The 57671-nt window shown below is 28.4% G+C and carries 43 protein-coding genes, 1 pseudogene and 1 riboswitch (2 of these 45 cut by a window edge); of the genes and pseudogenes, 15 read left to right on the forward strand and 29 right to left on the reverse strand.

What is annotated here, in order from left to right:
• The 4 genes from C1715_RS06435 to C1715_RS06445 all read right to left on the reverse strand — a co-directional run.
• Positions 1 to 1282 carry the 5' portion of a helix-turn-helix domain-containing protein gene (locus tag C1715_RS06435; protein WP_102399751.1) on the reverse strand. 41 nt of this gene lie to the left of the window's left edge, so the window shows 1282 of its 1323 coding nt (coding positions 1-1282); it begins with the start codon at positions 1280 to 1282; the stop codon falls past the left edge of the window.
• A gap of 180 nt (positions 1283 to 1462) precedes the next feature.
• Positions 1463 to 1639: a YtxH domain-containing protein gene (locus C1715_RS19125; RefSeq protein ID WP_146005369.1), complete on the reverse strand. Its 177-nt coding sequence runs from the start codon at positions 1637 to 1639 to the stop codon at positions 1463 to 1465.
• 217 nt (positions 1640 to 1856) lie between these two features.
• Positions 1857 to 2825 (reverse strand): ribonuclease HIII, encoded by a 969-nt coding sequence (gene rnhC / locus C1715_RS06440; RefSeq protein WP_102399752.1) that lies wholly within the window; start codon positions 2823 to 2825, stop codon positions 1857 to 1859.
• The gene (locus tag C1715_RS06445; protein ID WP_102399753.1) at positions 2809 to 3846 is read right to left on the reverse strand and encodes a YkvA family protein; all 1038 of its coding nucleotides are present in this window, start codon (positions 3844 to 3846) and stop codon (positions 2809 to 2811) included. Before C1715_RS06445 ends, rnhC begins: the two co-directional genes overlap by 17 nt.
• A gap of 1027 nt (positions 3847 to 4873) precedes the next feature.
• Between C1715_RS06445 and C1715_RS06450 the strand changes: the two genes are divergently transcribed.
• A complete protein-coding gene (locus C1715_RS06450) occupies positions 4874 to 6613 on the forward strand; it encodes an ATP-dependent metallopeptidase FtsH/Yme1/Tma family protein (RefSeq protein ID WP_102399754.1) in 1740 nt (579 codons plus the stop codon).
• A gap of 60 nt (positions 6614 to 6673) precedes the next feature.
• Here the strand turns inward: C1715_RS06450 and C1715_RS06455 are convergent, their stop codons facing one another.
• The 3 genes from C1715_RS06455 to pepF all read right to left on the reverse strand — a co-directional run bounded on the left by C1715_RS06455 (position 6674) and on the right by pepF (position 10364).
• Positions 6674 to 7909 carry an IS4 family transposase gene (locus tag C1715_RS06455; protein WP_102399755.1) on the reverse strand — a complete coding sequence of 412 codons (1236 nt, stop codon included), beginning with the start codon at positions 7907 to 7909 and terminating at the stop codon, positions 6674 to 6676.
• Positions 7910 to 7978: 69 nt separating this feature from the next.
• Positions 7979 to 8377 carry a hypothetical protein gene (locus C1715_RS06460; RefSeq protein ID WP_102399756.1) on the reverse strand — a complete coding sequence of 133 codons (399 nt, stop codon included), beginning with the start codon at positions 8375 to 8377 and terminating at the stop codon, positions 7979 to 7981.
• A 193-nt stretch (positions 8378 to 8570) separates the two neighbouring features.
• Positions 8571 to 10364, reverse strand: coding sequence for an oligoendopeptidase F (pepF, locus tag C1715_RS06465; protein ID WP_102399757.1), 1794 nt, complete (start codon positions 10362 to 10364; stop codon positions 8571 to 8573).
• Positions 10365 to 10864: 500 nt separating this feature from the next.
• Here pepF and C1715_RS06470 point away from each other — a divergent pair, with 500 nt between their 5' ends.
• A complete protein-coding gene (locus C1715_RS06470; protein WP_102399758.1) occupies positions 10865 to 11176 on the forward strand; it encodes a hypothetical protein in 312 nt (103 codons plus the stop codon).
• A gap of 8 nt (positions 11177 to 11184) precedes the next feature.
• On the opposite strand, the gene C1715_RS06475 is transcribed toward C1715_RS06470, so the two are convergent.
• The 4 genes from C1715_RS06475 to C1715_RS06490 form a co-directional block, all read right to left on the reverse strand.
• On the reverse strand, positions 11185 to 11616 hold the full coding sequence (locus tag C1715_RS06475) for a Fur family transcriptional regulator (RefSeq protein WP_102399759.1): 432 nt from the start codon (positions 11614 to 11616) through the stop codon (positions 11185 to 11187).
• A gap of 12 nt (positions 11617 to 11628) precedes the next feature.
• Positions 11629 to 12177 carry a manganese efflux pump MntP gene (locus C1715_RS06480; RefSeq protein ID WP_102399760.1) on the reverse strand — a complete coding sequence of 183 codons (549 nt, stop codon included), beginning with the start codon at positions 12175 to 12177 and terminating at the stop codon, positions 11629 to 11631.
• A 147-nt stretch (positions 12178 to 12324) separates the two neighbouring features.
• Positions 12325 to 13779: an aminoacyl-histidine dipeptidase gene (locus C1715_RS06485; protein WP_102399761.1), complete on the reverse strand. Its 1455-nt coding sequence runs from the start codon at positions 13777 to 13779 to the stop codon at positions 12325 to 12327.
• A gap of 265 nt (positions 13780 to 14044) precedes the next feature.
• Entirely contained in the window at positions 14045 to 14911 is an 867-nt protein-coding gene (locus C1715_RS06490; protein ID WP_102399762.1) for a DMT family transporter, read from the reverse strand.
• Between the two features lie 483 nt (positions 14912 to 15394).
• Between C1715_RS06490 and C1715_RS06495 the strand changes: the two genes are divergently transcribed.
• Both C1715_RS06495 and C1715_RS06505 read left to right on the forward strand, forming a co-directional pair.
• A complete protein-coding gene (locus C1715_RS06495) occupies positions 15395 to 16417 on the forward strand; it encodes an LCP family protein (protein WP_102399763.1) in 1023 nt (340 codons plus the stop codon).
• Between the two features lie 1169 nt (positions 16418 to 17586).
• Positions 17587 to 18240 (forward strand): sensor histidine kinase, encoded by a 654-nt coding sequence (locus C1715_RS06505; protein ID WP_180964016.1) that lies wholly within the window; start codon positions 17587 to 17589, stop codon positions 18238 to 18240.
• Between the two features lie 28 nt (positions 18241 to 18268).
• Here C1715_RS06505 and C1715_RS06510 read toward each other — a convergent pair whose 3' ends face one another.
• The 8 genes from C1715_RS06510 to C1715_RS06540 all read right to left on the reverse strand — a co-directional run bounded on the left by C1715_RS06510 (position 18269) and on the right by C1715_RS06540 (position 27308).
• Positions 18269 to 18820 carry a transposase gene (locus C1715_RS06510; protein ID WP_102399766.1) on the reverse strand — a complete coding sequence of 184 codons (552 nt, stop codon included), beginning with the start codon at positions 18818 to 18820 and terminating at the stop codon, positions 18269 to 18271.
• A 764-nt stretch (positions 18821 to 19584) separates the two neighbouring features.
• A complete protein-coding gene (locus C1715_RS06515) occupies positions 19585 to 20544 on the reverse strand; it encodes an LCP family protein (protein WP_242971905.1) in 960 nt (319 codons plus the stop codon).
• Between the two features lie 165 nt (positions 20545 to 20709).
• Complete coding sequence (locus C1715_RS20010) at positions 20710 to 20841, reverse strand: hypothetical protein (protein ID WP_278320093.1); 132 nt, start codon at positions 20839 to 20841, stop codon at positions 20710 to 20712.
• Between the two features lie 47 nt (positions 20842 to 20888).
• Positions 20889 to 22571 (reverse strand): peptide ABC transporter substrate-binding protein, encoded by a 1683-nt coding sequence (locus tag C1715_RS06520; RefSeq protein WP_102399768.1) that lies wholly within the window; start codon positions 22569 to 22571, stop codon positions 20889 to 20891.
• Positions 22572 to 23254: 683 nt separating this feature from the next.
• On the reverse strand, positions 23255 to 23944 hold the full coding sequence (locus C1715_RS06525) for a YveK family protein (protein ID WP_102399769.1): 690 nt from the start codon (positions 23942 to 23944) through the stop codon (positions 23255 to 23257).
• 310 nt (positions 23945 to 24254) lie between these two features.
• A complete protein-coding gene (locus C1715_RS06530) occupies positions 24255 to 25496 on the reverse strand; it encodes a serine hydrolase (protein WP_102399770.1) in 1242 nt (413 codons plus the stop codon).
• 319 nt (positions 25497 to 25815) lie between these two features.
• A complete protein-coding gene (locus tag C1715_RS06535) occupies positions 25816 to 26718 on the reverse strand; it encodes a DUF2156 domain-containing protein (protein WP_102399771.1) in 903 nt (300 codons plus the stop codon).
• Complete coding sequence (locus C1715_RS06540; protein ID WP_102399772.1) at positions 26712 to 27308, reverse strand: GNAT family N-acetyltransferase; 597 nt, start codon at positions 27306 to 27308, stop codon at positions 26712 to 26714. Before C1715_RS06540 ends, C1715_RS06535 begins: the two co-directional genes overlap by 7 nt.
• A gap of 481 nt (positions 27309 to 27789) precedes the next feature.
• Between C1715_RS06540 and C1715_RS06545 the strand changes: the two genes are divergently transcribed.
• Positions 27790 to 29244 carry an amino acid permease gene (locus tag C1715_RS06545; RefSeq protein ID WP_102399773.1) on the forward strand — a complete coding sequence of 485 codons (1455 nt, stop codon included), beginning with the start codon at positions 27790 to 27792 and terminating at the stop codon, positions 29242 to 29244.
• Positions 29245 to 29488: 244 nt separating this feature from the next.
• Here the strand turns inward: C1715_RS06545 and C1715_RS06550 are convergent, their stop codons facing one another.
• The 7 genes from C1715_RS06550 to C1715_RS06580 all read right to left on the reverse strand — a co-directional run bounded on the left by C1715_RS06550 (position 29489) and on the right by C1715_RS06580 (position 40665).
• Positions 29489 to 30805, reverse strand: coding sequence for a lactate racemase domain-containing protein (locus C1715_RS06550; RefSeq protein ID WP_102400003.1), 1317 nt, complete (start codon positions 30803 to 30805; stop codon positions 29489 to 29491).
• A 325-nt stretch (positions 30806 to 31130) separates the two neighbouring features.
• Positions 31131 to 34109 (reverse strand): ABC transporter substrate binding protein, encoded by a 2979-nt coding sequence (locus C1715_RS06555; RefSeq protein WP_180964017.1) that lies wholly within the window; start codon positions 34107 to 34109, stop codon positions 31131 to 31133.
• A 565-nt stretch (positions 34110 to 34674) separates the two neighbouring features.
• Positions 34675 to 35988 (reverse strand): amidohydrolase, encoded by a 1314-nt coding sequence (locus tag C1715_RS06560; protein WP_102399775.1) that lies wholly within the window; start codon positions 35986 to 35988, stop codon positions 34675 to 34677.
• 357 nt (positions 35989 to 36345) lie between these two features.
• Positions 36346 to 37452 (reverse strand): M20/M25/M40 family metallo-hydrolase, encoded by a 1107-nt coding sequence (locus tag C1715_RS06565; RefSeq protein WP_242971906.1) that lies wholly within the window; start codon positions 37450 to 37452, stop codon positions 36346 to 36348.
• On the reverse strand, positions 37442 to 38146 hold the full coding sequence (locus C1715_RS06570) for a hypothetical protein (protein ID WP_102399776.1): 705 nt from the start codon (positions 38144 to 38146) through the stop codon (positions 37442 to 37444). Before C1715_RS06570 ends, C1715_RS06565 begins: the two co-directional genes overlap by 11 nt.
• A 23-nt stretch (positions 38147 to 38169) precedes the next feature.
• Positions 38170 to 38865 carry a DUF5058 family protein gene (locus tag C1715_RS06575; protein ID WP_102399777.1) on the reverse strand — a complete coding sequence of 232 codons (696 nt, stop codon included), beginning with the start codon at positions 38863 to 38865 and terminating at the stop codon, positions 38170 to 38172.
• A gap of 507 nt (positions 38866 to 39372) precedes the next feature.
• A complete protein-coding gene (locus C1715_RS06580; protein WP_102399778.1) occupies positions 39373 to 40665 on the reverse strand; it encodes a hypothetical protein in 1293 nt (430 codons plus the stop codon).
• Positions 40666 to 40911: 246 nt separating this feature from the next.
• Between C1715_RS06580 and C1715_RS06585 the strand changes: the two genes are divergently transcribed.
• Entirely contained in the window at positions 40912 to 41637 is a 726-nt protein-coding gene (locus C1715_RS06585; protein WP_102399779.1) for a CsxC family protein, read from the forward strand.
• A 161-nt stretch (positions 41638 to 41798) separates the two neighbouring features.
• Positions 41799 to 42923, forward strand: coding sequence for a DUF7852 domain-containing protein (locus tag C1715_RS06590; protein WP_102399780.1), 1125 nt, complete (start codon positions 41799 to 41801; stop codon positions 42921 to 42923).
• Positions 42924 to 43452: 529 nt separating this feature from the next.
• Here C1715_RS06590 and C1715_RS06595 read toward each other — a convergent pair.
• Positions 43453 to 43569 carry a methyl-accepting chemotaxis protein gene (locus C1715_RS06595; protein WP_278320094.1) on the reverse strand — a complete coding sequence of 39 codons (117 nt, stop codon included), beginning with the start codon at positions 43567 to 43569 and terminating at the stop codon, positions 43453 to 43455.
• A 288-nt stretch (positions 43570 to 43857) separates the two neighbouring features.
• On the opposite strand from C1715_RS06595, the gene C1715_RS06600 reads away from it, so the two are divergent.
• From C1715_RS06600 to C1715_RS06615, 4 genes are all read left to right on the forward strand, one after another.
• Positions 43858 to 44538 (forward strand): ABC transporter ATP-binding protein, encoded by a 681-nt coding sequence (locus tag C1715_RS06600; protein ID WP_102399782.1) that lies wholly within the window; start codon positions 43858 to 43860, stop codon positions 44536 to 44538.
• Complete coding sequence (locus tag C1715_RS06605; RefSeq protein WP_102399783.1) at positions 44528 to 45871, forward strand: ABC transporter permease; 1344 nt, start codon at positions 44528 to 44530, stop codon at positions 45869 to 45871. Before C1715_RS06600 ends, C1715_RS06605 begins: the two co-directional genes overlap by 11 nt.
• Before the next feature lie 104 nt (positions 45872 to 45975).
• Positions 45976 to 47298 (forward strand): ABC transporter permease, encoded by a 1323-nt coding sequence (locus C1715_RS06610; protein WP_102399784.1) that lies wholly within the window; start codon positions 45976 to 45978, stop codon positions 47296 to 47298.
• 484 nt (positions 47299 to 47782) lie between these two features.
• A complete protein-coding gene (locus tag C1715_RS06615; RefSeq protein ID WP_102399785.1) occupies positions 47783 to 48190 on the forward strand; it encodes a bacteriohemerythrin in 408 nt (135 codons plus the stop codon).
• Between the two features lie 199 nt (positions 48191 to 48389).
• On the opposite strand, the gene lysA is transcribed toward C1715_RS06615, so the two are convergent.
• On the reverse strand, positions 48390 to 49679 hold the full coding sequence (gene lysA, locus C1715_RS06620; RefSeq protein WP_102399786.1) for a diaminopimelate decarboxylase: 1290 nt from the start codon (positions 49677 to 49679) through the stop codon (positions 48390 to 48392).
• Positions 49680 to 49950: 271 nt separating this feature from the next.
• A riboswitch (Lysine riboswitch) is annotated at positions 49951 to 50118 on the reverse strand.
• 480 nt (positions 50119 to 50598) lie between these two features.
• Here lysA and C1715_RS06625 point away from each other — a divergent pair.
• A pseudogene (locus C1715_RS06625) lies at positions 50599 to 51273 on the forward strand (polysaccharide deacetylase family protein).
• 418 nt (positions 51274 to 51691) lie between these two features.
• Here the strand turns inward: C1715_RS06625 and C1715_RS06630 are convergent.
• Entirely contained in the window at positions 51692 to 52606 is a 915-nt protein-coding gene (locus C1715_RS06630; protein ID WP_102398664.1) for a transposase, read from the reverse strand.
• A 371-nt stretch (positions 52607 to 52977) separates the two neighbouring features.
• Here C1715_RS06630 and C1715_RS06635 point away from each other — a divergent pair, with 371 nt between their 5' ends.
• The 3 genes from C1715_RS06635 to C1715_RS06645 all read left to right on the forward strand — a co-directional run.
• Positions 52978 to 54243: an FAD-dependent oxidoreductase gene (locus C1715_RS06635; protein ID WP_102399787.1), complete on the forward strand. Its 1266-nt coding sequence runs from the start codon at positions 52978 to 52980 to the stop codon at positions 54241 to 54243.
• 217 nt (positions 54244 to 54460) lie between these two features.
• Positions 54461 to 55945 (forward strand): methyl-accepting chemotaxis protein, encoded by a 1485-nt coding sequence (locus C1715_RS06640; RefSeq protein ID WP_102399788.1) that lies wholly within the window; start codon positions 54461 to 54463, stop codon positions 55943 to 55945.
• Between the two features lie 1128 nt (positions 55946 to 57073).
• A protein-coding gene (locus C1715_RS06645; protein WP_102399789.1) for a L,D-transpeptidase crosses the window boundary here: on the forward strand, positions 57074 to 57671 show its 5' portion. The gene runs 614 nt beyond the window's last position; 598 of the gene's 1212 nt are visible here — the first part of the coding sequence; it begins with the start codon at positions 57074 to 57076; its stop codon lies off the right edge, out of view.

A 57671-nucleotide genomic window follows, 5' to 3' on the forward strand; every position in this document is an offset into this window, starting at 1 on the left:
CCCCTTCACTTAAATATACAGAAGCTTTATTTTCATTGCCTGTTTCCACATAAAACTTACCTAACACAATGTTTATTTCTCCAACTTTCTTTTTAATCCCATTTTCTTTAGCTATATTAAGTGCTTGAAAAAGTGATCTCTCTGCCTCTATTAAATCATCTTCCATTCTATCTATCTTATGTTTTAACATGTAGTAATTCATCAAATTAATATTATTTTCTAATTGTTCTCCCTCTTCTTTATCAATATATAAATAAATATCCTTTAAAACTTCTTTTCCATTATGAATATCCTTTAATCTTATGTAATTTTCACATATATTTATTAATGTTTCTATTAAGCTGCTATCTCCATTTAATCTTCTTATTTCCTTTGCTTTGTTTAAATGAATAAAGGACTCCTCCATATTTTGAAAGTCAGCAAAGAGTACACCCATGTCATTTTCAATCTGACCTAAATAATTAACATTATTTATTTCCCTGAATAATTCCAAACTCTTTCTAGAGTATTTTATAGCTTCCTCTAACTCCCCTTGTTTACTATATTCTTCAGCTAAAAGCATCATAGACTTAGCATATCTTTCTTTATCATTTATTTGTACAAATTTTTCCTTTGCAAGATAAGTATAATTTATGGACTTACTTATATTTTCTAATTTTAAATAAGTCACTGCTGTGTAATAATATATTTCACCAATAAGAAAATCATTTCCAATCTTATTATCCATAAAAACCTTTTCAGCCTGTTGGAAATAACTACTTGCAGAGTGATATGCTTTTAAATCCAAGGTTATTTTCCCTAATTTTATAAATGTTCTTATTACTTCTTCATAACAATTATTTTTAATAAAAATTACATTAGCAGATAAAAAAAGTTGTTGAGCTAATACCTCTTCCCCTTTCAACATATGTATAGTTGCTCTTAAGAATAAAATATTTGCTTTTCTGTATTCTAGTCTATACTTTTCAGCGTAATAAAGGGCGCTTTCTATATTGTTTTCTGCTTGTACTAAATCATTGCTTATAATATATGTTTCAGCAATATTTTCGTAAAATAAGCATATTTTTTCTGCTTGAGTTTCTTCACTTTCCATTATGTACTCCACAGAAATATTAAGCTTATTTGCTAAGTATTCAAGTAAATCCATACTTGGGTTAGATTTTCCTGACTCTACCAAACTTATTTGTCCTGGGGTAATTCTCTCTCCTGCTAAATCCTTAAGAGTCATACCCAATTCTTTACGTCTTCTTTTAATTTTTTCTCCTAAAGATAATATCTCCATACCCTATCTTCCTTCACTTATGTAGAATATTTTATTTATTTGCAAAAGTTCCTTAAATTATCTTTTATTATACCATATTTTTTATCTTTTCTGCAAAATATGTTTTAATAATTTTAATATTTATTTAAAAATAAAGCAAAGCCACTATCAAAAATAAATTGATAGTAGCCTTCCATTACATTAACGCATACGTCCATTTATATTGTAATACAAATCTTCTGCAGTATTTCTCATCCTTTTGCCAGCTTTTCTAATTCTTTTTCTTGTACTCCTATCCATATTAGAAGCTACAATAAGTCCCGTTGCAATACCAAGCATAGCTCCAACAGTCATTTTATTCATCATTCTTCCCTTCAAATTGCACACCACCTTTCATTTCTCATTCATAGTTTGCATAAAGCTATTAGCCTTAAATGGAGTTCTTTTTACTCCATTAAGCTTAAAATTTGTTATCTATAGGCATCGCTACTGTTTAATCCTACTTATATATGGCATGGTATTGTTACAGTAGATAGCCTTGGAATAAAAATAATTATTACTATTATGATGTGCAATTTATAAAAAATAATCCATATTAAATTTTTTTAAATGTAGAAAAATGAATTTTAGCCACTTCATTAAGTCGACCTTTACCAAACTTTTGAGCAAAATCCTTTCCTACTTCTATAGTCATATTAGAAGCTCCTTTTATAAATTCTATCCCATAGTTCTTACTCATTTGTTCCATGTTCTTAACAAAGGCATCTCTAGCTAATATACTTGCTGCAGCCACCACAACATTTTCTTCCGCCCTTGGTCTTTGCTGCAAATTTACTTTTTTCCCCTTTTCCATTAATGCATTCTTTATAAGATTAGGATTTCCAAATTGATCTGATAGGACATTTTCACATTCTACCTTTTCAAGAACATTCTCAATTACTCTAGCATGTCCCCATGCCAAAAGCTTGTTTAAATTACCTATTTTATCATAAATAGTATTATACTTCTTATTACCAACCATCACAACAGAATAAATACATAATTTTTTTATTTGTTCTGCTATAGAAGATATTTTTTTATCTGTAAGTTTTTTGCTATCATCTACTCCCAAAGTTCTAAGTATTCTTTGGGTATTTTCATCTGCATATACTCCTGCTATTACTAGAGGACCAAAAAAATCTCCTTTTCCAGACTCATCAGTGCCTATAAGAGGTTTTATACCTTTTTTAATCTCATTAATTGACATTTCATTATTTTTCTTTATATGTTCATTATTTTTTGTATCTTTATCATCCTCTATACTTTCTTCATTATAACCCATCAAAGTCTCCCTTATAAGCTGTTCATTTTCCTTAGACTTTACTCCTGAGAAATCACAAGTTATGCCCTTTTTTTTACTATGATAAACCCTTACATTTTCTCTCTGACCATTAATGCTAACTCCAAATTGAAGACCATAGTTTATCTCCTTATATTGTTCTACAGTCCAGCCTCTAGAAATAAACTTGTCCTTCATATATTCATAACATTGGAACTTGTCCTTTATATTACTTAACCACTCCATCTTTACACCTATCCTTTTTATTTACCTTTGAATCTTTATTGTGTTCATCTTGTGTTTTTTCTTTCTTAGAAGCTTTTAAAGCAAATAAAAGCTTTGATACTTTATCTGCCCCCATTACATTAGACATATAGTATACTCCTTCTTTTACTATAGATATAATATCATCTTCTCCTTGCCAATTTTCAAGTATTACTTCCTTAGGAATATCGTTAAAAAGCTTGTTAAGCCCAAAGAAAGCCACTGCCACATCATCTATTTTACCTATAAAAGGAATAAAGTCTGGAAATATATCTATTGGAAGTCCTAAATAAGTTATTATAATTCCCAATTGAATCTTTACTTTTTTACTAACTCTCTCATCTTTAAATAGCCTTACAAAAAGAGCCGCTATATCTGGCAAAATCATAGCATATTTAGCTATATTCTTATACTTATCTGGTACCTTTTTTATAACATTACTTCTAAATTCAGTATATCCATCTTCTTTTTTTTCTATAACTATTAACTCCTCTTCGTTACACTGAGTTTCGTAAGACTCCATATCCTTATGATCTTTTAACAATTCTTTTAAATTAATATTTAAACTCTCTAGTTCTACTTTGATATCTTCTCCTACTCTTATAGATAAAATATCAAAATTAGAACCTGGTATATATTCCTCTAATTTATCCATTGCCACTATTACAAAATCCTTGTCCACAAAAATCCCGTATTCTTTTAAAGAAGATAAGGCCTTTTTAATACCAAAATTTTTAATAAAATTAAATGCCCTAACTTTCCCCAATCTCACCTCTTTTATTTTAAGTTTAATCATATTATTTACAACAGAGCACACCTGTAAAACTACTCCAAAGGACATCTTAATTTTGCCATTGTAGCTTGCCCTTACTGTAATATCCTGTTTAAGCACTACTGAATCTATATTTAAACCCTTATGGGGCAAAAATTCTCCTAGCAAATCCCTTAGTATACTCAATAAATCCTCACTGTTTAAAACAATACTCACTGAAGAAATCCTCATACATACTCCCCCTAATCTCTTTAATTATAATCCCTAGTCTCATGGCTTCAATGTCCACTTTATATTACTAATTCAACTTTCGCAGTTATAAAATAAAAACATAAAATTTGAAATTTACAGGTAAGTAATATGTAAGAGCTAAGAAGTAAGAGTTAAGGATAAAACTCAAAGAGTTTTTTATAATTAATTTGTAAGTAACAGGTAATAAGTAATAGTTGTGGTAAAAATTCAGCTTTGCTGAATTTTTTAAAGAAACTCCTACCTTTTACCTATTAGTTCTTAACTTTTCACTCTTACTTCTTACTTTTTACCTCTTAGCTCTTACTTTTTGACTCTTACCTACTCTACAAATTTCTGTTTTACATTCTAAATTTTAAATTTTAAACCCTTATTAATCTAATGTAGAGCTTGAACTTTATGTGCGAAAATTGAGTTACTTATATCTAGTATCTAAATTATAATCGTCTAAATACTAATTGTAAATTAGCAATTGCTGACTAAAGATTTTATTCCTAAATTTCACTAAAAACTTTCACATTTATAACTTCTTACATTAAATGATACTACACTTATCTTCCTAATTCCACGAATTTTTCATATTTTGCTTTGACTAACATATACATTCTTCCTCCAGTTGTTTAGGTACATGAAAATAAATAACAAGTCAAAGATGCTAGTATATTTTGTATCAGACAAGGAAGCAGGTTCCGTCGCTAGTAGAACTATCGGTGGGTTCTGCTGACGCAGTATGACGCAAAATAGACTAGCATACTGACTTGTTATTTATTTGAATGTGCCTTACACTGAAGTATAGACACTTCTTAGTTAAAATATACAGTTATGACCACTGATAAATATGGCATATAGAGTTCTGATTTTCAGATTATGATTATGTGTTATTTGTAAACTCTTTTCCATCATTTACTTTATAAAATTTTATCTATAATATTGGACTTTCTACGGTTAATTTTGTATAATAAACTTGTTCGACAAAATTCGACACTGTGAAATTAGAAAGGATGAGTTTATGGATAAAAATAAGAAAAAATTACTATTTTTACCCCTTATACTAGGAATTTTATCACTAACATGTTTGATATATTTTAAACTTCCCTTCAATAACACTTCTGAAAAAAACTATCTAGAATTTATGAAGGATGTTTCACAAAATAAAGTAGAAAGTGTCTATGATACTACATCACCAATTATAAGCGTAAAATTAAAGGATGGTAAAGTATATAAAACAGACAATCCAAGAAAAGAAGATTTTAAAGAAAAGCTTTTAAAATCAGGCATAAAAGTAAAAGAAGAATCCTTAATTGACTTAAAATTTTTAATACCTTCCCTCGGAATTTTATTTTCTGTTGGGATTATTGGATTCACTCTTATAGGTTCCAATAAAACTGGTAAAAAAGGCTTATTTTCTGTTTCTTCCATAGACGCTGAAGCTATAAAAGAAATATCATGTAATTTTAATAGTGTAGCTGGAAACGAAGAAGCTAAGGAAAGTTTAAAAGATATTGTAGACTTTTTAAAGTCACCAGAGAAATACAAAAAATATGGTGCTAGAATACCAAAGGGAATAATACTTTACGGGGACCCTGGTACTGGTAAAACGCTTTTAGCAAAAGCCATAGCTGGCGAAGCAGAGGTTCCATTTTTTCCTGTATCTGGTTCAGATTTTGTACAAGTATACGTGGGAGTCGGTGCTGGAAGAATAAGAAGTTTATTTAAAAAAGCCAAAGCACACGGAAAAGCTGTAATATTTATAGACGAAATCGATGCCATTGGTAAAAAAAGAAGTGATTCCAATTCTGGTGGTGCTGAAGAAAGAGATCAAACTTTAAATGCCTTACTTACTCAAATGTCAGGTTTTCAAGAAGAAGAAGGTATTGTTGTAATAGCTGCTACCAACAGGTTAGACATACTTGACGAAGCTCTATTAAGACCTGGTAGATTTGATAGGCATATAGAAGTATCACTTCCTGACATTTCTGCCAGAGAAAAAATATTAAATCTCCACCTTAAAAATAAACCTTTCAAGAATATAAAAATAAAAGAATGGGCTAAAAAAACCGCTTACTTTTCTGGAGCAAAGTTAGAAAGTTTAGTAAATGAAGCTGCTATACTTGCTTGCAAAGATAATAGTATAAATATTGATGACATTCATATGGATAAAGCATATTCCATTGTCTTGGCTGGATATGAAAAAATAAATAGAGATTTTATAAAAGAAAAAGATAGAGCTATCACTGCTTATCACGAAATAGGACATGCTCTTACTTCTATGTACGTTCTACCAGAAGAAAAAGTTTCAAAAGTTACTATAATACCAAGTACCAAAGGTGCTGGTGGTTATACTCTAAGTATTCCAGAGGATACTATGTATCAAAGTAAAGACTACTTATATAAAAGAATTATGGTAACGCTAGGTGGACGAGCTGCAGAAGAAATAATCTTTGGAAAAGACCACATAACTACCGGTGCATACAATGACCTTCAAAAATGTACAGAAATAGCCTTCAATATGGTAACTAAATATGGAATGGGAGAAAAATTTGGTTTACTTTCTCTTAATAACCTTTCATCTAGTTCCCAAAACACCAGTGAAGTACTTAAAGAATGTAGAGATTTAGTAGAATCTCTTTATATAAAAACAAAAGATTTACTTCTCCAAAACAAACAGCAACTTTGTGATCTTTCTGAACTTTTAATACAAAAAGAAACTCTTTATTATGAAAACCTGGCTAGTGGGCTAGTGGGCTAGTGGGCTAGTGGGCTAGTGGGCTAGTGGGCTAGTGGGCTAGTGGGCTAGTGGGCTAGTGGGCTAGTGGGCTAGTGGGCTAGTGGGCCTGTCTCTTGTACNCTTACGACTTTCTAAAGTAAGCATAATATACCTAGTAAAAACTATAGAAGTATGTGAAACCATGGAATCATAAGAACGCCCTTGAAACTCTTTAGCGAGTTTTAGAAAGGACTTGTTCATTTTAAAGAAAACCTCTATATCCCAACGTTTTCCATAAATTCTTACTATCTCGTTATCATCTAAGGATATATTGGTTGAAATTAAAGCAAGCCATTTTCTACTTCTGTTTCTGTCCCTTACAAATACAATTTTTGCTTTTACTTCATTACCATTTTTGTCAGAGCCAATACCTACAATAGCAGAAGAGAGAATTTTGGCCTTACCACGCCTTTTTCTTAAAGCAGCGTAAAGATCTTTAAGGTTCAATAATTTACCATTGTAATTGTAGTAAACCCTTGGCATTGCTTTAACCATGGCAATAGTATTAAGTTTGAGTTCTAAAATCTGTATAAGAGTTTTTGGGTACGTAAACCAGCTGTCAAAAAGAACATATGAAGCAGGAATAGCATATTTTGAAACTTGTTTAAGTAAACTAATCATAACTTCGGGTGACTTTAAAATAGCCTCCTTACGGAGTTTAGATCCATTAGTTCTTTTATCAATATTGTGATTTTCTGAGCAAAGTCTGTTTTTCTCCTTTTCGGAAGAAAGTAGAGTGAACGCAAGTGGTAAAAAAGTGTTGCCATCTGACCAGCCAAGAGTAAGAAGGCGAAAGCCCTTGATATATTTATGATCAACATGATCACGAACTCTTGCAAGAAGTTCAACAGATTTACTTCTAGATCTACTGTATAAAGAATCATCAACTACAAGTACATTAACTCTATCTTCAGAAGTAAGAGGCACAATAATGTTTTTTATGATTGATGAAGAAAGTAAAAACAGAAATTTTCTCCAATTGAAGTTTGGTGAGTTAAGGAATCTATATATAGTATCCTTTGAAAATTGATTATTTTTTCCAAATTCCAAGTTTCTAAATAAGTTTTTTCCAGTAAAAACAAGCATAAAGATATATTTAAATATTTTTATACAGGAAAATCCTTTTTCTTTAGAAAAATTACATTGTTTAAGTATGTATCCAATTTTGTTATCCTTAAAAAATCTATTTATAGTAAAATTAAGTTGTTTATCAGTAGTATCATTTGATATAATAGTATTCATAAGAAACATTCCTTTCCTTGGTGTGATGTTTGTCATGATTCTATTATACCAAAAGGAATGTTTCTTTGCTTTATATGTTTATTTTAAAGGCTTCCGCCTTAAATTTTATGTGCGAAAGTTGAGAGTATAATTATCATAAGTTTTTATATCATTAAGACTTTTATCCACATCCTTATTCTCTAGTATATATTCTACAAGGCTCTGGACTTTCTCCACACTATCCCTTACTTCTTTTTCTCCATTTAGACTTACATTTTTAACAACTTTAGACAAGCTTTTAATTGCATATTGCTTTAATTCCGTAAGCTCTTCATCTTCTACTTTTACATCATCAAGTCTCTCATCTTTAATATATATGTAATATACACCTAAATTTTTTAGTTTTTCTAAATATCTGTCTGTAAGAGCTATACCAGCCTTTAATAATATCTGTCCATCATCACCTAGTATACTTTTCCCCAATATTTCCATTTCCCTTACATTATCTATACACTCTAACCTCATGTTGCACCCCTCGTTAGTAAAAATTTTACTTAATAGGAATATTATACTCCTTTTAAGCCTAAAAGAATTTATCCATTGTGATGCCAGCTGTAATTACCCCATTATATAAAATCTGAAGATTATAGCTGGCTTCACATGTGATAAATTTAGTTCTTAATTTATTATCGTATACAAAGACAAGGTTTTAAGTGTTTTATTTGTCTAGCATATCCAAAAGCTCATCAAATCTCTTAATAGTATCTTCTAAAGGTTTTGCAGTAGTCATATCTACTCCAGCCCTTTTTAAAATGTTTATAGGATAATCAGACCCTCCACTTTTTAAGAAACCTTTGTATTTTTCCACTGCCTCTTCTCCTTCATTTAAAATAGCAGTACTAAAAGAGTTAGCAGCAGCATAACCAGTAGCATATTGATATACATAAAAATCTGAATAAAAATGTGGTATTCTAGCCCATTCCATCTCTATGCCCTCATCTATTATCATATCTTCTCCAAAATATTTTGCATTTAACTCTTTCCATATTTTACATAACTCTTCACTAGTAAGCGGTTTACCTTCCTCTAAAATTTCATGAGTTATTTTTTCAAATTCTGCAAACATTATTTGTCTAAACACTGTAGTTCTAATTCCCTCTAATTGTTGATTTATGAGATAAAGTCTTCTTTTTTCATCCTTCTCCTTGTCAATAAGATCTTTTATTAATAGACATTCATTAGTTATAGAAGCTACTTCTGCACAAAATAGTACATAATCTGAATATACAAATGGTTGATTCTTTCTTGAATAATAAGAATGAATAGAGTGCCCCATTTCATGAGCTAATGTGGATACATCATCTAAACCGTAATTGTAGTTTAATAGAACATAAGGCATAGTATCGTAACATCCCCAAGAATAAGCTCCACTTCTCTTACCTTTATTTTGGAATACATCTATCCATCCATCTTCCACTCCACTTTGAAATATGTCTAAATACTCTTTTCCTAAAGGTTTTAAACCTTCTTTAACTATTTGTACACCCTTCTCAAATTCTATATGAGCCTTTGGAGTATCTATTACTGGCACATATAAATCGTACATATGCATTTCTTCTATTCCTAAAAGTTTCTTTTTAATTCTAACATATCTATGTAGAGAATCTAAATGCTTATTTATAGTTTCTACCGCATTATTATAGACCTCTAAAGGTATGTTATTAGGTTTTAACGAACTTTCTAAAGAACTTTCAAAATTTCTGGTTTTAGAGGTAACTATAAAATTCTTAATAGAAGAAGTTAAAGCTGTAGCAAAAGTATTTCTGTATTTATAATAATTTTCGTATAACTTTTCAAAAGCTTCTTTTCTAACTTCTCTATTTTTACTTCTTAAAAAATTAATAAAATTCCCCTCACTAAGCTCCACATCATTTCCCTCTTCATCCTTTATATAAGGGAAACTCATGTCCGCATTAGCTAACATTCCTCTTATATTTCCTGGTGCATTTAGACAATCTGAAAGTGAAGCCAAAATCTCTTCAGTCTTCCTATCTAAAGTATGTGGTTTCATCTTCAATATATCTTCTAAATAAAATTTGTACATATTGAGTTCTGGTACTTCTTTCATAGACTTTGAGATGTTCCCTTCTTCTAAGGACAGTATTTCCGGTTGAAAAAAGGCTTCAAAACTCATAACCTCTGCAAGGTATGCATCTATTCTATTTTTAATTCCCTGAAAAGTATTGTTTCCTGTGTCCTCATCACTTCTCAAATGAGCGTAAACATATAACTTTTCTAGAAGTCTTGAAACTTCTTCTTGAAGTCCTAGGAAATTTAAAAGTTCTTTTCCTTCTGATAGCTTACCACTATATTTTGAAAGTTGTGGTGCTTTTTCTTTTAATACATTAAAATCTTTCTCCCAAGCTTCTAAGTCCCCATAAATTTTTTTAATATTCCACTTATATTTTTCTGAAATTTTTTCTCTACTTTTCAACTTTTTAACATTTGCCATTACTTACTGCTGTAGATGTAAACTACTAGCAGTTTCACCCCCTTATTATTAAAATTAAAAATACTAAAAATCCAATTATAAAAAACCACAATTTAGTAATATTATAACACAATTCCTAAGTTTTACTCCCATAAATAATGATAATTTTCTATTAAATTAAGTATATTTCAATGATAATTTTTGCATACTATACATTTTATGGTATTATAAATATAAATAAGTAACCCTTTAATTAATAGAAAAAATTTATTTGTATTATCATTACTTCTAAACTTTATTTAGGTATCAGTTTCATTTAACTACTAGTGTATCTCTTGCCCCTTTTTTCCTAGAATCTAGAACATAAAATACAGTTTATAAACTAAATATTTTTAAAATTAAAAATGAAAAACTAAGTATTGTTCATTAGGGACTAAATTAGAAGACTAGCATGCTAAAAAATTATCCAATGATTAGGAATTTGTAATTAAAGACTGGTGATTAAAATAGAGGTGTTTTAAATGAAAAAATTTTTATTTCTTATATGTACAATATTTATTACAATATTTATATTTCTTAATGTTTATTCTATAAAGAAAACTAAAAATATAGGTGGAGCTGTGGAAAGATATAGTACTACTGGCATATTTAATGAATATAAATTATATAGATTGGATAATTGGGAAGTGGAGTTTTCCGATGGCAATATGTGCATAGTTTCTGTAAAAGGTCTCAAAAAAAAATCTCCTCATGATTTAATTAGTTATAAAATGCTTTTAGAAAAAAATAAAAAAGGACTATGGAAACTTAAAAAATTCTACCAAAATCCATAGCCCCTTCTCTACTTCTTTTTATTTTTTCCTATACATTCTTCACAAATTCCTTTAAACTTTATGTCTTCTTCTAATTCAACCATTGCAAAGCCTGTCTTATCTTTTACCATTTCTTTTATTTGTGGCATAGGGCAATCTATTTCCACTTGCTTATTACAAAGCTCACACTTCAATATATGCTTATGATTATTTTCTTTAAAAGTATATTCATACTTTCCTTTACCTATATCAAATTTTTGTACTAAATCTTTTGTATAAAACAATTCTAGTGTTCTATAAACTGTGGATAAATCCACAGTTATCCCCTGATTTTTACAAGCTTCATATATATAATCTGCACTTAGTGATTTTTCTTCTTCTATTATAAGTTTTAAAATACTCAGCCTTGCTTTTGTGCATTTCATATTATTATTTTTCATGATAGACTTATATTTTTCCATATAATCATCCCTTTAAAAAAATACCATCTTAAGTCCAAACATTATAAGTATTACCCCTCCTATATAGTCTGCATAGGCACTTACAGTTTTTATCTTCTTTAAATATCTGCACATACTAAAAGCTATAGTAGTCATTATAGCAGTTATAAATCCTATGTAAAGCGAATCACTTAAAATTATCCAATTGCTTTTTATACTATTAAGCACTGTAAATCCAATTACCATGGCGTCAATACTCACAGACATTCCCAGTATAAAATAAGCCTTTGTACTATCTATAAACTTATTTTCTTCATGCTGAAACCCTTCTTTAAGCATAAGTATTCCCACCAAAACTATTATTATACCACCAATAACCTTTGGCATTTCTGCTATATAGGAATTAAATAAAATTCCTGCATAAGCTCCTACAAAAGCAAAAAAGAACTGAAAAAATCCAAAAGAAGCTATATATGGTATACTTTTTCTAAATTTCAAATTACATATGCCAAGACTAATAGCCACCCCAAAAGCATCTAATGAAAGCGCTAAAGCTATTAATGTAAGTTCATAAAAGCTCATCTACTATCTCCCCTTATATTTTTTAACAAAAATCAATGACCAATTCATAGTGTCGATTTTCATTCATTGGCCATTGATAATTATCATTGAGCATTGAATATTATTCATTTATAAAATTTGAAAATGGATAACTTACATTTTCAAATTTTACTTAATCCTCTTAAGTATTTCTAATAAGTATTTCCAAACTCTTTCTGTAGAAGATATGCTTATGTGTTCTTTTGGAGTGTGTACGTCATACATGTTTGGTCCAAAAGATATCATATCCATGTCATGAAATTTTCCTGAGAATAATCCACATTCAAGACCCGCATGTATAGCTGCTATTTCAGGCTTTTCTCCATATATTCCTTCATAAGCTTCTACACATATTTCTCTTAATTTTGAATCTGCCTTGTATTGCCATGCTGGATACGGTGCAAAAGTTTCTATTTTGGCTCCATAAACCTTAGCTATAGAAACTGCTCTTTGGTGTATTTCTTCTTTTAGTGAATCTACAGAACTTCTAGTTGCACTTATAAGTTCTATAGAATCTTCTAAAGTGTTTACTACGCCTATATTACTTGAGCTTTCTACAAGTCCATCTATAGCCATACTCATAGTTTGCACTGAATTTGGTATTAGAAGTAATATATTTACGGCCTTCTCCAAAGTATCTCTTGAGAATACTTTTTCTATATTTTCATTAGAAGTAGTTAAACTTATAGTTACATCCTTATCTGCATTTTCTAATTCTGTCTTAAATGTTTGTGTCCATTGATTAACTTTTTCTTGTAAAACATTCATTTCCTGCTCATTAACTAAAATTACAGCTACATTTTGCCTTGGAATAGCGTTATCTTTTTCTCCTCCATTTATGGATGCTACTTTTAAATCAATAGAATTCATAAGGTCGTTTAAAAATCTACCCATTAGCTTGTTGGCATTTCCTCTTCCCTTATTTATTTCCATTCCAGAGTGTCCACCCTTTAATCCATGTACCTTAACTTCTACAGCCTTTAATCCTTCTACCTTTTCAAATGTTACTGGAAGAATTATTTTATCCCTAAGTCCACCAGCACAGCTTACAAGAAGTTTTCCTTCTTCTTCTGAGTCTATGTTCAAAAGCAATCTTCCATTAATATTAGCTGGGTCTAATCCCTGAGCTCCGCCCATACCAGTTTCTTCATCAGTAGTAACTAATAATTCTATTGGTGGATGAGGAATATCTGAAGACGCAAGCACCGCAAGTCCATAAGCCACTGCAATTCCATCATCAGCTCCTAATGTAGTTCCTTCTGCTCTTACAAAATCTCTATCTACTTTAATCTTTATTGGATCCTTTTTAAAATCATGATCTAGACCTGGTTCCTTAGCACAAACCATGTCCATGTGTCCTTGAATAACAACTGTTGGAGCATTTTCATATCCCATTGTACCTGGCTTCTTTATTATTACATTTAAAGTTTCGTCTTGAATAACTTCTAAATTATTTTCTTTAGCAAAACTAACTAAATAGTCGCTTACTCTTTTTTCATCTCCTGAACCTCTAGGTATTTTGGTAAGTTCTTCAAAATAGAAAAATACTTCTTTTGGATTTAAATTTTCTAGTACTCTACTCATTTTTACATCACCTCTTTATATATTTTAGTGGTTTCCCACTTTTTGTCCAATAATTTAATAATGACGTATAATTAACTAATAATCACGGTATCTAAAATATAGTGCAACATCAGCTACATTAGTGATTTAGCAGTTCTACTAATCCTCATCACTAAACAATGATAGTTAACACCATAAGTCTTATTACTATTTTACTAATACTCTTCTACTAATATTCTTTCACTGACCACTAGCTTTAACCTTTAACATATTAGTAATATAAACATTATTTTTCTCCCAATGTTATTATAACCACCGAGATAAGTATTAATATACTTCCCAATATAATAATTGAACTAAGTTTTTCTTTTAAAATTATTACTCCTAAAACAATACTAACTATAGGCTCTAAAGTACTTAACACGGCTGCATTAGATGCTCCTATAATCTTAACACCTTTTAAGAATGCCATAAGTGCTATAACTGTGGATATAAATGAAATTCCTAGAATAGCTACTATGGATTGAAACTTTATTAACGTAACAAGACTGCCTGTACATATAGCACTTATGAAAAGTATAGATGAAGATGCAATGGACAGATAAAAAGTGGCACAAAATACATCCATCTTTCCTATAGAACTATGACCAGCTGATATTATATAAAAAGAATAAAATATTCCTGAAATAATAGCAAAAAATATTCCCATAGGAGCTAAGACTTCCTTACCGCCACCTACCAATAAATATATGCCTATACATGAGAGAATAAGTGCAAATATTTTTGTTTTTTTTAGTTTTTCTTTGAAAAATATTACAGAAATAATTGTTACAACTATAGGATATATAAAATGTATAGTGGTAGCTAGTCCTACAGACATATAATTGTATGCTAAAAATAAAGTAAGACACCCTACTGCATAACTTCCTCCTCCAAATATAAATACATCTCTCAATTCTTTTTTATTTATTTTAAAGCTTATTTTTTTTCCTATCATAAGTGGAAATATCATTATTGCTGCAAATAAGAACCTAAATGCTAAAACAGTTATAGCATTAGTTCCTCCCTTATAAGCAATCTTAGCAAGTATAGGCATTACTCCAAATGCTGCTGCAGAAAGCATTGCATAAAAAACCCCATTTATTTTCTTCATATGTATATTCCTTCTTTTTAATATTATAGTATGTTATTATTTTATATTCCAAATAAATCATAAACAATATACTCTATTAATTCAATATGTTTTTTTAATTTCATTATCATAAAACAACTGTTAACTTATTTTATAGTTTAGTTTATAAAAATATCTCATTTTTTCTTAAAGCTTATAAAAATCTCTCATTTATCATAGTCACTTAAAAATAAAGCACATTTCCTTTTACCTATTTTGTATAATAATGATTTGTTCATAGCTATGGTTATTACCTAATATACACGTTATAGAAAATAACTATAATTTATCTTCATAGTAAATTCACAACTTATTTAAACTTATTTAAACTTTATGTTACTTTTTTGTCATAACTAATTCATACTTAAATGATATAATTTGAAATGTTTTATTAAAATAAGCATTAATGAAAGGGGGTAACCATAAGATACATAATTTAAATTAATTTTATCTTATGGAAGTAAATTGAAAAAAAAACATAACAAAACTAAAAATCAATCTGGAAGTATATTAAAAAAAGTGTTAATAATGCTTCCAATAGTGCTAATTATAGTTGGATCCTGTGCTTATTTATATACTCATAATTTGTTCAGTAAAGTTAATAAAAAGGATATATCTCAAAATGACTCTGATTTAGGTATAAAGAAGGTTGCAAACGAAAAAGCAAAGGACGATATTATTAACATAGCTCTATTTGGAGTAGACACAAGGCAAAAAAACGATCCTACACACTCTGATTGTATAATTATATTAACCATAGATGAAAAGCACAAAGACATAAAGCTTTCATCTGTAATGAGAGATACTTTTGTTGAAGTTAAAGGTCATGATAAAACTAAAATTACTCATGCCTATGCTTATGGGGGTCCAGAGCTAGCTTTATGGACTCTTAACAATAATTTTGATTTAAATATAAAAAAATATGCCACAGTAGATTTTTTTAATTTAGAAAAAATAGTAGATATACTGGGTGGAGTAGAAATTGATGTAAAACCTAACGAAATCAAATACATAAATAAATTTATGGGTGAAACCTCAGCTATACTTCACGATTCTGTACCTACTCTTACAAATGCAGGAGTTCAAGTATTAAATGGAAGACAAGCTGTTTCCTATGCTAGAATTCGTTCTACTGCTGGAGGAGACTACGAAAGAACTTTAAGACAAAGAGCAGTGTTAAATGCTATTATTGATAAGGCAAAAAACAAGAACAAATTAGAATATCCTTCACTAATTTCTAAGTTCCTTCCTCTTGTAGAAACAAATTTGGATTCTAATGAAATTATGTCTATTGGAAAAGATGTTCTTATTTCAAATATAACAAATGTTAAGCAAGCTAGATTTCCTCTAGATTCCAATAGCGATGGAAAAAAAATAAACGGAATTTGGTATCTAGTTACTGATATAGAGGAAACTAAAAATAGTCTTCATGATTTTATATACAATGATATAGAACCTAAAGGCAATCATAATGAAGAGCGAAATTAAGTTATAAGCAAAAGAAAAAGAGGAGCAACATTGCCCCTCTTTTTTTATTTTGATTTCTAATTTTTATGATTTTACTTCTTTTCTGTTAATAAAGTTTACAACATATAATTCTATATATTTCCTTTAATAAGCTGTAAAATAAATGCTATTTTCCATCTCAAAGAGTCTTAGCATTGATATTCCTAGAATAAATTTTTACTATTAAAAAGATTATTATTATAAATCAAAAATTTTTAACAAAAATAGCATATTATTTATACAATCATTGCATTTTTTGAATACATTTGTTGTTTTATGTGGATAACAATAGATTTTTATGTTATTATTATATGTGTATTAGCATACTATTTATTGGCATATTTACTACATGTAATTATATATATTACATGATTATATATATCAACTTTAATTTTAAAAGTTTATACTACTTTTATTATATGATTATACTTTCACTGTAGATTTTAAATTTTAATAGATATTCTTAAATAGGAGTTTTATTATGGTCAAATTAGAGATTTTCATAGGTTCTATTATTGAATGTTTTTTTGTAATAGGTACTGGCTTAAGTTTTTTGGGTATTTATTTAGATTTTAAGACTCTTTTTAAAACTAGCTTAGTTAACGGAATAATTTTGTCCTTAATTAGAATCCTATATTTAAATTATAAAATTCCACTAGGCTCTCATACATTCATAATGATCATAGTAATTATATTATATTTAACACTCTTTCTTAAAATATCCTTATTAAAATCAATTATCTCTATTTTAATAAGCTTGGCTTTAGTGCTTTTGGGTGAAGGTCTTTTTATCCCACTTTTAAAAGGACTTATGCCAAAATTATATAAAAAATTTGGTTTAGCAATTATTGCATTTTTAATATCTCACTGTTTTTTAATAATTACATTTTTTGTAAACTATTTAACTAAAAAAACCATAATAAACTTAAATAAATAAAATGATTGTGAGGATGATTTTTATGAATTCAAATTCTAAAGCGTATATCCTCATCGCTTTAATTTTACTTCAAAATTTAATAGTTTTATTTGTCTCTAATAACGCTATACTAATTTGGGAGAATATTAGTTCTTCTAATTTCAAATATCCTGTAAGTATTTGGTTGATAATGTTAATATTAAGTCTTTGCTCTTTTATATGTCTTTATTTCATTATGAATATAATAAAAGAAGAAAAGGAATCTATAAAAGAATTAAATAACTCTAAAGAAGTTATCGAAGCCCTTAGAGGGCAGAAGCATGACTTTCAAAATCATTTAAGTATTATATCTGGATTAATTCAATTAGGCAAACCTGAAAAAGCCCTAGAGTACACTTTTAATGTATGTGGAAAAACTAATGAAGTATTTTCCATATCAAAAATTAAAAATGTAGAAGTAGCAGCGCTCCTTTATAGAAAATATGCTATAGCAGAGAATAGCGGAATTACAGTTGAGCTAGACATAGATTCTTATTTAGAAAATATAAAAATATCTTCATTAGATTTATGTAAAATTCTATTTAACTTAATTGATAATGCTATATATGAACTTGAAAACTGTAATGCTGATGAAAAAATTCTTTCTATTTCCATATTTCAAACGGATAATGAATATATTATATCCATAACAAATTCCTCTCCAATTATTTCTGAAGAAATTAAGAATAAACTTTTTCAAGTGGGTTTTTCCACAAAAGAGGGTCCTGATCATGGTCATGGTCTTCCTATTGTTAAATCTATAGTACATAAAAATAGCGGAAGACTAACCGTAGAAAGTTACGAAGGTGTTGGCACCATATTTACTGTATTCTTACCAAAGAAAAAATAATCTACGAATCTACTTTGATGTCAGATATCTATCGACATTTTTCGGTAGGTGCCTGGCACCATTGCTTATATTCCTGTCTACAATTTCTCTCTGTAAAAAAAGAAAGAATCTTTTTTGAATATATGAGTTTTTCCTTTTTTTCACCTATATACATAGCATAACTACTCCAAATATACTTTTCTGGCTTCTCCACTATTTTAGCTTTTACTGGATTTAAATGTATGTATTTACTGGCATCCAAAATATATTTTTGCCCTTGCACAATTTTCCAACCATATCTATCTTGGAATAAATGTCCAGATAAACCGTAATTATTGTTAAAATATCTAGCATATGTTTCATTTGTTTTTTTCATAATTTGACTAATTATAGTATCTCCAGTTTGTATTAGTAAATGTACATGATTAGTCATTAAGCAATAACAATATAATGTCGCTTTATATTTTTGTAATGATTCCTTTAATATATTTAAATAAATTGTATAATCTAATCTTTTCACAAAAATATTACTCTTTCTATTTCCCCTTGTGGTTATGTGATATATAGCTCCTGGATACCATATCAATGCTTTTCTTCCCATTCTATTCTCCTTTAATTTTTCTCTTATTCCCTTTTACATTTTATTTTTCATAAATAATATTAATATACAAGTTAATCCATAACTTCATTATATATGTTCTTTTATTTATACTTGAATTTATAATTATACTTTTAACTCGCAATTCTTAAGTTATAATTCTTAACTATAACTATAGTCTCAATTTATAATTCTTAACTATAATTTTTACTATAACTATGGTCTCAAGTTATAATTCTTAACTATAATTTTTACTATGGTCTCAATTTATAATTTTCAACTAAAATTTCTAACTTTATTATTAAGTTAGAATTCCTATTGATACTAATTCGCATAAGATACATGAAAATAAATAACAAGTCAAAGATGCAGGTATATTTTGTGTCAGACAAGGAAGCAGATTCCGCCGCTAGTATGACTATCGGTGGGTTCTGCTGACGCAGTATGACGCAAAATAGACTAGCATACTGACTTGTTATTTATTTGAATGTGCCTTAATATTCTCACTAAAAAATTATACTAAGAATTATTCTTATTAATTTATATTTTACAACTCAATTATTATAAATAATTATTGCCATTATATACATTTGTTAAACATCATTTAAAAAAACAAAAGGGAAAATATTAATCTAAATAGATACTTTTATTTCACAAAACAAACTATGCTCAATACAAAAGTCCAGTGATATAATAAATCACTGGACTTCTTAATAATTTTTCTACAAAATTTCTCATCAATCGGCAGGTGCCTGGCACCTTTATTTCTATTGAAAAATAAATTCATTCATTACTTTTTTTGTAGCCGGTATGTCTGTAACTAGATACCATATATCATTTATCATTTGACCTTTTGAATGTTCTTCCAAAGGGAATCTTTTTTGTTCCACATAAGATATATTAGAAGTTACTACTTGAGTAGCTAGCTTCATTATTTCACCTGTACTCATACTAGTCTGAACTTTTGATGCCATATCTGGTATTATACCTAATAACTCTTTCTTATTCATCTTTAATCCCTTGTTAATTATGGCATTAAGCACTGTTCTTTGTCTTTCAGTTCTTTTATAATCCCCACCACTAGTATATCTTATTCTACAGTATGCCACAGCTTGAGCTCCTGATAAAGTTTGCTTACCAGCATTTTGTAATGTTTCTACATGCTTTTTAGTTATCCCCTCTAACCCTTTAGCATAGCTATTTATTAATTTCACTTCATTATTTTCAACATTTATTTCTACACCGCCTAAGCTATCAATAATATCTGCTAATTCAAAGAAATCTACTGTTGCAAAATCTTTTATATTAAGACCAAAATTTTCATTTATAGTTTTTATAGCAAGTTTAGGTCCTCCATATGCATAAGCGTGATTAAGCTTAGTTTTTCCATGACCTTCTATATTCACATATGTATCTCTCATTATTGAAGAAACTTTTATCTTATTATTCTTACCATCTAAAGTAACAACCATTATTGAATCTGAACGTCCCGCTCCACCTTTTTCTCTCGTATCTATACCAAAAAAAGCTATATTTGTAATACCATTAAGTTTAGACTTTTCCTCAGCTTCCTCATTTACTGCTAATTCAACAGGATCCTTTACCAAATCGACCTTTTTAACATTCTTTATTCTAGAATAAATATATCCAAAAACTCCACCTAAAAAGATTACTGCCACTAAAACTATTATTAATATTATTTTTAAGGCTTTACTTTTCTTTTTCACATCCCCATCTCCTCTAATTAACATTTTTGTTATGAATATTTTTCTAATTTTCTATCTTTATGCTATAAGTGTTGCAATATCTTATCCACTTATATAAAAATTTATAGACATTTATAGACATAAACCTATAATTAACATTTTACCACCAGTCGTAAATCCTGTCTACTATTGTTGTATCCTTCCAGAGACTTCACATGAAAATCCTAGTACAAGTTCTATTTTTAGTGAAATAGATAGCTTTCTATAGAATAAATGATTTATGATTTTATTACTTATACCTATTTTTATTGAACTCAAAAATCGGCAGGTGACTGTCACCTGCCGATTTTTGTCAATATTTCTTACTATTTGCTTCTACCTTCTGTATAAGTATATTTCAACTCAGTAGTTCCAAATAGTGGAGTCATTAAATTTTTTACATATTTATATACATAGGTATTCCTTGTTGGGAATCCTGTTGGAGCTATAGCAGCTTCATCATAGAGCAATATCTTTTCAGCTTTTTTATAATCTTCAAGTCTCTTAGCTACATCCATAGTGTTTTGGGCATCTGTAGTTAACTTATCATATTCCGCATTTTTCCAGAAAGTTGGTACATACGCTGTGGCAGATATAAATCCATCAAAGAAAGTATTTGGATCATTGTAATCTCCTGACATAGACATACTTGCTAACTCAAATTCTCCATCATCAGTTTTCTTTTGGAATACTGGCCATTCAACATATTCTGTCTTTAATGTAATTCCCAATGTTTTTTTATACATATCTTGTAAATATTCTGCATAGGTTCTAAACCATTGATCAGTACCTGCTTGCAAGAATGTAACTGTTAATTTAGATGGGTCTGGATCCATTCCAAGTTCCTTTAATCCCTTAGACAATAAAGCTTTTGGATCTGGATTTTCCTTTACTAAATTTTCAATTGGCTCCTCAGCCTCTTCTCTAAATTCTTTATCATTTACTAAAACTGTTGGTGGAACCCAACCATAAGCTGGCTTTTGACGTCCCTTAAATATAACGTTACATAAATCCTCTCTTGTAACACCTATAGAAAACGCTTTTCTAACATTTGCATTTTTAAATAATTTATCTTTAGTATTAAAGAATATATAGCTTGCACCTGGGGTATACCCCTTTAAGTTATTGAATTTGCCAGTTTTATCAAACTTTTCAATCCATTCTTTTTTAGATGCACCGCTAAAATCTAACGCTCCACTATAAAGTGAATTATATACTGCTGAATCATCTTTTATAATTTTCATGTTAACCTTTTCTAATTTTACAGATTTTTTATCCCAATATTTATCATTCTTCTCTAAAACTAATTCACTATTGTGAGTCCAATTCTTTATTGCAAATGGTCCACAATATACCATAGTATCTGATCCTGAACCATATTTATCTCCATATTTTTCAACTATGTCTTTTCTTTGTGGTACAAAAGTTTTGTTATAAGTTATCTGGAAAAAATATGGGCAAGGTTTCTCAAGAGTTATTTCTAAAATTTTCTCATCCAATGCCTTCATTCCCAAAGTATCTACCGCAGCTTTACCTTCATTTATAGCCGCTCCATTCTTTATAACATATAATAAATTAGCATAAGGTGCTCCAGTTTTAGGATCTAGTGTTCTTTTAACCGAATAAACAAAATCTTCAGCAGTTACTTTTTTACCATCTGACCAATTGTAGTCTCTTAAGTAAAATTTCCAAACAGTTCCTTCTTCATTGTGTTCCCACTTCTCTGCTCCTGCTGGTTTAACTACATCTTTTCCATTTTCTTGCTCAAGTCTAGTAAGTCCTTCCATAGTTTCTGTCAATATTAAAGCAGCGTATACATCTGTTCCTTTAGATGGGTCTAATGTTTTAGGCTCAGCTCCTAAGTTACAATTAATATACTGTTCCTTATCCATCTTAACTGTACTTGAGCTTCCTCCTTTATCTCCAGATTTTTTGTCACATCCCACCATTAGCCCCGAAGCCATTAATGTAACCATTAAAATAGCTGACATTAATTTTTTTGTCTTCATGAACAAACACCCCCAATGTTTTTAATAAATTACAATATACATATTTCATATTTTGTGTATATATGAAATATATTATGTATTACTTAAATTATTCTGCATTTATTTAAAAATCCTTCTTATTTTTTAAAATATTTTTACTATTGTGAAATTTACTTTTTTACTGTTTGTTTACATTATTATATATATATTAAATATTTTTTAACTTATACTAATATTATTTAATTATTTTATATTAAAGAAATCACTCATCAATATTTTTGTGTTTAAAATTGTCTATGCAGCAGTTACATTACCACTATAAAAATGTTAAATATATAAAATATAAATTAACACAAATACTTAAAAATAGTATAAAAACTCCTACGATTATATTGAAACCCATTATACTTTGGCCTAAACAAACAGCGTCATTGGATAGGTGTGAATCACCCGGCCAATGACGCTATTCAATGGTGTTTTTAGTTATATTAAGCAACCACATTATTTGTAAACATTTAACTATAATTGAAGTGCTACTAAGTATCGTTATAATTATGTTCTACATATTATTTTACGTTCCAATCATAATTAAATTTACAATTTCACAATAAATTTAATTATATATCGTCTATATGGTAATTTGAAACTATAAAATAGTTGTTTTATTTATAAAATGGCATTTCATTTTGCAAATACATAAACTTTTAACTTTGATTATGTTCTGGAATTACCCCCACAACAGGTAAATCTAAAATCTTAGTTATATCTTCATCAGTCTTTATGGTGTTGTCCATGTATTCTAAAAGAAATGAAACTCCTATAGATATCACAAGTCCCAAGAAAAATGCTATAGCAACATTAAGTTTCTTTTTAGGTTTTATAGGTTTTTCTGGTACTTGAGCCTTATCTAAAACCTGAACTTCTCCACCCGGTATTGCCTTTGTGGCCTTTTTTATAAAAACCTCTGTAAATATATCTGATATAAATTTAGCTTTGTTGGGCTCCTTATCTTCCACTGTTATATCCAATATTTGCGTATCAGTCTGCGGTGTAACTTTAACAACTTCTTGCAGTTTTTTTGCACTCATTTGTAAATTACCTTTTCTTATAGTTTCCTCCGCTACAGAATCCAGCTTTGCAATTTGAGCATATGTTTTAACAAGCTTTTGATACATCATAACTTCATTATAGTTATAATTTTTAGTTACACTACTTGATGCATCACCTTTTCCCACAACTACACTTACTTTAGATTGATATGTAGGTGATATAATAGAAAAACTTATAACTCCCGCAATAATAGTTGCTGCTAGTGTAATACTAATTATCAATTTTGATCTCTTCTTTAATATCCAAAAGAATTCTCTAAGATCTAAAGTCATTTCTTCTTCCATAACAACCTCCGTAATTAAAATTATAATAAATATTTATATAATAATTTTTTAAATAATGATAAATATAGTACCAAATATATATATCGAAAACTTTTATTATAACTTTTTAGTAAAATTCACTTTTCTGTTAAATATTTTATGTTTTCTATTATATAGTCAATACGACATATAGGCATACACCTAAAATATTAGCTTTTTACTATAAACATTTATAAATAAAAGAACAAAATAATTATTCTCTCTTTAACAAACTAAAAGTCAACAAATCTTCGACAAAAAACACCAAGTGCCAGGCACCTGTCGAAGACAGTTACCTGGCAGCACTATGATGTTTGTACACTATTTTCGATAATATTGCTATCTTATTTGAGGCATTACTTAATGAATCCGTATACATAACAAATATATAAGGCTTTTCAGCAAATACTATACCTACATCATTTACTGATGAACCATAATTTCCTATTTTGTGTGCAACTATATCCTTAGGAATATATTTGTCTATTCTATCATGAAATACTGTGCTTTTCATGGAATCTATTAAATGTGCATTATATTTTTCATTTCTATCTTCATATAATTCTTTTAGTAATATAAATTCCATTTCTGGAGTTATTACATTCTTTCTTGTATCTATATGAATTCCTGTAATGTCACATACATCTCTTCTAACAGCTTGTACTCCTCCAAGACGACGTGATAACATATTAGTAGCTATATTGTCTGAGTATATAATTGATAAATCTAATAACTTCTGTATGGAAATTGGTTTCTTAAGCGTTGTTTTTATTTGATTTTGCAATATGCCTGTTCCAGATTCGTACATAGACGACCTATACCTTAAATCTTCATCTAATCCTAAATTTCCTTGCCTTACTCTATTGTATGCTACTATATTCATTCCAACCTTATAAGTACTTGCAGCTGTACATGCTTTATTTTCATTAATACTTATTTTTTCGCCAGAAGTTAAATCATAGTATACAAAACCTACTTTATCTATGTCTTTTCCTAAGTATTTTCTAATTTTCTCTTCAATAGATAGTCCTTCATAATCCTTTTCTAAATAGCTATCATCTTTTCCATAACCCTTATTACACTGTCTTACATCTTGTTTTGTTTCTAAAACTCGTTTTGTTTCATTATTGTACATTCCCGTTTCTTCTAGAGAATTTTCTTTTTGAAAACATTTAATTAATTTAGTCATAATATTTCCATATTTTCCATCTACCGTCAAATTATATCCTATATTATAAAGTTTCTCTTGAATCTCCACTACTTCTTGTCCACTATCACCTTGCCTCAGTAAAATCACCTTGGCTTCCTCTATAGCTTTTCTTCTTTCCTGTTTCTGTTTTTCTTCATCTAATATTCTTTTTTCTACCCCTTTTTCATCATTATTATCAACTTGCATTTCTTTTCCTTTAGTTAACAATTTTTCTTCTGTTACTTTTTTCTCAGTTTTATTATCTTTGTAAACTACCACACCTCTAACGCTAGAACCACCTATTATAACTAACAAAATAATTATAATAATTGTTTTTTTCTTCATTTTTTTACCCTTTCCCCCTTAAATTAATCTCCCAATAAGTAATACTAAAGTAATCAAAAATAACCAATTTTTAATATATAGGTTTAGTAAATATATATATGCTATTTACTATATTGTATTTATATACTGAATTTTTAATGCACAAATTTTATGCTAGTTAGACATCGAATATAAATCCCCAATATATATATATTGTATCAATATTGTATTATTTAATCAAATATTATACTTATAATTTATATATTTCCAATAATTTTTTTAGTGCCAGGCACCTGTCGAAAAAAGGCGCCTATTACTAGTCTTTCTGCATTTACACACATTATATATTAACACAATATTTTTCTTCTAATTTTATTGGATTATATGATTTTTTTGCCTTTCTAAGGCCTTCAATACCTAAATCTTGTTCTCTATTTATATATTTTACATCACTTAAATATTTTTCAGCAAAAGTCTTATTTATAAATGCGTATATTCCTCTTATCTCAGCAATTCCCTTTTCGATATGGACAATAGCCATCTCATCATTTACTTTCTCTCCTATAGTAAATGCCACTACTTTTCCATCTACATAAACTGCCATTCCCTTAAGATTGAGTACTTCCATATGCGATAAAATTTCTTTTATTCCATCTAACTCATAATCAATATATACCTGAACGCCATTTTGCTCTTCCTTTTGGTGACGCCAGATTTCTGAAGCCTTTAAACAATCCTGTTTCACATTATCTTCTGAAAAATCCTTAACCTCATAGTTATAATTTTTCACAAAGAAATTATAATGATTTTTCTTTGAATGAAGTTTTCTTCCTGAAAGAGTTATGAGTTTTTTACTATCATATATATAATCAAAATTATCTATATCCTCACATATATGAGCTTTGTCACCATATATTTCTTTTAAATCTCCAATAAATAAATTCTCTACGTCTTTGAATAAATATGGCATATTATTTTCTTCCTTATATTTTTTTAATTTTTCTATTATGTCTTTAAGATTTCCCTTATTATACCCTATAGGCTGCATAAAATGGTATTTACCATTAAAATCCTTTTTCTTAATAATAAGTGCATCATTACACTCTGCATATTGAATATCACAACCTTCTCTCCATATTATTAGACTAGCAAAAGAATATTCACTAGTTGCGAATTTATAATCACTCAAATATTTATAAAAAATATCTTTCTCATCAATAGTTAATGGCTTAAATTCTAACATTCACATTCCCCCTCATGCTCTAAACAACTATTATTATCGCTCTTTACCGCTTCCCACTCATACCTTAAAATACCATAAAGATACATATCATCTCTCTTTCCATCTCGATGAACAAACTCACGATAAGTTCCTTCTCTCTTAAAGCCAAGCTTTTCATATAAATTTATAGCTGGCTTATTATATGACAAAACATTAAGTTGTATCCTATGAAGATTAAGCTCTTGAAATCCAAAATTCATAGTAAGTGCCAATGCTTCTTTACCAATCCCTTTACCTCTATATTCGTCATCACCTATTCCTATATAAATTACAGCAACTCCATTATTCCACTGTATATTTTCAAATCCTGTAACACCTATAAATTTATCATTTTCAATATCTCTAACTGCAAAAATAAAACTATCATTAGATTGTGTTACTTTTTTTATCACATATTTCAATTCTTCTTCATTCCTTGGAAATGCAGCTACCGTATCATAGACTCTTAGAAAAGATAAATCATTATACCACTGTTCAAATATTTGCAAATCACTTTCTTTTACTGAAGTAAGTCTTATATTTCTTCCCTTTAGCAAATTTTTTCTAAACACATATAACACCCCACATAAAAATTTTAAACCTTAAAAATTTCAATCTAATGAATAATCATTATCCATTTATAACTATTATATATTAGAAAATAATTTTAGACAACCCCCATAGGGTATCTTTGACATCCATAAAAACGTATTGCACTGCCACCTATCAAAGTATATTCATTCATTTTTTGAACAAATATGAATAATTTCTTTTGTTTTAAATTTATTAATAATTTATTTAATTCATATTTTTCAACATAAATATTGAAATTCAATATATTATATGATAAAATTTTTATACTAAATAAATACAATAATGTGTTTTTGATTGCATACGATACACTTTGAGTTGTATATTGTATATTTTTTAGAGATTTCGTCACTTATTGTATTAATTTATTAAAAGTTTAGTATAAATTTTTATACATTTTTGCAACTTTTATTTCATAAAGTAACAATTTAATATTTCACAATTTTAAAGGGAGGATCTATAATGAGCAATACTTTACAAGAAAAAAAACTTAAATGGCATAACCTAGCATTAATGTCTTTTGTTATGGTTTGGGGGTTTGGTAATGTTGTAAACAATTACGCAAATCAAGGTCTACCAGTTATTGTATCTTGGCTTCTAATATTTTCTATATATTTTGTTCCTTATGCATTAATGGTTGGTGAATTAGGCTCTACTTTTAAAGACTCAAAAGGTGGCGTTAGCGCTTGGATTGGGAATACCACCAATAGAAAACTTGCCTACCTTGCAGGATGGACTTATTGGGTTGTACATATACCTTATTTAGCACAGAAACCTCAATCAGTTTTAATTTCTTTAAGCTGGGTATTTTTTCAAAATGGTAAAGTTATAAAAAGCATAAATCCTTTAATTCTTCAGTCAATAACTTTAGTAGTATTTTTACTTTTTGTATGGGTAGCTTCAAGAGGAATTACTTCATTAAAAAGAATTGGAACTATTGCTGGTACATCAATGTTTGTAATGTCAATACTATATATATTATTAGTACTTGCAGCTCCTGCAATCACTGGTTTAAAATCAGCAACACCAAATATAACTTTAAAAAGCTTTATACCTGATTTTAACTTTAGATATTTTACAACTATATCAATGCTCGTATTCGCAGTAGGAGGATGTGAGAAAATCTCTCCTTATGTTAATAACACTGAAAATCCATCAAAGCAATTTCCAAAAGGAATGATAGCTCTTGCAATAATGGTTGCAATCTCAGCTATATTGGGTTCTTACGCTATGGGATTAATGTTTAACTCAAATGCTATTCCAAAGGACTTAAAAATGAATGGACAATACTACGCTTTTAAAATGCTTGGACAATATTACGGACTTGGAAATGCATTATTAATAATATATGCTTTAGCTAACGTGGCAGCTCAAGTTTCTGCACTTATGTTCTCCATAGATGCTCCACTTAAGGTTTTACTTGCAGATGGAGACAAGGATTTTATTCCACAATCTTTAAATAAAACAAATAAATATGGTGCTCCAATAAACGGATATAAAATGACTACTATATTAGTTGGTATTTTGATAATAATACCAGCTTTAGGAATTGGCGATATGAATACATTATTTAACTGGTTATTAGACCTTAACTCTATTGTTATGCCACTAAGATACTTATGGGTATTCCTTGCGTACATGCTGTTAAAATCTGCTCGTGGTCAAGCTTACTCTTCAGATTATAAATTTATTAAAGGAAATAAAGCTGGTTTCATTGCAGGACTATGGTGTTTTGCTTTCACAGCTTTTGCATGCGTAATGGGAATGTTCCCAAAAGATGTTCCTGCTTTTTCTTCACAATGGAACTTCCAAATTGCACTTAACTTACTAACACCTTTTGTACTTATTGGCTTAGGATTAATTCTTCCTAAAATTGCTAAAAAAACTAACGGTAAAAGTGGAAAAACCGCTGCATAATAATTCTTAAAAATCTTGTGAAAAACATATGTTGTTGTAGAAATAAATTTATTAATTCAAACACCTACATTAACTTACTAATATTAAAACAATGTTAAAGTAACACTAAAATATTTGAAATAAAAGATAGGGATTATCCATATCAAAACCTATTGCAATTTAGGCCTTTGATGATTGTTAATCCCTATTTTTTTAATATATTTTTTTACTACAACTTATATTATAAGTAAATCTATCTTTCGATTTATCGACAAAAATCGGTAGGTGCCAGGCACCTTTTCAACTTTGGTAGTGTGTTAGCACCATTAGGCATAACGTACACCTTTGCATCTTTTCCACTTAGAGCATATGCTATATCTAATGCTTCATCAACATTTTTCACCACTTTAATGTTGCATTTTTTAAGTATATCTGGCTCCATATCTGAAACCAATATTATATTGTAGTTAACTGCCGCTTCACACATTATGTAGCCTATGTGCTTAGCAATAGAATAATCCTCTCTTAGAGATGTTTCCCTTTTAGAATTATCATCATAATTTATCATTATATCTTTCATTTCCTCATTGCCAAATCCTTCGCTACACTGACTCATTATAATAATAGTTCCGCCTTTTTTTACAGTTTCTCTAACATTGAAAAATGTCTTTGAAGTTTGGTAAAGATTTATATCCTTTGGATAACCGCAAGCTGAACCTACCACTATATCAGCTAGCTCATGTATTTCCGCTGCATCATATTCATCTACCATACCGCAGCCCTTTTCAAAAGCCTTTATATAATCTCCAGCTACTGCAGCGCGTATCTTTCCGTTGCTTCCCATTAAAGCATTGAACATAAATGTTGGCTTAACAAGAGCAGCTGCCTCCATCATATCTAGATGTATAGGATTGTTTTCTATAGAACCACTTTTAACATTTTTCTTTGTTCCTCCACCTATTTCTGGACTCAAAGAAAGAGCATGATTTGTCATTATAGTTCTGTAACCACTGATTCCTGGAAGAATTGACTTTCTTCCACCTCCCCATCCTGCCAAAAAATGATATATTATTGCGCCTGTAAGTATTATATGATCACACTTAAGCGCTAATTTATTTATATGCACAGGCGTTCCAAAAGAAGTAGTTCCCACATATTCTAAATCTTCCTCATTAGTTGACACGTGATCTATAACTTTAAATCTTTCTGTCAACTTATCTCCCAAAAGCATTCTATGTTCTTCTTCTGTTTGATTTCTGTGAGAACCTGTGGCAGATATAAAGATTATATCCTCATCTTGTACTCCAGCTTCTTTCAATTCTTCCACTATATAAGGAAGATAAACACTCATCCTTTGCCAAGCCCTTGTGATATCTGAAATAACAATACAAATTTTTTCTCCCTTTTTAACCATTTCTTTTAGTCTTCTACTTCCTATAGGATTTTCAAGAGCTTCTTTTATTATATGTTCCTCTGCTACTTCATCAGTTATAGTTTTGCTTTCTAAAACATTAATTAAATTGCTGTCTGGTACCTTTACTTCTACTTTTTCTCTTCCATATTTTACTTTAATCTCGGCCACATTAATCCCTCTTTTCTTATAGTTTATTACTAACTTTTTTAAAGTTAATTCTACATTTGTAATTAAGCCAGAAACTTTAAAATCTTGATACTTCATAGCTCATAATAATATTTAAAATTAACTTCATAAAATAGTAGTTTCTTCTCTTGTTTTCTTATTAAAACATCACAATTATAAAAATATATTCAATAATATATTAAACAACACGCTATTATATTTTAAAAACTATATTTAATCTGGTATAGTAGTAAAATTATCAATATTATATATAATACCTCTGTATAAATAAATTGCATATAACCATTAAAATAGTAGTATTTACACATCAATTATCTAATTTCGACAAAAATCGGTAGGTGCCAGGCACCTGTGGTTTACTAAAGTAATAACCCTGTATTTCATCGCAATTAATACTTTTCAATATATCCCACTGTGCTTTTGTTTCTACTCCTTCAGCCAATACTACGAATCCTATTCTATGAGCTAGTTGAATTATTCCATCTACTATATGTTTAGAGCTTTCATCATGTTCAATATTGTCCATAAAAGACTTGTCTATCTTCAATTTATTTATAGGAAGATTCTTTAAATAACTTAACGAAGAATATCCCGTTCCAAAATCATCCAAAGAAATATTAACTCCCATATTCCGAATCTCATTTAAAATTTTTAAATTTTCGTCTAAAGCCTTCATAATAGTACTTTCCGTTATTTCAAGTTCTAAATACTGTGGTGGAAGTTGAGTAAATTCTAAAACATCCTTTATAGTTTGTATGAAACTCTCATCTTTTAATTGAATTACAGATACATTGACCCCCACAACTGTGGGTACATATCCTTCATCTATCCATTGTTTACTTATTAAACACGCTTCCTTTAACACCCACTTACCAATAGGAATTATAAGAGATGTTTCCTCTGCTAGCGGAATAAATTCATCTGGAGATACATATCCAAATTCACCACTAACCCATCTTAACAATACCTCTGCCCCACCAACTTCTCTGTTATCCAATCTAACTTGTGGTTGAAAAACAAGCTGTAATTCTTTATTTTCTATTGCCTTTCTAAGGCCTTTTTCCATTTCAATTTTTCTTATTATTTCACTATACATATTGGAATTATAAAACAAGTAGCTATTTTTACCCAAAACTTTTACTTTATTCATAGCTGTGTCTACATTTTTCAAAATAGAATTTACATCTGTACCATCATCAGGGAATATACTTATACCCATACTTATTGTAGTAAAAATCTCCTTTTCTTTCATTCTAAATGGCTCTTCTAAAGCTTTAATTACCTTTTCTCCAAATTTTTTTGTTTCATTTATATCATCTACACCCCATTGAATTATTAAAAATTCATCTCCCCCTATTTTACAAAGTATTTCCTCATTATTCAAAATATTTTGTATTCTTTTACCAACTTCTTTTAAAAGTTCATCACCATAATCATGCCCTAAAGTGTCATTAATATTCTTAAAATTATCAATGTCAAAATAAAATACGGCTGCTCTTTCATTATAGAGTTCTGTCTCCTTAAGTTTTTTTCTTAATATTTCAAGACAAAAACTTCTATTTGGGAGATTTGTTAATTTATCATAATAAGACAAAAATATATTTCTTGCTTCTACATTTTTGGTATTAGTTATATCTGTTATGGAACCTGCCATTTTTATAGCTTTTCCATTTTTATCTTTTAGCATTTTTCCTCTAGCGTAAATCCATCTTTCTTCTCCAGAAAGTTTATTTATTCTACACTCTATATCTAAGTAAGAAGTATGTCCATTTATATAATCTTGTAGCTTGCTTATTACATTATCTAAGTCCTTTTCTAATACTAGTTTTTTTAAAATATCATCTATAGATTCATTCATATTAATATCATATCCTGTTATGCTTTTCCATTTATCTGAAAAGAAAATTTCATCTTTAATCATATCCCATTCCCATATTACATCATTAGCCCCATCTACAGCTAATTTATATCTCTCTTGAATGGCATTAATCTCCTGTTCTCTTAATTCTAACTCTTCATATTGAGCTCTTAACTCTAACTCAGTAGCTGTCAATTCCTCATTTACTGCCGAAAGCTGATCATAATTTTCTATAAGTTTCTTTTCAGAGCTAATTCTTTTTCTAATATTTAACATTAATATTATTATAAAAACAATTAAAGCTACCATAACTATAATTACATGCCAAATAGCTTTTTTATAAGTTTTATAAAAAGAGAAGGGCTCATTTATTATTTTATATTCCCTAGGCAAATCATTCACTTCTATACCGTACTTATGTAATTCATTGTAATTAAATACATACTGGCTAGGACTTTTAGTTACTAATGGTATATTGTTAACTTCTTCTCCTCCTAATATTTTTAAAGCTAATTTAGCAGCAGTTTCTCCTTGTTTATATCCACTTATAACCTTTCCCCCAATAAAATCATAGCTCATTAGAAAATCCCAGCAAGTATAAATAGGTAAATTGAACTTTTTTAAAACTTGTGCAGTTTTTTCGTAAGAAATAAGTTTACCATCCTTATTTCTAAGTTGTGCCACATTTAATATAACTGTATTTTTGCCTAAATTACTCACTTTATATTTAAGTTTATCCTCGCTTATATCCCTATAAAAATAAAACTTAGCTTTATTCTTAAATTTATCTGCACTATCTCGAGTAGCTTCCTCATCAATTTTTCCAGTAGTACTACTATCACAAATGACCACCACATTCTTCGTATTAGGCTGAATTTTAAAAATACTTTCTATAGTTTCATTTATGTCTATTTGTTCAAGCACTCCAGTAATATTTTTATGATTTTCAAAATCATTTTCAAAATCATATTCACCATAATTATTTATTCCGCAAAATACTACCGAAGAATCTTTAAAAACCTCTCTCCCATATTTTTGTATAAAATCTAAAGCATCATTATCTGAGCATATCACTATATCGAATTTAACTTCTCCATACTTTATTTTATAGGATTCATAAAGGAATTTTATGTATTCTTTACTATTATAATTTTTCATATCCATAAATTCATAATAAAGTTCTAAATTGTTTTCCTTTTTTAAAATACTTTCTATACCATTATTTATATATCTTGTCCATTTAAATCCTGAATCATAGGAGTTTAATATTAAAACTTTCTTTGTCTCCATAGCTTGTACGTATGTCTCCGTAAAAATACCTATATTACATAAATTACTCCAATGACCTAAATGTCCTAAGTTTGCCATAAAAAATATAGTAATCGATAGAATAAATGATATTAAAAATATTTTAATCCCATTCTTCATAATATGCCCCCAATTTTCATATTTCATTAAGTACCTACAAATATATATGTATATGCAAATATCTTCTGGTACACTATATTATCAATCATTAATATTCATTCTATATTTTTATATATTTTCTAAAATTTTCTAATAAATTTAGTATTATATATCAATATGTATCAATATGTTACACACATAACAACGAAATTACATTTAAATTACTAAATATATAGCATAATTATACTATAATTCTATAATCTAAGTAATATTTTTGCAGTATTTTCTATAAAAATAAATCCAATAGCTATATATTATAACTATTGGATTCGACAAATTAATTTAGGTACATGAAAATAAATAACAAGTCAAAGATGCAGGTATATTTTGTGTCAGACAAGGAAGCAGGTTCCGCCGCTAGTAGAACTATCGGTGGGTTCTGCTGACGCAGTATGACGCAAAATAGACTAGCATACTGACTTGTTATTTATTTGAATGTGCCTTATAGGCGACTGTAACCTGTGAAAGTATCATAATGTCATCGACAAAAATCCATATTCTACAGTGGCCTACCGATTTTATTTTATTATTCGAAAAACTTATTCTTACGAATATCTCTTAATTTTGATAGATATTGCTCTTTTGTCATTGGGGGTGTAAAACTTTTCAATATTTCTTGAGATTTTTCACTATTATTATATAGAAGATCAATTACAGTCATAGCCATGGCTTTACTAGAAATTATATAAGCCAGTTCTTCATCAACTATTTTATATTCAGTGCTATGAAGACTTCCACTTATTCCTCCTATCATTGGATGGAGAGTAGGCATAAGTTGTGATAAGTCTCCAAAATCGAAGGAACCTGTAAAGTCTCCCTGCTCAGTAATTTTACCTTCAAGCCCTAATGTCTCTAAATTATTCTTAAATATATTATCTAAATAATCATACTTTAATATAGGAAAATATCCAGGTATATCTGTTATTTCTACCGCAGCTCCAACAGCAATAGCACCTGCTCTCAATGCTCTATCAACCTTTTTATTTGCATCCATCATGCCTTCAACAGTTCTAGACCTAACGTAACATTCCATAACTACCTCAGAAGGTACAACATTAACCACATCTCCCCCCTTTGTAATTATAGGATGTACTCTAACCTTGTCCTCTTCTTTAAAAGTTTCTCTTTGAGCATGTACATTATTTATAGCAAGCATAGCTGCATTAAGCGCATTTACGCCTTTATCTGGTGCTGAGCCTGCATGAGAAGGTTTGCCGATAAATCGTATTCTTTTACCAATGAAGCCATTACTTACTGTTCCAACAAGTGCTTTATTCTCTCCTACGTCTAGTGAATGGAACATCATGGCGATATTTACATCATCAAAATATCCTCTTCTTATCATCTCTTGTTTTCCACCAAAGAACTCTATCTTACCCTTTTTTCTCAGAGATTCTTTATACTCAATCTCTATAAACTCCTCTGCTGGAACAGCTATAAAATCAACATTTCCCTTTAATTCTTCTAAAACACCTGATGAAACTAAACCAATAGCACTTCCTATAAGTCCTGCAATTTGCATATTGTGACCACATCCATGAAACTCACCTGTTTCTTTTGAATTAGGATGCTCCTTACAAGAAATACAATCCATTTCTCCAATTACCGCAACCCTAGGAAGATCGTAATTTCCAGTTCTAGCTCTACAACCCGTAACCACTATATTTTCTTCCACACTAAAACCTAACTCCTTAAAAGTTTCCGCCACTAATTTAGTTGTGTTAACTTCCTTATATCCTAACTCAGGATTATCGTAAATTTTTCTTCCTATGCTTAAAATTTTATCTCTATTCTTGTCTATTGCTTCTAAAGCAAGCATTTTTAAACTTTCAATGTCCATTTTTATCTCACTTCCTAATTATTAGCCCAGCTTTTGTTTTAATAACTTTTACTATTTCACTAGATTTTATATTTATTTTATTAAATAACTCTTTAATTTTTATTAATCTTAATATTTGTTTTTGCTAAATTCCTAAGTTTCTTAATTATATTTTGTATTTTTTTATAACTATTTGCTTTTCATTAAGTTTATACTATTTGCTTTTTCATTAAGTTCAATATTTGATTTCTATAATAACTTTTTAATTTTTATGAGATTTTTTTATTTATTTTCTAATTAACTTTTCAGTTTATTATTCTATTTTATATTTATTCATTAATAACTAATTGTTTTTTTATTAAGTTTATATTCATTTTACTATTTCATTAAATTAATTATCACTGAACATGTCTTGCATAAATCATCAATGCTCAATCGTTCCTCCACAGTATGAACACTTTCCATTCCACAGCTGATTATTGCACATTGGTATCCTTTTCCTGCAAGAATATTAGCATCACTACCTCCACCTATTATCACTGTTTTAGGCTGAATTTTCTCTAGTTCAAAGGCCTTAACACAGTGTTTAAATACAAAAGAATCCTTAGAAAGTTTTAAATTAGGATAATCCCTTTTAATATCTAATTCTACTTTTCCACCAAACTTTTTAGCTGCATTAATACAAGATTCTTTTATTAAATCAACCTGTTGCTTTAATTTATCCATACTATGAGATCTTACTTCTGCAGTAAACATAACTTCATCTGTAACTATGTTAGTTTGTCCACCCCCCTCTATACGTCCTATATTAGATGTAGTTTCCTCATCTATTCTTCCAAGTTTCATATTTGATATAGCTTCAGCTGCAATATATATAGCATTAATTCCTTTTTCTGGTTCAATGCCAGCATGAGCTTTTTTACCTATAAAGTTAGCCTTTATATCCTCCTTTGCAGGAGCTGCATACGCTATTATTCCTGCTGGACCTGCTGCATCTACTACCACAACGTTTTCAGTTTTAAGTAAATTACAATCAAAATTCTTAGCTCCAAGCATTCCAATTTCTTCACAAACACTAAACATAAAATATAAATCTCTATGAGGAATATTATTTTCTCTTATGTATTCAAAAGCCTCAAGAATTGCTGCAATTCCCCCCTTATCGTCTCCAGCTAAAATTGTACTTCCATCACTTTTAATAAAATTTTTATCTATTATTGGCTTGATGCCATTGCCAGGTTCAACAGTATCCATATGAGTAGCAAAACATATAGCTTCACCCTGAATGTCACCTTTTACATAAACCAATATATTTCCACAATTACCGCCAAATTTTTCTCCAGCATTATCTCTATAAACCTCTGCATTTCTCTTCTTAAAATAATTTTCTATCCAATCCGCCATACTTTTTTCATTAAGAGAAACGCTATCTATTTTAATCATGTTTAATAAATTATCAAGCATTCTTTCCTTATTAATCTGCACTACTAGTCACCTCAATTTCCTTTGAATATATCTTTCTTCCAGCGAATATAGTTCCAAATACTGATACTATTATTACCGCATAAGTCGGAGCTCCTGGTAAAAATGCAAGGAATCCTTTTTTTAATAAGAATGTCATTATTCCTGCAATTACTATAGCAACTCCACCTAATTTAGGTCTTTGTACAGCAAATTGACCAAATACAGCACCAAATAATGCTGGTAATATTAAATTAAGCACTCTAATTACTTCCTTTGGTAAATTAGCTAAAACTGATGAACCTAAAAATACTGCTACAGATAAAAATATTATATTAATTATAATTGAGACTGCTATTCCTATAGTTGATACTATAGCCCCTTCATTTGTTCCCTCTTCTACTTCTGCTGCCTTCTGAGCCGAAACAGCACAAGGTATCCTCATATTAACAAGGTTTCCTGAAAGGAAGGCCATATAAGTTCCTGGTATTCCTAAAATAGGAAAATAGGATATTGGTTCAACTACATAAAAAGCTCCACTAACACTCATTTGTGCCAAAGTACCTGCAATTATTGCTTCTATAGGGGGCTTATACCCAAAACCAAATGTAAGTACTAAAGCCGGTACCAGTGATAATATAATTCCTAATAATACAGTAGTTCTACCATATTTAATAATTTGCGGTATAAACTCTTGCTCATAATAATTTTTATTCATTTACATCACTCCCCTATTATATTTTAAAAAAATGCTCCTATTATCATTCCACCAAACATTGCAATAGACAACGCCCAATCTTTAAGCCATTTAACACCTTTTTCATTATTTAAATAGGTTAAAACTGCCATAATTATAAGTCCTGAAATACATGCTACTGACCCATTATCAAATTTTAATATTCTATCTGCATTAAAATATGCAAAAGATCCTAACATAGCTCCAGCCGAAATTATAGGAACCATTGCCTTTTTTCCATTTGATAATACATTATTTAATTTGTCCATTTTATGAGTAAATAAGAAAGTAAAGATTAGCCACCCTAAAGATCCAAGTACCATAGTCCAAACTGCATTTGTATATACTACATTATTCATTCCTGCTTTTCCTAGTGTGACCCCCATGGCGTCTGCACCAAAACCTGCTGCCATTAATTCATATGTAACAGATCCTATAAAGGACAATCTCATCCATGAAATAGGTCCTCCCATTACCACTATTAGTGATACCATACCAATGAGTATTACTAGTGAAGGTCCTATTGAAGATATAGCACTACTTTTAACTGCTGATTTCATTTGTTTGTCCGTTAATCCTATTTCCTTACCTGCTTTATAGGATTTAGTAAAGAATATAACTGCTTGTACTACTACAACAGCCACTGCTAACCCTGCTGCTACCCACATAAATGGATGATTTGCAATTTTTAAGTATTCCATAAGTATCCCTCCTATATTTTAGACATTTCCTTAATGTGTCCTTAATTAAATATTAACACTTTATTTATGGTTTTTCAACATATAATTATAAAATTCTTAAAATTTTCGAAATACAGTATATCTTGTCGTATTTAGTATAAACATGTATTCTGTATTAATATATTACCTTCCAAATAAATATGCTTCTTTTGAAAAATAACTTTGTAACAAAATAACCTTCTTCATAAATCTAACCTTAACTATAAAAATAAGCTAATCTTTAGCCCCTTTCCGCCATAGAAATAAATTATATTTATACCTATTTTTGGTAAATAAAAAAGACACTTAATATAGAACTTTGTTAAAACTTCCATACTAAATGTCTTTGAAAATTACTAGTTTACTTTATTAATATTAGTAATCTCTATTATAAAAACCTATTAATTTATACTCAAATGTTTATTTAAAAAATATTTATTATAATAATTTGCTTACTATAAAGGAATATTTACTATAAATTTATATTTACTATAAAGGAATATTTATCTTAAAAATATTCATAGGTCTGCCTACTGAATTAGGCTGAGTTGATGTAACTATTTCCCCATAATTAGCGTCAACTAATTTTTTCAATATTCTACGTGCACTTCTATCAGTTATAAGTAAAAGTTCACTAAGACTTTTTGAATCTAGGTATTCTGTGTTAGTATTTTTCATCAAATAATATATTTTAGAAAGATATGTGGTGCTAATTCCTGTGTCCTTAGCTATTTTATTAATTGCCTCGTCTAAAACTATTGACTTATAATAAAACATTTCCTTATTTCCTATTGGACCTATAACATTTTTCTCATCATCTACAATAAAATAAGCAGACTCCTTTAACTCCTTAGACTTTGCCAGTGCTATTCTAGCGTTAAAATCCGCATCATATGCTGTATTACCAAAACCAATACCTGTATATAGCTCAATATTTTCTTTTTTAGAACTAGATAATATATTCAAAAAAAACTGCTCCGTAACACCATTTTCAATAGCACCTCTAGTACTAACTATGGTAAACTGTGTATCACCACTTCTAAACATAGTTCCCTGTATAGTAGAAATGTAATCAACCAGTTGATTCTCTACAAAAATTATTTTCTTTAAAACCTCATACTGATATCTTTTAGAATCCTGTTTGATATCAACATCTACTATTTGAGTAGCTATTTGCGACTTCTTTGCAGTATTATTTTTAATTTTATATATTATATAATCAATAGAATGTCTAATAAGCGGATTAGTTATTTCCAATCTTTCCACTGGAATATTTTCTTTTTTTAATTCATTATATATCCATCCATAACTTGTAATAACCAAATCTATTTTTCCATTTTTCCATAATTCTCTATGATTTTCCTTGTACACAGCTTCCTTTTTATCAGAATCAAATGGATATATATACATATCCTTAAATTCAAATTGAAACTCTTCACATATATCTTTAAGTAGATACTCATCAACCACATCTATACTTATATTTTTAGGATTTAATCCCTTTCTTTTTATATTCCAAAATGCCTTCATTATACTTGTTCCATCTCTTGAAATAAAAAAATGGGGTTTAGTTATTTTTTTAGATTCATTTATAACCTTAACAAACCCTAATCCAGTAAATATTATTCCATCAGCTTGTTCTTCGCATAAATCCAATACATCATTACATTGATCAGTGCTATTCACAATAAAATGAATAAACTGATGCTCCTTGTAAAATTTTCTTCCAATTTTATAAACCTTATCCACAGAATCATTTGATCCAACTATAGCTATCTTCATGCAAATCACCCTCTAAAGTTGCGTACTATAAAATAGTTTTTACCCATATTTTACATTAATAGTTTAACATATCTCTATAAAAATTACACCCCTTATGAATATTTCGACAAATATCGATAGGTGCCTGACACCTAATAAAATTAGTAACACTTATACCAATTTGTTAATACACTATATTAGGTGGACAAAGTCCCCGCTATGTTAAAATTTAATATTTCTTTTAGAATATAAGGAGGTTTATTATATATGCCAGTATGTCAAACCACAGTAACAGACCCTAAAACATTGTCTCTATGCAATAATACCCCGGTAACTCCAACCACTGTAGCTGGACCATTAGTAGCTAAAATACCTGTAGTGTTGGCTGAAGTCGAGGTTCAAATAGATACAGAAGCTACCATAAACTTTCAAGAACCATTTTCTGAAATAAAAAGAATTACAAAAGATGTTTATTTAACTCAATGTAAAATAATACCTGGTACAGGAGTTGTTCAAAACGGTATTCCAGTTACAGGTAAATTATTCTTAGCAGGTTTCGTAAGAAAAAATATACAGTATGTATATGCTGATTGTGTAAGTACAGACGTAGTAAGTGGAGCTATTAGAGATATAAGTGTAGACGTGCCTTTCCAATGTGTTACAGAAATAAACTATATAACACCACCAGTATTTACGTTCTCTAATGTAGAAACTTCATTAGAATTCACATGTACTGAAAATACCTGTCAATGTGAAGATACGACTTTAGGAAGAATACCATGTGAACAAGTATTTAATCAAACAATACTATTCAATGAAAAACCTTTCTGTGAACTAATTAGTGCAAGAATATACGAATATGATATAAATAGGGAACCAGCACCAATAAATAGTAATTTCCCTGACAGATTAGAATATGATTCTTTAACAGAAAAAATGGTAATATATTTAACTTTAAAAGTTCTTCAACTTCAACAGGTTGACCTTTGTTAATGGTTTATCTTATTTATTATTTAATATAAATGCTAATAATATTAAAAATGATTTTAAATGTGATTTAACAATTTTGTTAAATTCCTTGGTCCAAGTTTTAAGCTTGGACCTATCTTAAATTATAAATAAAATCTCAAAGCAATCAGAAAAGGGGTACATCAATGCTTACTATTTTAATTTTAATAGAAATAATATATTTAATTAATAAAAGATTTTACTACTCTTATATTTATTATGCTTTAATGTACTTTTGTATAAATTCCATTAAAATAAGTAATTCTAGTAAAAATTCTTCTATTTCTAATACCCCTACACGCACTAGTGGAATATGTGATGATGCTTGTGATATGAGAAATAATACAGCTAACAGCGAAAAATCAACTCACAATGTCACCAATAATGTACCTAATAATACATCTAATAGCAGTAATTTTACTAGCAATGAAACTAACATTAATAAATATACTAATAACAACTTAACTGATAATCTATCTAATGATAATAACTCCGATAACGATAATCTAACTAATAATATACCTAACAACAATAATCCTGATAATGATAACCTAAACAATAATATACTTAACAACAATAACATTAATAATGATAACGTAACTAATAATCTACTTAATAACATCAGTTCCACTAATAATGATTTACCTATTAGTAACGAACCGTATCATAATGTAACTAATACTATAAATACTAACTGTTGTACCACTATGCCTCGCACTCTATGTAATGTTCCAATAATTTTAGGTGAGTACATTCTAGATATTCCCTTGGAACATAGTTTACAATTTGAAGAAAAAGTATTAAAAATAAGAACTATAAAAAATCTCATTGGCATTACTGAATATCATATTTTATGTGAAAATAAAATTAACTCTAGCAATTTCTCTACTGACTATATTAATAACTCCCAGATCAAATGCAATATTTTTATAAATGGGGTCTTAACAAGAAACATAGAATACTCTAGCTGTGAAGATATAAATAATTCATTTATTAAAACTTCCGTAAAAGAATTAATCAAAGCAATACCCTTTAAAACCGTTTTTTGTGTTAAGTTTCCTTACTATTTACTAAAAGACAACGCTAAAATAAATTTACATCTAAAAAAAGCTCACATAGAAGATATAAATTACAGCAGTAAAACAGAACTTATATCAGAAGCTGTAAATCTTCCTCTCCTAAGTGATTTATATTTAATAAAAGAATTACAAAGCAAGATCCTCCTAAAATTACAAATAGATTTAATAATAAATAGGCAGGTGTATATATAACTCACCTGCTTGCTTATTTCTTTCTTTAATAAGTTTTTTTGTATTTTATTACCAAAAAACATTCTTTTAATTTTTTATCTCAGAATTTTTGTAACTTTTATTACTTCATTATTAAGGGCTGTTGCACTAAGAATAAATTCTACCATATATTGTGTTAATTTTAAACTTGGAAAGCAATATATTGTATGTAAATTCTTTAATGCAGCAGCCCCTTATTTATACATATCTTATTTAAAAAATTTTCCGAGAGGTCTGATTCTTAAAAATTTAACCGTAATCGTAAAAGGTACTATACCTCATATATACTTATTTGTTCCTCTAAATACATTGAATTTTTACTTAACTTAGTCGATTAATCCTTGACTATGTTTATTATATTTAACTGTTCTTATATAGCACTTGCAATCTTTTTAGTAGTATCCACATTTTCTTCAGCAAAAGTTGCAATAGATGAAATTCTTACCTTAGTTATTTCATCCACAGTATTCTTAACTGAGGATGAAATATATTTAACAATTTCATCTATTTTTCAAACATAAGAAGCTGATTGCATTGCTAGTTTTCCGATTTCCTCTGCTACCACAGAAAAACCTTTTCCATATTCTCCGTCCCTTGCAACATCTATAAATGTATTTAAAGGAAGCAAATTAGTTTGTTTAATACCCTAATGGTATATACTAAATTCTAATATGTTAAGCATAAGTACATATATTAAGTATAGTGAACTATTAGCTTTTTAGCTTTAAGCTTTATAGTTAGACATTTCTAGTTCTTCCTCATACTAACTCATATAGTGACAAAATTGTAAGATTAATTTTTAGTTATATGACACTAATGAAAGAACTTCATTAAAAAATTAGTATATAATTGTATTTACCAAAGCAAATAGAAACTAATCAAATAGAAATTAATAATTTCATAGGAGGAATATAAAATGATCGAAATAAAAAATGTATCTAAAATTTACAAAATGGGTAAAGAAGAAGTTATAGCCTTAGATAATGTAAGTTTAAAAATAGAATCTGGTGAATTTGTTTCAATAGTAGGACCTTCTGGTTCTGGTAAATCTACTCTTATGCATCTAATAGGTGGACTTGATACCTCAACAAAAGGAAGTATTTATGTAGAAGGAAATGATATAAGTAAATTAAAAGACAAAGCTATGTCGAAATATAGAAATGAAAAAATCGGATTTATATTCCAAGCTTTTAACTTAGAAAATACTCAAACAGCCTTAGAAAATGTTATGATGCCACTAATTTTTTCAGGAGTTGGAAATAGTGAAAGAAAAAGAAGAGCATTAAAGGCACTGGATTTAGTTGGTCTTTCTGATAAAGTTAAACATAGACCTATGGAAATGTCTGGTGGACAAAGACAAAGGGTTAGTATTGCAAGAGCAATCGTAAATTCTCCTGAAATAATATTTGCAGACGAACCTACTGGTAACCTTGATTCAAAAACTGGAGCTGCAATAATGGATTTATTAAAAGATTTAAATTCTAAAGGCTACACTATAATAATGGTTACACATAACAATGAACAAGCAATAGAAGCAAAGAGAGTAATTAGAATCAAGGACGGTAAAATTCAGGAGGTCGATAAAAATGAAATTTAGTGATTCAATAAAACTTGCTTTTAGCAATCTAAAAAAACGAAAAGGAAGAACATTTTTAACAGCTTTAGCTGTAGCAATAGGTACTACACTAGTTGTAACTATGGTAGGATTAGGCTCAACAGGTGAAAAGTATATTTTAGATGAAATGAGTAAACATAGTAACATAAAAAAAATAAATGTATATCCTCAAAAATATCAAAGTTTCGACGAAATGATGAATGAATCTACTGATGAAAATACATACTATGAAGAACTTATGGAAAAAAGATTTAAAAAAATAGACAACAACACAGTAGATAAAATGAAAAATTTAAAAGGTGTAAATGAAATCTCTGCATCAGTTTTTAGTAAAATTTCAGAAATAAAAATTGGAAATAAAAATCTAAAAAAATCTTTATCAATTCTTGGATATAAGGATGCAAAAATATTTCTAAGTGATGAAATAAAAGCATTAGAATTAAAAAATAAAGATTTTAAACCTATAATCGCAGGTAGAAGCTTAACAAAAAATGATAAAGACGGCATGCTTATATCTCAAAAAACCTTAAAAGAAATGGGTATTACTGATTACAAATCAGTAGTTGGAAAAAATTTCACTATAACATCAAATCAAGCTAGTAATGGAATGAAGCTAAAACCATTAAATAAAGCAGGAAAAGTTATTGGAGTTATTAATGAAAAAATAGATGTATATAGTGGCAAAATTGTAGTACCCTTAGAAACATCATTAGAATTTAAAAGCTTTGAAGATTTAGACGCTAAATCTTTTGAAAATAAAGGCTACAATAGTATAAATATATTTGCAAAAGATGAAGACAGCGTAAAAACCGTAGGTAAACAACTTAAGACAATGGGTTACCAATATGAATCATATGAGGTAATCTCAGAACAAGTTAAAAGTGTATTTGCAGTACTAAAAGGTATACTTTCCTCTCTTGGAATAATAGTATTATTCGTTGCAGCTTTAGGAATCATAAACACAATGATTATGTCTATTTATGAAAGAACAAAATCTATTGGAATAATGAAATCCATAGGAGCATCTACAACTAACATAAAGAACATTTTTATCGTAGAATCCGGAACTATAGGATTTATAGGTGGCTTAATGGGATTATTGTTTAGTTTGATGAACAGCAAAATTATCGAAATTGCTATGAGTGCATTTTTAAAAAGTAAAGGTTCTGCAGATATTGTTATTAAATTTTATATGCCTAATTGGCTTATATGGGGTTCATTAGTATTCGCTATAGTATTAGCAGTATTAGCAGGTTTATACCCTTCTGCTAGAGCAGCAAAACTTAATCCAATAGAAGCTCTAAATTCCAAATAACATATTACTAAAACCACATATTATCAAATTGTACTTAATCAAATTATATTTAATTAAACTATATATTATGAAATCGTAAATTAATGGGATGGAGATGAAATAAATTGAAATTAGGCGATAGTATAAAAATGTCAATTAATGACCTTAAAAATAGAAAAATACGAACCTTCTTAACATGCTTTTCTATAGGTATAGGAGTAATGCTTATTGTGGTTATGGGTGCATTAGGTCAAGGTTTACAAAAATGGTCCCAACAAAAATTAAATAATATGAATGATTTAAAACAAGTTTCTGTATATCCAGAAGATGCAAAAAAAAGAGATAAATTAATTAAAGAAAATAAATATTCAAAGGAAGCAGTATTTAAAAAAATAGATTCTACTACTATTAATAAAATTAAAAAAATAAATGGTGTAGATTCTATACGCGTACAATTCGATTCCAATATTACTAGTACAAAATTTGGAGACAAAGTTGGTAAAAAAGTAGATATCATAGGCGTTGATACAAACTATACTATATTTGCTAATTCCTCAATAAATAGTATAAAAAATAATAAACAAAACAAAAATAGAAATACAAAGCCAATTATTGCAGGAAAATCATTAAATTCAACTGATACAACTTCAGTACTTGTTGGAGAGAGATATTTAAACAAGCTAGGTATAAAAAACAATTATGAAGACATTATAGGAAAGGAAATGGAATTAAAAATAGAAATTCCTCAGCAATCCTCTTTTGTAAAAAAGGTTAAAATTGTAGGGGTCATAAATAAACTTTACTCTGATTCTAACTCAATAATAACCCCTATAAATATATCCTCTGAGATACAAGAATTTATTTCAGAAGAAAAAAATTACTTAAATAATCGTGGACCTTCCTCATTAGTAATTGATGCTAAAACCATAAATGATGCTAAAAATATTTATAATGAAGTTAAAAAAACAGGTTATAGTGCAACTTCAAAGATAGATACCATTGAATATATGCAAAAACAATCTCAAATTTTAAATGTACTTCTTATGATAGGCGGTGTTATTGTATTACTAGTATCCTCCATTGGCGTCATTAATACTATGACTATGTCTGTTTTTGAAAAGACAAAATCTATTGGAATTATGAAAGCTTTAGGAGGCTCTAAAAGAAATATTAAAACTTTATTTATAGTACAATCTGGAACAATTGGTTTCTTTGGAGGAATACTTGGCGTTATTCTAGCATTAATCACATCTTCCACAGTAAACACCCTCGTACTTAACATAATGAAAAAGAAAGGTGTTGTTGATATAGAAACTCTTTTCATAACTCCATATTGGTTAATACTTGGTTCCATAGTACTTGCAATATTTATATCTACAATTGCTGGAATAATACCCGCTGCAAAAGCCTCAAAATTAGATCCAGTTGAATCATTAAGTTATGAATAAATAAACAAATAAATATATATATTGTACTTGGTTACTAATTTTAATGTTTATAGTTAAAAATTTATAGGCCTGAAAGTAAAATTAAAACAAAAATTAATTGATGCTTTATATATTTCTTATGTTCAAATTCTACTTTCATATAGAAAACATAATTTGAACATAAGAATTTTAGCATCTTATAACTTAAAATATCTCTTTATGATACTGGAAATAATACAAAAATATTATTTCCAGTATTTTTGTATAAATACCCCAATTACCATATTTAAAGTAAAAACTAGTGTTTTATTGCATAATATATTTTAAAAATAGAATTTGCATAACGCAATTTAAAATAAAGTTGATTTAATTGCAAAAATGTGTATAATAACAATTGTACACAATAATAATTATTACATAATATTAATTTTATAATTTATTGCCTATTAACACTTTAGATATAAATTTATTAATAATCATATATTTTTAAAGGGGGAATATAAATATGATTAAATGGAAAGAAGAATATAACATAGGTATTGAATTAATTGATAATCAACATAAAAAATTATTTAGCATAGCAAATGAAGCATATGCTCTTTTAAAAAATGAATTTTGCATGGATAAATATGATAAAATTGTATCTATATTAGTAGAACTAAAAGACTATGCCATATATCACTTTAATTCAGAAGAAGAATATATGACGAAAATAGGATATAACAAATTCTTTTCTCAAAAAATGGAACATGAGTATTTTGTAAATAAAATTAAAGAGATTGATTTCGACAAAATTGATATAAATCAAGATAAATACATACTTGATATATTAAATTTCATAATTAACTGGATAACCAATCACATTATTTCTAAGGATAAACTTATAAAGGAACCTTCTAAAAAAAATCTATAAGTTTTTTAAGTTTTTTAAGTTCATAAAGTTTAAAGTTTATAGGGATAATTTAAATTTATTTATAGGGACGGTTAAGAATTAATAAATTAATTCTTAACCGTCCCCTTTTTCTTTTTGCCTTTTATTCACTTTTTATTTTAAGCTCTCTTAATAACTTCAATAAATATCGACAAATATCGGCAGGTGCCTGGCACCTAACTTATATTTCATTAGAAATCAATTCTTCATAGGATTGTCTTTTGCATATAATTCTATCTTGCCTATCTTTTATAAGAACCACTGGAGCTTTCGGTATTTTATTGTAATTACTACACATAGAATATCCATAAGCTCCAGTAGAAAATACAGCTAATATGTCTCCACTTTCTGCTCTAGGTACTTGGACATTACTTAACAATATATCACCAGATTCACAGCATTTACCTGATATAGTTACGGTTTCCTTATCTTGTCCAACCACATTATTTGCAATAACACATTCATATTGCGCATTATAAAGAGCTGGTCTTATATTATCTGACATACCCCCATCCACCGATACATATTTTCTAATTTCTGGTATGTCTTTTATAGCTCCAATGGTGTAAAGAGTAATTCCAGCATTACCAGCTATACTCCTGCCAGGTTCTATCACAAGCACTGGCTTTTTTATATTTAACTGGTCACAGGTTATTTCTGCTTTATTTATAATTGTACTACAGTATTCTTTAATAGTTTTAGGTTCATCTCCTTCTGTATAATATATTCCGAACCCTCCTCCTAAATCCAATTCCTCTATCTCAAAATTGAATTGCTCTTTTATACCTTTAATAATATTCAGCATTATTTCTACTTCATCTTCAAAAGGCTGCAAATCAAAAATTTGCGATCCTATATGGCAATGTAATCCCCTTAAATACACATTAGACAGCTCTATTGCTTTTTTAACAGCATCCTCTGTACCATTATTCATCATAGTAAATCCAAATTTAGAATCAACTTGCCCTGTTTTTATATAATCATGGGTATGTGCTTCAATCCCAGGTGTTATTCTAAGAATAACATTTTGAGTTACCCCATATTTTTTAGCTATATAATTTATTTTTTCCATTTCATAAAGATTATCTACTACAAATGTCCCTACACCATATTTTATACCCATTTGTATTTCTTCATTAGTTTTATTATTTCCATGAAAATAAACCTTACTCATAGGAAATCCACTCTTAAATGCAGTATACAATTCTCCACCAGATACTACATCAAGGCAAAGCCCTTCCTGATTAATTATCTGACACATAGCAATAGTCAAAAAAGCTTTACCTGCATATGCTACTTTGTTTCCTTGACTAACTCTAAAATTATTATAGAATTCTCTGCAATTTCTTCTAATCATATTTTCATCCATAACATAAAGTGGCGTACCATATTTCTCAACTAACTTTTCGCAACTTATTCCTTGAATAAATAATTGGTTATCAATAACACTCATTCCATTAAAAATTTTCATTTGTATTCCCTCCTATAGTTTGTGTTAGTTGACTAGGATACCACAGGATGACTGCTTTTTCTTAAAGTTTACTTTGTGGTAATTAATTTTCATAATTAACTTTTAGCAATCAATTTTTAACATTTAATTTTTCTAATCTTATATTATTAATTGTTTTTATTAATTACTTTTTATCAATTATTTTTATTAACTTCTTTACTAACTTACCAAAAAATAAATGCAATGAAGGAACACCTTCATTGCATTAAACTCAAAAAAATAGCAACTTTGTGTACCTTGTAGCTCTCCACTCTTACTAAGTGACAGTCTTACATATATTCTACGCAAAACCAGAAAGCATTTTTGCTAATAACTTTCTTCGGCCATGCCTCCTTTCATTATTCTTCAAAGCTTGCAGCTCCAAATAATTACTATTAGACACAGCACCTCTACCCTAGGTAACTAACTATAATTTAATTTTATTAATCTTATTAATTTTAAAACTTATTAAAAAATATACTATCACATTTATTGTTTGAATGCAAGACAAAATTCTTAACTGTCCCTTTATCTCTCTTTATCCCTTTCCTTTATCTACATAATATTAGTTGTGCACATAACACATAATATTAATTGTATTAATTAAATGGAATAATTTGCACAGATAGGTTCATTGCGAGTATAATATTCTTGGATTCTTAATATAGTATGGATTCTTAATATAAAAATGAGGTGAAATAAAATGAAAATTTCTAAGAAAATTCTTATGATACTGTTATGTGTGATGATTACAGCGCTATGCGGTTGCAAAGAAAAAAATAATAAAACTGTGTACAATAATAATCAAGAAACATCTATGAAATCAACAGAAGAAAAAAACAAATTAAATAAAGATAATAATAATCCACAAAAAGATACTAAAGATACTGTGAAAAAAGATATGAAAAATAATCTAAATAATAAAAAAGAAAAAGATTTTCCAAAAAACATTCCCTTAAAACACAATAATGAAGATATCTGTATACTTATGTATCATTCTATCGACTATGAAAAAAACAATAATTTAAGAATGCCTAAAGAAAAATTTAGTGAACAAATGAAATATATAAAAGATAATGGCTATACGACTCTTACAGTTAGTCAATTGCATGATTTTATAGAAAAGGACAGTCCTATACCTAAAAAATCTGTAGTTATAACGCTAGATGATGGATACGCAGATAATTATACTAATGCTTATCCAATACTAAAAAAATATGGCATAAATGCTACTATATTTGTAATTACCGATTCTATAGACAAAGATAATTCCTACTTAAACTCAAAACAAATAAAAGAATTACAAAATAATGGAATTGACATACAAAGTCATACTACAAATCATCAAGAACTACATAGACTTCCTTATGAAAAGCAACTGTAAACTTTAAAAGACTCTAAAGAAGTATTAGAAAATTTATTAAATAAAAAAATAACCTGTATAGCTTATCCATGTGGTAAATATAATAATGATACCATAAGAGCAGCTAAAGAAGCCGGATATACCATGGCTCTTGCAACAGGTGGTAGACTTGGTAAAAAATCCGATGGCATATACGGTATATATACGGTATAAAAAGAATTGGTGTATATGCTGACAATGGAATGAATATAGTTAGAGCATATCTCAAATAAGAAAAGAAAAAAAGAAAAAAAAGGGACGGTTAATTTTTAAGAAAAAAGGGGTATTTAAATTTTACATAATAATAATATTTATGTAGTTTATATAATAGATTTCCCCTTTTGTTCTTCTTATATTTATCGTAAACATTTAATCATTTAATCACTTATTTAACTTAATTTCGCATTATATTTACTATATTTTTTAGCTATTAATGGATTTCACTTATGATAATAGGCTTGTACATATTAAAAATATACATGTAGATAAAACTTTCTATTAAATTAAAAATAAAAGGCTTATTGTTAAATTAAACAAAAAATTAATTCAATTTTATAATCTAAGTTCACACTCTCTAATTTTATTAGGATACCTATGTTTGGTATTGGAAAATAAATTTCTCTATTATATTTCTATATTTATCTTCTGTTGATATAAGCTCAACTCCAATAGAACAAAGCTTTGACACCCTTGATTGAGTTATATTTCCAAATATCTTACATATGTCACTACACTTAAAATCACAAAGACACCTCATTAAAAGCGCAGCGAGTGCCCTAGCAACCTTAGTATTTCTACTGTTTTTTACATATAACATTACTTTTTTTATGCCTGTTTCTTCTGCTACAAATTCCATTATTTTATCAGGATCAAAATCCCTTATCAATACTGTTTTTTCACTTCTGTATTCTGTCTTTTGGTCTTCAAATTCTATTTCTTTCTTTAATCTTTCCTCATCACAAATATACACAAACTTCATGTAATTTTCTCTTGCATTTAATACATTTGAGCCAAAGAATTTCATTACATACTCTTCATCTAAAAGCCCTGTTTTATCTTTCTCAAGACCTAAATATACTTTTAAACTTGAATACTTATATTTTTCTGGCTGATGTTCATATCCCCTTATTTTCAATGGATTATTATGAATATATGCTGATAAAACTACTAAATACCTGTCTGTATCCACTATTTTGCTCTTAAATCTATCTTGAAATAAGTGCCCACGTCTTTTGTGAATTTTATTAAATGTTATAGCGTATTTAAAATTTAAACCATGCATTATTTTTGATATGTCCGCACCATTAGAATCAATCATAAAATGAGCGTGGTTAGTCATCATGCAGTATGCATATACCTTAAATTTATACATTTGTTGCCTTTTTTTCATTTCTTCTAAATAGATATCCTTATCTTTATCTTTCTTAAATAATGGTACTTCACTTATACTTCTTATCATTACATGATATATAGCATCGTCCTCTTTTATTCTTTCTCCTCTTGGCATAATATTACCTCACTTTATAGCTATTTTTTTACTTGAATTTTCAATTGTATATTCATTACTTTTATTTGAATACTTGCCATAAAATAAAGTTATTATTCAAATTGTATTAAAAAATTGTAAATGTATTTTTCTTAACCGTCCCTTTTTTTATAACCGTCCCTTTTTTTATATTTTTATCCCTTTTTTTCTTCTTTTTTTCTAAATAAAAAATTCTTAACTGTCGCTATTTCCTTAAAAAATTCTTAACTGTCCCTATTTCTCATCTTTTTCTAAAGTAACCTAAACATACAAACGAATATAAAATATAGAATATTATAATATATTTGGAATTTTTATAATTTTATGATATTTTATTAGAGGAGGAATAATTTATGAATAAAAATTTTGAGGAAAAAATATGCATAGTAGGAGCTGGAATATCTGGTTTGAGTGCAGCATGGTTTTTAAAAGAAAAAGGCTATAAAAACATAACTGTGTTAGAAAAACTAGAGAGATTAGGTGGAAAGTGCCACTCCCCTAGATTCAAGGGACGTACCTATGAAATGGGGGCAGCAATGGGCGACGAAGTAAATTACAATACTATTTTAGAAATAATGAAAAAACTAAATTTTAAAGGCGACGGTCCTAAATTAAATGCAAAAATATTTAATCATATTAATGGAAAGGAATTAATAGGCATAACTCCAGAAGAAAAGCCTTTATTAGAGGCACAATTAGCAAAGATGAAACATTTGCTAGAAACAAAATATAAAGGTTATAATCTTCCTGGACATGCTAATACTCACGAAGATTTAAAAGAAACATTTTATGATTTTTGCATTATGAACGAAGTTCCTTTGTGTTTAAAAGTGTGGCTAAATCCATTCACATCCTTTGGATATGGATATTTTAATTTAGTTCCTGCTGCCTATGTGCTTCAATATATAGACTGGGATACCATAGAATCTATGTTTAGTAAAAAAATAATGACTTGGAGCGAAGGAACAGAAATTTTCTGTGAAAGAATTGCGGAAAGCTTGGATCAAAGACCTAGGTTAAACACCTCTATAAGTAAAATAGAAAGAAAAGATAATAAAGTTTACGTCTATACTGAATTTGGCAAAGAAGAATATGACAAAATAATATTCACATCTCCATTACAAAATTTACATAATTATGTGGATATAGATGTCGATGAAAAGGAGCTTTTTGCAAAAATAATAACTAATGAATATAAAATATATTCATGTACTGTAGAAAATTTTTCTATAAACTCAGGCTATTATCCAAAAAACATGGTGCAATCTAAAGCTGGTCATGTTATGTTTTATCTAAGTAGATGGAAAGATGATCCAGAACAAGTACTTACTTTTTACATTTTAGGTGACTCCGCTCAAAATATCGGAGATAAGGAATGCAGGGCACTACTAGAAGAAGACTTACGTAAATTTAATATTAACCTAAGAGATATCATACTACATAAAACTTGGGAATATTTTCCACATGTAAATTCCACAGAAATGAAAAATGGATGGTACGAAAAATTAGAAGGAAAACAAGGGCAATTAAATACATTCTATGCAGGAGAAATCATGAGTTTTTCAAACCTTGAGGAATGTTCATCTTACTCTAAAACACTAGTAGAAAGATTCTTCTAAAATACCAAACCGTTATCAATTTATTATATAAAGGATTTATTTAATATTAACCATATATTTTGCTTTAAATATATATATATTTTTACTATATATTTAAGATATGTTCTATATTACTAATAAGTTTAAAAATTTAAATTTTATATTAAATTGTAATGCTCCAGCATAACATTTTATCATTTAATCAAAATACTTTGTCATAAGTTTTAGGAGGGGAAACATGAATTTACCAAAAAGTAAAATCACCAGTAAAGAGAACAAATACTTTCTTATTTCCACTTGGGTTATAGGGATGTTCTATACCTTAGGATTCTTTTTATGTAACTCTAGAAATTTGATTTCTATGAATTACACAATAGTAGGTAGTTGCTTTTTTGTTGTTTCGTTAATAGTATCTAGTATTATATATTTCAAAAACAAAGAAAGCCATATTCTATGCCATGTTATTTCCGTATGTTTTTCTATATCCTATTTAATAATACTTCTAGCATCACAACTACAATATTCTACCATTTTAGTTTTACCACTAATAATAACCTTAAGCTTATACCTAGATGTAAAAAAATTAGTATTTCCCATAATTGGGACAATAGTATCTAATATTGTTTGGTTACTAATCCATAGAAACGAACCAGAATTCTTGGGCAATGCAGCTTTTTTATTAGTAATATTATGCTTATTCATATTTATAACTATTATAGTAACTAAATTTGGAGGAGACAAAGCTAAAGAGGCAGAATCTGAAAAGGAAATAAGTTACAAAGTAAATAATGACCAAAAAAAAGTTATAGAAGATATAATACAAATGGTTAAAATCATAAATAAAAACTCCAGCAATTTAAATGAAATAATGGACAAAATTAAAGGATCATCTAACATCGTTCATAGTGCTGTAGCTGAAATAGCTTCTGGAGCTGAAAATACCACTGAAAATATTCAAGAACAGAGTAAATCTGTAGAAGTTATTGAAGATAAAATACACAATACTGTAAAAATATCACAGCAAGTAAAAGAAAGCACAGACCAAAACCATAAAAACCTACAGGAAGGTTTAAAAATAGTAAATGAGCTTTCTAAAACTGCAAAACTTATAGAAAATAAAAACTCACAGGTACAGAATAGTTCTGTTAAACTTAAGGATTCTGCCGAAAATATTAAAGACATAACAAACATGATAACAGGAATAGCAGAGCAGATAAATTTATTATCGCTAAATGCCGCTATAGAAGCAGCTAGAGCTGGAGAAAGTGGACGAGGCTTTGCGGTGGTAGCCGAAGAAATTAGACGCCTAGCAGATGCTAGTAAAGATGCCACTAACAATATTTCTGATATTATATCAGATTTAAATAATGAAGTTACTAAATCTTCTCAATTTATTAATGAGCTCCTAAACATTAATGCTGAACAAAATAAATTAGTAGATGAAACAGAAAAAATATTGAACATAATAAAAGCTGATGGAAACACTATTAATACTAAAGTAGATGAAGTAGATGAAAAAATAAACGAAATATCTTCTTCTGCTAAAATCATAGTAGATTCTCTAGAATCCCTTACTGCTATTGCTGAAGAAACCACTGGCAACGCAGAGCAAACCCTATCCATATCAGAGGATTTTAAAAATAATGCTGACATTTCCAAAGATTATGTATCACAATTAATAACTGCAGCAGAAAGTTTGCTTAATAGCACTCCAGAGAACTAATTTAAAAAAGAAAAGTAGGAAAAAAAAGTGGGGACGGTTAAGTTTAATACCATTCAAATATAAAAATTAATAAAATTAATGAAGTTAATAAAAATTTTAGTAAATTAAATTAGTAGAGACGGTTGATTACCGTCTCTTTATTATTCCATTTATTCTATTTAATTTTCTTTTTAAAAGTATATCTTTCTTCAACGTTAAATAAAAGTAGATAAAAATTATTGTGTAAATATTCCAAAACATAGTTACTGTAATAAAAAATTTATAAAAATTCGGATATAAACTTGAATATAACAAAAAATCTATCCCTAATCTTAAAACCAAAATGAAAAATTATCATTTCTCAATTCCATATTATACCATTAAAACCTAACTTTATAAATATAACGTATATAACATAAAATATATAAAAATACAAAAATTTTTCTTAATAACAAATAAATATATCTCCAAATAATAACAACTGTAATAAATATATTTAACTGTAAAAGATCGTATGAATTCCTTATTGAAAATCTATACCTATGCATTAACTTAAACAGTTAAATACAACAATTTTCTAATAATAGAACCTTATATTTATCCATTAAGTATCTATATAAAACAAAATAGTATCTGATATTTGTTCCTAGAAGTTTTATGAATGCTGTATCATATATAAACTGTGAATTTATAGACTATACATGTAATGAAGATAAAAAAAGACAGCATAAAAAACTAAAGACTACTCTATAATACAAAATAAAAATACAAAAACTAAATCCTATGACTATATATACTATTTTAAATGCAATCAATATGCTGGGACTTGCCTGTTAACAAGTTTAAAAGAAAACTACATAACAGCTAGCATTCTATGAGTTGTAACCAATTTTTATTCCTACTAGATTTTTCCTAAATAAAAAATTCTTAACCGTCCCTCTCTTCTCTTCCCTCTCTTCTCTTAACCGTCCCTCTCTTCTCTCCCTCTCTTCTCTCTCTCTTCTCTCTCTTCTTCTCTCTCTTCTCTTTTTATTTCCTTTTTTTCGGAATCCAAAATTGATTAAATTATGTTGTAATAGTATAATTTACAATATAATATTTCCTATATGTTTCATGGTGCATTAGAACTTGAAAGGAGAACATCTATATATGAAAAAATTTATGAAGATTTTAATTGGGATTCTATTTATAACTGCATCTTCTGTAGTATTTTTAGGTATTCAAAAAAATGCTGTAATGACCCAAATTAATTTATTTAAACAAAGTTATTCAAAAAAAGATTATAAAACTTCAAAAAACATATATGAAAAAAACGAAAAAAAATACTTATACAAAAAATTTCATTTTATAGAAAATATATCAACATTTCTAGAAGATAATTTAATAAAAACTGAGCATCAGTTTTTAGATGGACATTGCAATTATGAAGATGCTATTTTAATTATTAAGGAAACAAAAAACTATAAAGAAGTTGATATTGATATTATAAAAAAAACTGAAGACAAAATAAATAATAAATACGAAGCCCAAAATACATATTTAGAAGCAAAAAAATTTTTAGATAATAAAAATTTTGAAAACGCCCTAAAAAAAGTGGAATACTCACTAAAATTATATAGTGACAATGTAGAAGCAAAAGAGCTTAAAAAGATTATAATAGAACAATATAGAATGTACATATTTCAAGAGGTAAATAATCTTGTTAATAAAGAAAAATTTAATGATGCCCTTACCTTATTAGAAAAAA

Source organism: Haloimpatiens massiliensis (genome assembly GCF_900184255.1).
GTDB lineage: Bacteria > Bacillota > Clostridia > Clostridiales > Clostridiaceae > Haloimpatiens > Haloimpatiens massiliensis.

Coding starts and splice junctions, on each gene's coding strand:
- C1715_RS06475 (WP_102399759.1), bottom strand. CDS start 11,616: ATGGAAAAATATAAGTCTATCATGAAAAATAATAATATGAAATGCACA.
- C1715_RS06555 (WP_180964017.1), bottom strand. CDS start 34,109: ATGAAGAATGGGATTAAAATATTTTTAATATCATTTATTCTATCGATT.
- pepF (WP_102399757.1), bottom strand. CDS start 10,364: ATGGCAAATGTTAAAAAGTTGAAAAGTAGAGAAAAAATTTCAGAAAAA.
- C1715_RS06575 (WP_102399777.1), bottom strand. CDS start 38,865: ATGGAATACTTAAAAATTGCAAATCATCCATTTATGTGGGTAGCAGCA.
- C1715_RS06605 (WP_102399783.1), top strand. CDS start 44,528: ATGAAATTTAGTGATTCAATAAAACTTGCTTTTAGCAATCTAAAAAAA.
- C1715_RS06580 (WP_102399778.1), bottom strand. CDS start 40,665: ATGAAGATAGCTATAGTTGGATCAAATGATTCTGTGGATAAGGTTTAT.
- C1715_RS06445 (WP_102399753.1), bottom strand. CDS start 3,846: ATGAGGATTTCTTCAGTGAGTATTGTTTTAAACAGTGAGGATTTATTG.
- C1715_RS06545 (WP_102399773.1), top strand. CDS start 27,790: ATGAGCAATACTTTACAAGAAAAAAAACTTAAATGGCATAACCTAGCA.
- C1715_RS06630 (WP_102398664.1), bottom strand. CDS start 52,606: ATGCCAAGAGGAGAAAGAATAAAAGAGGACGATGCTATATATCATGTA.
- C1715_RS06450 (WP_102399754.1), top strand. CDS start 4,874: ATGGATAAAAATAAGAAAAAATTACTATTTTTACCCCTTATACTAGGA.
- C1715_RS06635 (WP_102399787.1), top strand. CDS start 52,978: ATGAATAAAAATTTTGAGGAAAAAATATGCATAGTAGGAGCTGGAATA.
- C1715_RS06510 (WP_102399766.1), bottom strand. CDS start 18,820: ATGGGAAGAAAAGCATTGATATGGTATCCAGGAGCTATATATCACATA.
- C1715_RS06505 (WP_180964016.1), top strand. CDS start 17,587: ATGAATATAATAAAAGAAGAAAAGGAATCTATAAAAGAATTAAATAAC.
- C1715_RS06535 (WP_102399771.1), bottom strand. CDS start 26,718: ATGTTAGAATTTAAGCCATTAACTATTGATGAGAAAGATATTTTTTAT.
- C1715_RS06460 (WP_102399756.1), bottom strand. CDS start 8,377: ATGAGGTTAGAGTGTATAGATAATGTAAGGGAAATGGAAATATTGGGG.
- C1715_RS06470 (WP_102399758.1), top strand. CDS start 10,865: ATGAAAAAATTTTTATTTCTTATATGTACAATATTTATTACAATATTT.
- C1715_RS06590 (WP_102399780.1), top strand. CDS start 41,799: ATGCTTACTATTTTAATTTTAATAGAAATAATATATTTAATTAATAAA.
- C1715_RS06485 (WP_102399761.1), bottom strand. CDS start 13,779: ATGAGTAGAGTACTAGAAAATTTAAATCCAAAAGAAGTATTTTTCTAT.
- C1715_RS06600 (WP_102399782.1), top strand. CDS start 43,858: ATGATCGAAATAAAAAATGTATCTAAAATTTACAAAATGGGTAAAGAA.
- rnhC (WP_102399752.1), bottom strand. CDS start 2,825: ATGGAGTGGTTAAGTAATATAAAGGACAAGTTCCAATGTTATGAATAT.
- C1715_RS06530 (WP_102399770.1), bottom strand. CDS start 25,496: ATGAAGAAAAAAACAATTATTATAATTATTTTGTTAGTTATAATAGGT.
- C1715_RS06480 (WP_102399760.1), bottom strand. CDS start 12,177: ATGAGCTTTTATGAACTTACATTAATAGCTTTAGCGCTTTCATTAGAT.
- C1715_RS06490 (WP_102399762.1), bottom strand. CDS start 14,911: ATGAAGAAAATAAATGGGGTTTTTTATGCAATGCTTTCTGCAGCAGCA.
- C1715_RS06615 (WP_102399785.1), top strand. CDS start 47,783: ATGATTAAATGGAAAGAAGAATATAACATAGGTATTGAATTAATTGAT.
- C1715_RS06570 (WP_102399776.1), bottom strand. CDS start 38,146: ATGAATAAAAATTATTATGAGCAAGAGTTTATACCGCAAATTATTAAA.
- C1715_RS06585 (WP_102399779.1), top strand. CDS start 40,912: ATGCCAGTATGTCAAACCACAGTAACAGACCCTAAAACATTGTCTCTA.
- C1715_RS06520 (WP_102399768.1), bottom strand. CDS start 22,571: ATGAAGACAAAAAAATTAATGTCAGCTATTTTAATGGTTACATTAATG.
- C1715_RS06640 (WP_102399788.1), top strand. CDS start 54,461: ATGAATTTACCAAAAAGTAAAATCACCAGTAAAGAGAACAAATACTTT.
- lysA (WP_102399786.1), bottom strand. CDS start 49,679: ATGAAAATTTTTAATGGAATGAGTGTTATTGATAACCAATTATTTATT.
- C1715_RS06525 (WP_102399769.1), bottom strand. CDS start 23,944: ATGGAAGAAGAAATGACTTTAGATCTTAGAGAATTCTTTTGGATATTA.
- C1715_RS06560 (WP_102399775.1), bottom strand. CDS start 35,988: ATGGACATTGAAAGTTTAAAAATGCTTGCTTTAGAAGCAATAGACAAG.